Origin of the sequence: Bartonella sp. AA2SXKL, from assembly GCF_042197205.1 — a bacterium.
Lineage (GTDB): Bacteria > Pseudomonadota > Alphaproteobacteria > Rhizobiales > Rhizobiaceae > Bartonella.
Genome location: NZ_JBHIRN010000011.1, coordinates 1 through 57671 on the forward strand (window position 1 = coordinate 1; position 57671 = coordinate 57671).

At 36.2% G+C, this 57671-nt stretch carries 47 protein-coding genes, 5 tRNA genes and 2 pseudogenes (1 of these 54 running past the window's edge); 25 read left to right on the plus strand and 29 right to left on the minus strand.

Going from position 1 to position 57671, the window contains the following annotated elements; all coding sequences use genetic code 11:
* Positions 1 to 412: 412 nt before the first annotated feature.
* From ACFINS_RS07270 to ACFINS_RS07280, 3 genes and pseudogenes are all read left to right on the plus strand, one after another.
* Positions 413 to 727, plus strand: a pseudogene (locus ACFINS_RS07270) (hypothetical protein).
* A gap of 98 nt (positions 728 to 825) precedes the next feature.
* Positions 826 to 1158 (plus strand): annotated as a pseudogene (locus ACFINS_RS07275) (hypothetical protein); the annotation flags it as partial.
* 326 nt (positions 1159 to 1484) lie between these two features.
* Entirely contained in the window at positions 1485 to 2507 is a 1023-nt protein-coding gene (locus tag ACFINS_RS07280) for a tyrosine-type recombinase/integrase (protein ID WP_375651245.1), read from the plus strand.
* Positions 2508 to 2859: 352 nt separating this feature from the next.
* Here the strand turns inward: ACFINS_RS07280 and ACFINS_RS07285 are convergent, their stop codons facing one another.
* The 4 genes from ACFINS_RS07285 to folE all read right to left on the minus strand — a co-directional run bounded on the left by ACFINS_RS07285 (position 2860) and on the right by folE (position 5702).
* A complete protein-coding gene (locus ACFINS_RS07285) occupies positions 2860 to 3366 on the minus strand; it encodes a hypothetical protein (RefSeq protein ID WP_015856440.1) in 507 nt (168 codons plus the stop codon).
* A 137-nt stretch (positions 3367 to 3503) separates the two neighbouring features.
* Positions 3504 to 4676, minus strand: coding sequence for an alpha/beta hydrolase (locus tag ACFINS_RS07290; protein WP_375607121.1), 1173 nt, complete (start codon positions 4674 to 4676; stop codon positions 3504 to 3506).
* Between the two features lie 192 nt (positions 4677 to 4868).
* Positions 4869 to 4953 (minus strand) — tRNA-Leu (locus tag ACFINS_RS07295).
* A gap of 137 nt (positions 4954 to 5090) precedes the next feature.
* Positions 5091 to 5702, minus strand: a complete 612-nt coding sequence (gene folE, locus ACFINS_RS07300) for a GTP cyclohydrolase I FolE (RefSeq protein ID WP_375651247.1) — start codon at positions 5700 to 5702, stop codon at positions 5091 to 5093.
* A 125-nt stretch (positions 5703 to 5827) separates the two neighbouring features.
* Here folE and ACFINS_RS07305 point away from each other — a divergent pair, with 125 nt between their 5' ends.
* The 3 genes from ACFINS_RS07305 to thrS all read left to right on the plus strand — a co-directional run bounded on the left by ACFINS_RS07305 (position 5828) and on the right by thrS (position 8695).
* Positions 5828 to 6256, plus strand: coding sequence for an iron-sulfur cluster assembly scaffold protein (locus tag ACFINS_RS07305; protein ID WP_375621296.1), 429 nt, complete (start codon positions 5828 to 5830; stop codon positions 6254 to 6256).
* The gene (gene yidD / locus ACFINS_RS07310) at positions 6257 to 6607 is read left to right on the plus strand and encodes a membrane protein insertion efficiency factor YidD (protein ID WP_375607118.1); all 351 of its coding nucleotides are present in this window, start codon (positions 6257 to 6259) and stop codon (positions 6605 to 6607) included.
* Between the two features lie 111 nt (positions 6608 to 6718).
* Entirely contained in the window at positions 6719 to 8695 is a 1977-nt protein-coding gene (gene thrS / locus ACFINS_RS07315) for a threonine--tRNA ligase (protein ID WP_375613056.1), read from the plus strand.
* 1048 nt (positions 8696 to 9743) lie between these two features.
* On the opposite strand, the gene ACFINS_RS07320 is transcribed toward thrS, so the two are convergent.
* From ACFINS_RS07320 to ACFINS_RS07340, 5 genes are all read right to left on the minus strand, one after another.
* Entirely contained in the window at positions 9744 to 10247 is a 504-nt protein-coding gene (locus ACFINS_RS07320; protein WP_375607116.1) for a MerR family transcriptional regulator, read from the minus strand.
* A 196-nt stretch (positions 10248 to 10443) separates the two neighbouring features.
* Positions 10444 to 10758, minus strand: a complete 315-nt coding sequence (locus tag ACFINS_RS07325; RefSeq protein WP_273791377.1) for an integration host factor subunit alpha — start codon at positions 10756 to 10758, stop codon at positions 10444 to 10446.
* A 77-nt stretch (positions 10759 to 10835) separates the two neighbouring features.
* The gene (locus ACFINS_RS07330; protein WP_375611575.1) at positions 10836 to 11810 is read right to left on the minus strand and encodes a beta-ketoacyl-ACP synthase III; all 975 of its coding nucleotides are present in this window, start codon (positions 11808 to 11810) and stop codon (positions 10836 to 10838) included.
* 49 nt (positions 11811 to 11859) lie between these two features.
* Positions 11860 to 12930, minus strand: a complete 1071-nt coding sequence (plsX, locus tag ACFINS_RS07335; RefSeq protein WP_375651249.1) for a phosphate acyltransferase PlsX — start codon at positions 12928 to 12930, stop codon at positions 11860 to 11862.
* A gap of 149 nt (positions 12931 to 13079) precedes the next feature.
* On the minus strand, positions 13080 to 13637 hold the full coding sequence (locus ACFINS_RS07340) for a DUF177 domain-containing protein (protein WP_375651251.1): 558 nt from the start codon (positions 13635 to 13637) through the stop codon (positions 13080 to 13082).
* A 221-nt stretch (positions 13638 to 13858) separates the two neighbouring features.
* Between ACFINS_RS07340 and ACFINS_RS07345 the strand changes: the two genes are divergently transcribed.
* Positions 13859 to 14338 carry an outer membrane protein assembly factor BamE gene (locus tag ACFINS_RS07345; RefSeq protein WP_375706050.1) on the plus strand — a complete coding sequence of 160 codons (480 nt, stop codon included), beginning with the start codon at positions 13859 to 13861 and terminating at the stop codon, positions 14336 to 14338.
* 73 nt (positions 14339 to 14411) lie between these two features.
* On the opposite strand, the gene nusB is transcribed toward ACFINS_RS07345, so the two are convergent.
* From nusB to glyA, 6 genes are all read right to left on the minus strand, one after another.
* Complete coding sequence (gene nusB / locus ACFINS_RS07350) at positions 14412 to 14882, minus strand: transcription antitermination factor NusB (protein ID WP_015856452.1); 471 nt, start codon at positions 14880 to 14882, stop codon at positions 14412 to 14414.
* Between the two features lie 2 nt (positions 14883 to 14884).
* Positions 14885 to 15340 (minus strand): 6,7-dimethyl-8-ribityllumazine synthase, encoded by a 456-nt coding sequence (locus ACFINS_RS07355; protein WP_375611572.1) that lies wholly within the window; start codon positions 15338 to 15340, stop codon positions 14885 to 14887.
* Between the two features lie 81 nt (positions 15341 to 15421).
* A complete protein-coding gene (locus ACFINS_RS07360) occupies positions 15422 to 16039 on the minus strand; it encodes a riboflavin synthase (RefSeq protein ID WP_375611571.1) in 618 nt (205 codons plus the stop codon).
* The gene (gene ribD, locus ACFINS_RS07365) at positions 16021 to 17151 is read right to left on the minus strand and encodes a bifunctional diaminohydroxyphosphoribosylaminopyrimidine deaminase/5-amino-6-(5-phosphoribosylamino)uracil reductase RibD (protein ID WP_375611590.1); all 1131 of its coding nucleotides are present in this window, start codon (positions 17149 to 17151) and stop codon (positions 16021 to 16023) included. Before ribD ends, ACFINS_RS07360 begins: the two co-directional genes overlap by 19 nt.
* Positions 17144 to 17626, minus strand: a complete 483-nt coding sequence (gene nrdR, locus ACFINS_RS07370; RefSeq protein ID WP_375611570.1) for a transcriptional regulator NrdR — start codon at positions 17624 to 17626, stop codon at positions 17144 to 17146. Before nrdR ends, ribD begins: the two co-directional genes overlap by 8 nt.
* Before the next feature lie 11 nt (positions 17627 to 17637).
* Positions 17638 to 18951, minus strand: a complete 1314-nt coding sequence (gene glyA, locus ACFINS_RS07375) for a serine hydroxymethyltransferase (protein WP_375706040.1) — start codon at positions 18949 to 18951, stop codon at positions 17638 to 17640.
* A 323-nt stretch (positions 18952 to 19274) separates the two neighbouring features.
* Between glyA and argC the strand changes: the two genes are divergently transcribed.
* On the plus strand, positions 19275 to 20207 hold the full coding sequence (gene argC / locus ACFINS_RS07380) for an N-acetyl-gamma-glutamyl-phosphate reductase (protein ID WP_375621303.1): 933 nt from the start codon (positions 19275 to 19277) through the stop codon (positions 20205 to 20207).
* Between the two features lie 20 nt (positions 20208 to 20227).
* Here the strand turns inward: argC and ACFINS_RS07385 are convergent, their stop codons facing one another.
* From ACFINS_RS07385 to hfq, 4 genes are all read right to left on the minus strand, one after another.
* Positions 20228 to 21304 (minus strand): COX15/CtaA family protein, encoded by a 1077-nt coding sequence (locus ACFINS_RS07385; RefSeq protein ID WP_375706041.1) that lies wholly within the window; start codon positions 21302 to 21304, stop codon positions 20228 to 20230.
* A gap of 147 nt (positions 21305 to 21451) precedes the next feature.
* Complete coding sequence (locus tag ACFINS_RS07390) at positions 21452 to 23278, minus strand: hypothetical protein (RefSeq protein ID WP_375706042.1); 1827 nt, start codon at positions 23276 to 23278, stop codon at positions 21452 to 21454.
* Between the two features lie 144 nt (positions 23279 to 23422).
* Positions 23423 to 24766: a GTPase HflX gene (gene hflX, locus ACFINS_RS07395; RefSeq protein ID WP_375611565.1), complete on the minus strand. Its 1344-nt coding sequence runs from the start codon at positions 24764 to 24766 to the stop codon at positions 23423 to 23425.
* A 53-nt stretch (positions 24767 to 24819) separates the two neighbouring features.
* Positions 24820 to 25059: an RNA chaperone Hfq gene (gene hfq / locus ACFINS_RS07400; RefSeq protein WP_005773461.1), complete on the minus strand. Its 240-nt coding sequence runs from the start codon at positions 25057 to 25059 to the stop codon at positions 24820 to 24822.
* 655 nt (positions 25060 to 25714) lie between these two features.
* Here hfq and ACFINS_RS07405 point away from each other — a divergent pair.
* From ACFINS_RS07405 to mazG, 8 genes are all read left to right on the plus strand, one after another.
* The gene (locus ACFINS_RS07405) at positions 25715 to 30274 is read left to right on the plus strand and encodes a hypothetical protein (RefSeq protein WP_375706043.1); all 4560 of its coding nucleotides are present in this window, start codon (positions 25715 to 25717) and stop codon (positions 30272 to 30274) included.
* Between the two features lie 1004 nt (positions 30275 to 31278).
* Positions 31279 to 33597: an NADP-dependent malic enzyme gene (locus ACFINS_RS07410; protein WP_375611563.1), complete on the plus strand. Its 2319-nt coding sequence runs from the start codon at positions 31279 to 31281 to the stop codon at positions 33595 to 33597.
* 189 nt (positions 33598 to 33786) lie between these two features.
* Positions 33787 to 34071 carry an acyl carrier protein gene (locus ACFINS_RS07415; RefSeq protein WP_005773457.1) on the plus strand — a complete coding sequence of 95 codons (285 nt, stop codon included), beginning with the start codon at positions 33787 to 33789 and terminating at the stop codon, positions 34069 to 34071.
* 10 nt (positions 34072 to 34081) lie between these two features.
* Positions 34082 to 35257: a beta-ketoacyl-ACP synthase gene (locus tag ACFINS_RS07420; protein ID WP_375651261.1), complete on the plus strand. Its 1176-nt coding sequence runs from the start codon at positions 34082 to 34084 to the stop codon at positions 35255 to 35257.
* 15 nt (positions 35258 to 35272) lie between these two features.
* Positions 35273 to 36547 (plus strand): beta-ketoacyl-ACP synthase, encoded by a 1275-nt coding sequence (locus tag ACFINS_RS07425; RefSeq protein ID WP_375611561.1) that lies wholly within the window; start codon positions 35273 to 35275, stop codon positions 36545 to 36547.
* 57 nt (positions 36548 to 36604) lie between these two features.
* A complete protein-coding gene (locus tag ACFINS_RS07430) occupies positions 36605 to 37633 on the plus strand; it encodes a zinc-binding dehydrogenase (RefSeq protein WP_375611560.1) in 1029 nt (342 codons plus the stop codon).
* Between the two features lie 6 nt (positions 37634 to 37639).
* The gene (locus ACFINS_RS07435) at positions 37640 to 38569 is read left to right on the plus strand and encodes a lipid A biosynthesis lauroyl acyltransferase (RefSeq protein WP_375706051.1); all 930 of its coding nucleotides are present in this window, start codon (positions 37640 to 37642) and stop codon (positions 38567 to 38569) included.
* Positions 38570 to 38602: 33 nt separating this feature from the next.
* Positions 38603 to 39418, plus strand: coding sequence for a nucleoside triphosphate pyrophosphohydrolase (gene mazG / locus ACFINS_RS07440; protein WP_375611559.1), 816 nt, complete (start codon positions 38603 to 38605; stop codon positions 39416 to 39418).
* A 70-nt stretch (positions 39419 to 39488) separates the two neighbouring features.
* Here the strand turns inward: mazG and ACFINS_RS07445 are convergent, their stop codons facing one another.
* Positions 39489 to 39854, minus strand: coding sequence for an iron-sulfur cluster assembly accessory protein (locus ACFINS_RS07445; RefSeq protein ID WP_273791397.1), 366 nt, complete (start codon positions 39852 to 39854; stop codon positions 39489 to 39491).
* Positions 39855 to 40460: 606 nt separating this feature from the next.
* Between ACFINS_RS07445 and ACFINS_RS07450 the strand changes: the two genes are divergently transcribed.
* Positions 40461 to 40537: transfer RNA gene (locus tag ACFINS_RS07450), tRNA-Pro, on the plus strand.
* A gap of 250 nt (positions 40538 to 40787) precedes the next feature.
* Here the strand turns inward: ACFINS_RS07450 and ACFINS_RS07455 are convergent.
* Positions 40788 to 41255, minus strand: coding sequence for an Hsp20 family protein (locus tag ACFINS_RS07455; protein WP_375613075.1), 468 nt, complete (start codon positions 41253 to 41255; stop codon positions 40788 to 40790).
* Between the two features lie 258 nt (positions 41256 to 41513).
* Here ACFINS_RS07455 and ACFINS_RS07460 point away from each other — a divergent pair, with 258 nt between their 5' ends.
* The 3 genes from ACFINS_RS07460 to ACFINS_RS07470 all read left to right on the plus strand — a co-directional run bounded on the left by ACFINS_RS07460 (position 41514) and on the right by ACFINS_RS07470 (position 43808).
* Entirely contained in the window at positions 41514 to 42431 is a 918-nt protein-coding gene (locus ACFINS_RS07460) for an alpha/beta hydrolase (RefSeq protein WP_375706044.1), read from the plus strand.
* Positions 42432 to 43274: 843 nt separating this feature from the next.
* On the plus strand, positions 43275 to 43637 hold the full coding sequence (gene cpdR / locus ACFINS_RS07465; RefSeq protein WP_005773448.1) for a cell cycle two-component system response regulator CpdR: 363 nt from the start codon (positions 43275 to 43277) through the stop codon (positions 43635 to 43637).
* Positions 43638 to 43733: 96 nt separating this feature from the next.
* Positions 43734 to 43808, plus strand: a tRNA-Val gene (locus tag ACFINS_RS07470).
* Positions 43809 to 45688: 1880 nt separating this feature from the next.
* Here ACFINS_RS07470 and ACFINS_RS07475 read toward each other — a convergent pair.
* From ACFINS_RS07475 to ACFINS_RS07495, 5 genes are all read right to left on the minus strand, one after another.
* Positions 45689 to 45765, minus strand: a tRNA-Arg gene (locus ACFINS_RS07475).
* A 39-nt stretch (positions 45766 to 45804) separates the two neighbouring features.
* Positions 45805 to 46110, minus strand: coding sequence for an ETC complex I subunit (locus tag ACFINS_RS07480; RefSeq protein ID WP_375613078.1), 306 nt, complete (start codon positions 46108 to 46110; stop codon positions 45805 to 45807).
* 89 nt (positions 46111 to 46199) lie between these two features.
* Positions 46200 to 46276: transfer RNA gene (locus ACFINS_RS07485), tRNA-Pro, on the minus strand.
* 710 nt (positions 46277 to 46986) lie between these two features.
* On the minus strand, positions 46987 to 47676 hold the full coding sequence (gene hdaA / locus ACFINS_RS07490) for a DnaA regulatory inactivator HdaA (RefSeq protein ID WP_375651267.1): 690 nt from the start codon (positions 47674 to 47676) through the stop codon (positions 46987 to 46989).
* Positions 47673 to 48884 (minus strand): AI-2E family transporter, encoded by a 1212-nt coding sequence (locus ACFINS_RS07495; RefSeq protein ID WP_375613080.1) that lies wholly within the window; start codon positions 48882 to 48884, stop codon positions 47673 to 47675. Before ACFINS_RS07495 ends, hdaA begins: the two co-directional genes overlap by 4 nt.
* 158 nt (positions 48885 to 49042) lie before the next feature.
* On the opposite strand from ACFINS_RS07495, the gene purM reads away from it, so the two are divergent.
* Complete coding sequence (gene purM / locus ACFINS_RS07500; protein ID WP_375651269.1) at positions 49043 to 50152, plus strand: phosphoribosylformylglycinamidine cyclo-ligase; 1110 nt, start codon at positions 49043 to 49045, stop codon at positions 50150 to 50152.
* Positions 50149 to 50760 (plus strand): phosphoribosylglycinamide formyltransferase, encoded by a 612-nt coding sequence (purN, locus tag ACFINS_RS07505; protein WP_375613082.1) that lies wholly within the window; start codon positions 50149 to 50151, stop codon positions 50758 to 50760. The genes purM and purN overlap by 4 nt, the downstream gene beginning before the upstream one ends.
* Positions 50761 to 51041: 281 nt before the next feature.
* On the opposite strand, the gene ACFINS_RS07510 is transcribed toward purN, so the two are convergent.
* Positions 51042 to 53576, minus strand: coding sequence for a response regulator (locus ACFINS_RS07510; protein ID WP_375706045.1), 2535 nt, complete (start codon positions 53574 to 53576; stop codon positions 51042 to 51044).
* Between the two features lie 218 nt (positions 53577 to 53794).
* Between ACFINS_RS07510 and ACFINS_RS07515 the strand changes: the two genes are divergently transcribed.
* Complete coding sequence (locus ACFINS_RS07515) at positions 53795 to 54271, plus strand: hypothetical protein (RefSeq protein ID WP_375700802.1); 477 nt, start codon at positions 53795 to 53797, stop codon at positions 54269 to 54271.
* 52 nt (positions 54272 to 54323) lie between these two features.
* Here the strand turns inward: ACFINS_RS07515 and dksA are convergent, their stop codons facing one another.
* Positions 54324 to 54740: an RNA polymerase-binding protein DksA gene (gene dksA / locus ACFINS_RS07520; RefSeq protein WP_015856486.1), complete on the minus strand. Its 417-nt coding sequence runs from the start codon at positions 54738 to 54740 to the stop codon at positions 54324 to 54326.
* Between the two features lie 300 nt (positions 54741 to 55040).
* Positions 55041 to 55580 (minus strand): flavin reductase, encoded by a 540-nt coding sequence (locus ACFINS_RS07525; RefSeq protein WP_375611549.1) that lies wholly within the window; start codon positions 55578 to 55580, stop codon positions 55041 to 55043.
* Between the two features lie 146 nt (positions 55581 to 55726).
* Between ACFINS_RS07525 and rpe the strand changes: the two genes are divergently transcribed.
* Together rpe and purB are read left to right on the plus strand one after the other, a co-directional pair.
* Positions 55727 to 56413, plus strand: coding sequence for a ribulose-phosphate 3-epimerase (gene rpe, locus ACFINS_RS07530; protein ID WP_375645756.1), 687 nt, complete (start codon positions 55727 to 55729; stop codon positions 56411 to 56413).
* Positions 56413 to 57671 carry the 5' portion of an adenylosuccinate lyase gene (gene purB / locus ACFINS_RS07535; RefSeq protein ID WP_375611588.1) on the plus strand. 49 nt of this gene lie beyond the right edge of the window, so 1259 of the gene's 1308 nt are visible here — the first part of the coding sequence; its start codon is at positions 56413 to 56415; its stop codon lies off the right edge, out of view. Before rpe ends, purB begins: the two co-directional genes overlap by 1 nt.

Sequence of the window (57671 nt, forward strand, 5' to 3'; positions counted from 1 at the left end):
TCTCCCCCACATTTCTATGGAAAAACCTCTAAACAAAACTGTTTAGCCCGTCAATGGTTAATACATCAATATCCCCATAAATATAAAGGATAAATTTGCTTAACCATATCCCCTTGCATTCATAGAGTGAACCTTCAAAAGACGCCTCATCTATGAGTTTTGAGGGGTTTGAGAAACCTTCAAAACCTATAAGCAAAATTCGCAATAAAATTCTTCAAAATACTCATTCTGATATTTTAAAGCACATAGTGCATTTGTCTTTTTTTCATAAAACGAATAGCAGATTTCACTATTTTGCTGATCTTATCCCATGTCATGGGCTGTGGATAAGCAGCATTTAAAAAACCTTTTGAAAAAAATTTATCCGCTTTTGAATGACTTTACCTCTTCTGATACTCGCTATTTATTCTAAATGGATTTAATTGAATTCATTATTAAAGCATTAAAAGATTTTGCTGATATCAAAACAGGTACCTTAGGCGGCTTTATTGAAAAGGAAGATAACTTCTCTCATGAGGGCAATTGCTGGGACTATGATGAGGCTCTTGTGTTTTAAAATGGTCACGTTTATGAAAATGCTAGGGTTTATGGCAATGCTAGGGTTTATGAAAATGCCAATATTCATGGCATTGCTGTTATTCGTGAAAATGTCGGCAGGTCTACTAAAATAAAAACCTATACTGAACGTCTCTCTCCTTATGGTGAATTAGAGATTGTTTGGGTCTAATCAATAAAGCGGTGTAAATGAAAGTACAGGCGTGGCGGGGGCGCTCCTCTTCCAAATTTTAGCAAACGTTTATCATATTAGATTGTGAGGGTATCTTTATGTGCAAAAAATACCAATTAACAAATGAAATCAAACAAATTAAAGATAGAATTACTAAGAAAATTACAAACCTTTATCGCATTAAAGCTTTAAAAGACTTTGATGATGTCAAAGTAGGTGATCTGGGAGGCTATATCGAAAAGGAAAGTAACTTATCCCATGATGGCAATTTCTGGGTGTATGATAATGCGTGGGTTTATGGCAATGCCAAGGTTTCCTATCATGCCAAGGTCTGGGGTAAAGCCTATGGCAATGCAAAATTAAACAGTCAAAGTAAAGTAAGTGTCGTTCCAAAAAAATGTAAGGTTTATGAAAACGATAATGTTGTCAATATAACTGATAAAACAGAATAAAAATAGATATGGGGGGCGTGCCTTTTTTATGGTGTATAAACGCATATAAAACGCATTGCTATAAACATATCATAAAAGAGAGAGTAAAATAAAAAAAAGCCGCGCCAAGTGATATGACGCGGCTTTCAAATAGCGATTCTTATTGATTAAAATGAATCATCCACAATGGAGTAATCAGTGCATATATACAAAACGTATCATATTGCAAGTGCTTTATGAGAGATATAAAACTTATCAAAAGGAATGTAAATGTTGCGTATGATCTTTAATCACTCATTTGAATTACAGAGCCTATAAACGCTTTTATGGCTATCAAACAAATTACTCAACATGGCAAAATTGTATGGTATGTACGTATTGGTCACGGTAAACGCATTAGAATACGCGGTACCTATGGAACGCAAGAGTTTGTTGATAACAACAAAAGCGCACTTGTCGAGTTACAAGGGCTTATACTTCCTAAATCAAAAACCGGTAAACTTGTTGAAGGTTCATTTGCATGGCTGCTTAAACAATACTTTAACAGCTCTAATTGGCATAGCTACACTAAAGCTACAAAAAAACAAAAAGAATACATTCTTATGAGGATATGCGACTCCATAGGAAATATTCCATACCAAGCAATTGAAAAGAAACATATTATAGCCGGTGTTGAACGGCGTAAAGATACACCAGCAATGGCTAGAAACTTTCTGAAGTCCCTTAATGGTCTTTTTAATTGGGCAATTGATCAAGGTCTTTTGGAAAATAATCCAACTTTAGGCGTCAAAAAACCTCCTCTTAAAAATAAAAGCGGCTTTCCTGTTTGGACAAAAGAAGATGTTGAGAAATATTATCAAAGATGGTCCCATGGTACCCATGAACGCGTTTGGATTGATATTCTTCTGTATACGGGCTTACGTCGTGGTGATGCGGTTCGCATTGGCTGGAAAGATGTCAAAGACAATATTATTCATCTCAAAACAGAGAAAAGTAAATTCCAAACAGATGTCTTTCTACCTATTTTACCGGAATTAGCCAAAACGCTTGAAACTGATCCTATTGGAGAAGAAACATTCATTTGTGGTAAAGAAGGTAAAAAACTAGTTAAAGAAAGTTTTGGCAACCTTTTTCGAGAGGCTTGTAACGTAGCAGAAATAAAAAAATCAGCACATGGCTTAAAAAAATTAGCAGCAACACGCGCAGCTAACTCTGGTGCAATAGTACCACAACTCAAAGCAATTTTTGGCTGGACAAATGATGCTATGGCATCTCTTTACACAAAGAGTGCAGATCGCAAAAGGTTAGCTATAGAGGCGATAAAAAAGCTTCAAAAAGATGAGGGATAGAGGCAAAAAACTCAATAGAATCAAGGTTCACCTATTCCCTTATATTAGACATAACTATTTTATTTTACTTGCTTTTTATTTGCCTAATGAATATATTAACAGCTTCATGATATTGGTAAAATTATCCGGCGGGCTATTATTAAAAGAATCAGAAAGTTTTTTGTAAAATTCTTTCCACGAACATTTTTTTCAATAAAGCCACCTAATTCATCAGCCTTAACTTTAGCAAAGATATAAGGCATGTGTTTTATTTATTAAAGCAAATTCTTTTCTTTAAAAAGGTTATAGCCTTCTATCTAACAGCGTTTTTGCTGTAAAATTCAAATTATCTATCTGCTCAACTAAAAAACTTTTATTGTTTAGCTTTTGTGCTTTTTTCAAAGAGATGTGGGCTTTCAAGAATAAGCTTTTCTCGTGCTTTTTGTAACTGTTTAATGACTTCATCAATCTTTGACGGAGAACAAAAAGATTCTTGGCTATTTAACAAATGCAGCCTCTCCTTTCCCTCATATAAACATTGCATCTGAGATTGAAGTATTCTAACTTCTTGAAAAAAAAGACGTCCTGTTTCCTTAAAACCATTATTAAGTGCAAAAAGTTGATCAGAAATGGATAGCAGAATTTGTTTTAAAAAACGCTCATTTTCTTGGCGTTTACGATATTCTAAAATAAGAGCATGGCTTATCTCATCTAACTGTTTTTTTGTAGAATCAATTTGACGCAATAAATTTGGTTTTTCCCCCATATCACCTTTTCTCACCTTCACAAGCATAGCATGAATGTCTAATAACTTAATTGCGGAATGAGACAAATAATCAACAACTGTAGGCGTATTAACATAGCGTTTACGTGCAATCATCACAAACTCACCTAATGACTGTTTTTTACATTCATCCCGCTATTTATTTTTCATTTTACAAGACCATTCTAAAGAAAGTGCTAAAAAATATTACCTCCAATACATTATTCGATGGAGCCCCTTCTCTCTTTTCACGATCAACGTGGAATCCGTGGAGAGAGAAAACGTACAGGTGTATAAAGGATAAGATGTGTTGTTTTTTCCAATACACTACTACCATCAGCAAGAAGGGCTTGACTAGGTGACAATTCTGTACCTTGCATAATTGTGGAAGCCAAAGAACCTTCTCGAGAAAGAGCCATCAACGTTGGCGAAGATGCAAAGACATTGTGTGCTCCCCCATCCACATGAGAGAAATCAAGAACAGCTATTCCATTTTTACGCAACATTTCAATATCTGAGCCATCGCCCACACGATGATGTCCACCCGTAAGACGTCCTGAAACCGCAAGAGCTTTATCCGCTCTGGATACTAAAATAGCGGTTGGCTGCGGGAGTTTTTTTATATCATTAAGTTGTCGCTCAAATACATCAACATCAATATCTGGTGCAGCCATTAATAAACTTGTAATACGACGAATAGGCCTATATTTTCCCTGTAACGCTAACGTTCTAAATGCTTCCATTATAACAAAATTGCCCATAGAATGTGCAATAACCGAAATTTGATCAGCATTGGTTTCACTAATAAGTGTTAAAAGCTCTATCAATCCGTCACGGGCAAAATTAGCACTGTCACGATCATAAATATAAAGAGGAACTGATCCGGCCGAAGGCCAAGAATAATGCACAGCGACAACATTTAAAGAATAATCGTGTGTAAACTGTGCTGTACGAAATGTACCATCTGCAAAATTATTATTATACCCATGGATAAAAAGAAAAATTTCTCTTTTTCCTTTTGGCTTTTTTGCTAAAGCAGCATTTAATTGCTGTTTAAACTGTTCTTTATTATCGTATTTTTGCAATGCTACTGCTGCAAAATACTTATCATGCGTAGGTTTATAGGCATTTATTTCAACAACTCCCTTTACATGTTGCTGAGGAATTCCTACGTCAACACGATTATAATGAACTTTATTTGATCGCTCTGCACCATAAGGTTGAGCGTAATTATTTTGCATCATACGACTCGTTGCAACATACACTGGAACGATGGCTTTTGGAGAAACTGGTTTCCCTTCAACTTCCCTTTCTACGGCAGTCATAGAAGGTGTTGCATGCACCCCATGCCAAAGTACAGCACGTGAATCACTACACGCTGATAATAAAGAAATACAAATAAGAAGTGTTAAATATCTCAGAATCATTATACTTCTCACTGCAACTTCACCCCACCTTATAAAAATATAACATTTCAAATGCATAGATAAAGTAATAAAAAACGAAACATTATTGGCAACACACTAACAAATAACATACAAAAAGATTTTTCTATAATGCCTATAAATCCCCTCTCTCTAACATAACTTCATCTCACTATGGAGAGACTTACTGCGAACTGGTGCGGTCGAGAAGACTCGAACTTCCACGGGTTGCCCCACAGCGACCTCAACGCTGCGCGTCTACCAATTCCGCCACGACCGCACGTGGAAAGAAAAAACCTTGGTTTTTAGCCTTTAACAAATCATAAAGAAAGGTACAAGCCAATTTTCTTTTTCTCATAATTTATTTTATCCGGATGTTTTATAACTTAATAGAGATTACGAGAAATATGGGCTTTACTATGACCTTTGAACCATCATCATAAAATGTTCTTGTGCCGCTTGATCTTTTTCATAATAACCATGAAAGTTTTTTGTAATTGTTGTAGAGCCCTGTTTTTGGATTCCTCTCATAGCCATACACATGTGCTCAGCCTCAATCAATACTGCTATACCATGAGGCTTCAGATACGTTTTTAACGCGTGAGCCACTTGCGCTGTCATAGCTTCTTGAGTTTGTAAACGACGAGAAAAAATATCTACAACACGTACAATTTTTGAAAGACCAACAATTTTTGCATTAGGAAGATATGCTATGTGTGCTTTCCCAATAATTGGGATCATGTGATGCTCACAGTGTGAATAAAAAGGTATATTCTTTACGATTACGGCTTCATTGTATCCTGAAACCTCTTCAAAAACTGTACCTAAGGTTTCTTTAACCGATTGACTATAACCATTAAAAAGCTCGCGATATGCCTTGGCTATACGTTTTGGAGTATCTAAAAGCCCTTCTCTATTTGGATTTTCCCCTATCCATAAGAGTAATGTACGAATCGCTTCTTCCACCTTTTCAATACTCGGACGCTTTTCTTCAGATAAATTTGTGTCTTCTTTAACAACATTACGCATTCAAAAACTCCAAGCTTACTCTATACAAAGCATTTGCTCCATACCTATCTCATTTTGTATAATCTCTATATAAGCGAATTAAAAGTTTAAACAATCACGACTTTCAAAATTTCAGGCAATAGCGCATGATTGATACTATCTATAATGATAAAATACTTAAATATGCTGCACATATAGGCAAAATTGGGCGTCTTAATAATCCTGATGCAACATCAAGAAAACATGCACACCTTTGTGGTTCGACAATCACTGTAGATTTAAAAGTGGAAAATGGTATTATTACCGATTTTGCTCACGAAATACATGCATGTGTGCTAGGGCAAGCTTCAGCTTCACTTTTAGCATCTCATATCATCGGACAAACAACTCAAGATCTTAAAATATTGCGTGAAGTTATCTACCAAATGCTAACGCAAAATGGTCCTTCTCCTCAAGCTCCATTTGAGGATTTTTCTTGCTTACAGCCCATTAAAGACTATAAAGTGCGCCATGCAGCAACACTATTACCCTTTGATGCAATGATAGACTGCATTCAAAAAATTGAAGAAAAATAAATGTTCAAATCACAATCTAGACAAAAAAAGTTGACTCGGAATTACACAGGCACTTGGCAAAAAACACCCGGACGATTATTGGGTATTTTCTTAATACGTTTCTATCAAATAACACTTTCGAGCCTTATAGGTAATCAGTGCCGCCATGCTCCGACTTGTTCAGAATATACATATGAAGCGATTGCACGCCATGGGCTTTGGGCTGGTGCATGGATGGGACTCTTTCGTATCATGCGTTGTGGGCCCTTTGGAACAGATGGCTTTGATCCAGTCCCTCCATCGCTTGGAAATTCTTGCTGTTTTTATAAACCTTGGCGTTACTGGAAAATTTCTGACAAACACAACAAATAATCCTTTTCTTTTTTCACATGTATTGATAAAAAATTAGTCTATAAGCTTTTTACTCAATTTTCACGAAACCATCCGCAATCGTTAGCGGAATTGGATTAAAAGGGTGTTTTTATGTCTTGCTCTATTTCTCTTTTTTTTCCCGATGGTTCAAAACGTAATTACCCCGCCGAAATGACAGGCTTGGAATTAGCAGAATCTATTTCTAAATCACTTGCAAAAAAAGCAGTCGCCTATAGTCTTGATAGTATCACGCGAGACTTATCGGATCCATTGGGACAATCTGGTCAAGTAGAGATTATTACCCGAGAAGATTCACGCGCTCTTGAGCTCATAAGGCATGATTGCGCCCATGTCCTTGCTGAAGCAGTGCAAGAGCTCTTTCCTGAAACGCAAGTAACAATAGGTCCTGTCATTGAAAATGGATTCTATTATGATTTTGCACGCCAACAACCTTTCACATTAGATGATCTCACCGTCATTGAAAAGAAAATGCGTGAAATTATCCAACGCAATAAACCTTTTAGAAAAGAAATTTGGTCTCGTGAAAAAGCAAGAAAAGTTTTTTCTGAGAAAAAGGAATTTTATAAAGTTGAACTTATTGATAGCATTCCTGAAAATCAAGATTTAAAAATCTATTATCAAGGGGAGTGGTTTGATCTTTGTCGCGGACCGCACATGCAATCTACAGGGCAAATTGGGAATGCTTTCAAATTAATGAAAGTTGCAGGAGCTTATTGGCGTGGCGATGCCAATAATCCAATGCTCACGAGAATTTATGGAACAGCATTTGCAAATGAAAATGACTTAAAAGCCTACCTCCATATGCTAGAAGAAGCTGAAAAACGTGATCATCGCCGCTTGGGACGTGAAATGGACTTATTTCACTTTCAAGAAGAAGGGCCAGGAATGATTTTTTGGCACAAAAAAGGTTGGAAAATGTTCCAAAATTTGATCAGCTATATGCGTAGACGCCTTGATGATCATCAATATGCTGAAGTTAATGCACCACAAGTTCTCGATAGGTCACTCTGGGAAATATCTGGCCATTGGGGTTGGTATAAGGAGAATATGTTCAAAGTAATTTCAGCAGAAGAAGATTCAGATCATGGGAATGTTTATGCCCTTAAACCAATGAACTGCCCTGGTCATGTGCAAATTTTTAAACATGGTTTAAAATCTTATCGTGATTTGCCTATTAGACTTGCTGAATTTGGACTTGTTCATCGTTATGAGCCTTCAGGCTCTTTACATGGTCTTATGCGTGTGCGTGGTTTTACACAAGATGATGCGCATATTTTTTGTACTGATGAACAATTAGCCGATGAATGTCTCAGTATTAATGATCTTATTTTATCAACTTATGCCGATTTTGGTTTTAAAGAAATTAGTCTTAAGCTTTCAACCCGTCCAGAAAAACGAGTTGGATCTGATGCATTATGGGATCATGCAGAAAGTATCATGGAATCTGTCCTTAAAACGATTGAAACAAAATTTGCAGGACAAATCAAAACAAGCATCCTTCCAGGTGAAGGAGCATTTTATGGTCCAAAATTTGAATATACATTAAAGGATGCTATCGGTCGTGAATGGCAATGTGGAACAACACAAATAGACTTTAATCTCCCTGAACGTTTTGGTGCATTCTATATTGATAAAGATTCAGAAAAACGTCAACCTGTTATGATCCACCGTGCTATTTTTGGATCAATGGAGCGTTTTCTTGGTATATTAATTGAAAATTTTGCTGGACATATGCCACTTTGGCTTGCTCCTGAACAAATTGTTGTTGCAACAATTACATCCGAAGCAAATGAATATGCCCAAAAAATAACAGCAAAACTTAAAGCTGTTGGGCTTTCCGCAACAATAGATCTCCGCAATGAAAAAATTAACTATAAAATACGAGAACATTCTTTACAAAAAGTCCCCGTAATTTTGGTATGTGGCAAACGTGAAGCTGAAACAAACAGCGTAAATATGCGCCGCTTAGGAAGTACAAATCAAACCCTTTTATCTGTAGAAGATGTGATTAAACAACTCTCAAATGAAGCAACACCTCCAGATTTGCAACGTGTAATAAATGCATAATATCACGGAAGATGGTAATACGTTAATTTTTTACTATAAATTTTCAGTTTTTGTACAAAATGAAATAATTTGATATTGTAGTGTGTTTTTGTTTCATGCACAATGACCTGTCACCAGAAAGAATAACGTGCTCTTTCTCTACAAGGTGGATTGGTGAAAAAGTTGAATATAAGCTATGAGCTGTTTAAATGCAAAAATCATAGACAATTGAATATTAATAATAACATTAATCTTTTACCTTTATAATGAAAAAATTCTGCTATTATCATGGATAGATCATTACAATAATTATAGAAACATCAAGCAAGAAAACTGAAAACAAGATTATATTTATTAATAAAAAATATGTAAAATTAGCTGAACAATGATATTTCTTATTCGTAAGATAAGCCCTTATAAAAAGGACAAGATATTGATTTATAATGATAATATATCGTTATTCATATTAAATAAGGTTTCGAATATCATAGGCTTCTCTTATTTTTAATATGTTTATGTTGAATCTATCAAAATCATTTGCTTGCACGAAACAAGCGGAATGAGTGCGTGGATAAAAATTATTGAGAAAGGACTTTTAAAATGCCTACAATGAACCGCCTAAAGTGCTAAGAATTGTTGCAGTCATTGAGAACAGGCTATAATTATAATGATGATGCCGACTTGAACCTTCATAAGTATAAAAATAGCGGTACTCAACGAGTTTACCATTAATCATTCACGAGGCATTATGGTAAAATAAGATTAAGAAGCCTTAAGAAACATCTCTTTAAAACAAGCACATGAATTGGTAAGCTAATGGCATCCTACATCCCGCAATCTACACTGATGAGATATTGCCTTAATTTTTATAAAGCCAAATCAAAAAAAATGGCAAAACTCAGCGTTTATTCTTTCTCTTCTTCATGTTTTACCAAATGAAAAACTCTTATAAAAAACTCGTTAAATATACACATACGATATATGACTACTCGCTGAACGTATAAAATTCTGGGCACATCCATAAAACATCTAAATATCTACGAAACACATATAAAATAAAAAAATATTATTATCGTGCTCTATCAAGAACACGCTTACATTCAATGAGTTCAAACAGAATTTCTTGTAACAATGCTTTATCAGTTTTATCTTTGTAAAGATTCACAGAACCGACAGATGTTTCTCCCTCATTCCTCATGAAACTCAAAAGCCCAAAAGAAGATTTCTTAGGCTTATTGCTAGCATTTTCAGAAGTTTGTCCTGCATGTTTCTTCTCTATGACCACATTCATAGCATCAAGATCACCATTACCCAATGCAGTCACAAAAGCAACACCATTTTCTTTCAAAAGGCGTTGCACACCTTTTATCGTATAACCCTGATCATATAGTAACTGCTTAATACCATTGAGCAAATCAACATCGACCGGACGATAATAGCGCCTTCCTCCCCCACGTTTCATTGGTTTAATCTGCCTAAAACGTGTTTCCCAAAATCTTAAGACATGCTGCGGAAGCTCCAATAACTCCGCTACTTCGCTAATTGTGCGAAAAGCATCAGAGCTTTTATCCATTTTGTAACACCTTATTTAAAACAAAATAAATTACTTCACAATGACTCATTCTGTCTCAATTTCTCAACAAGATTAGTCAAAAATAAGACCATCATTGATACCTTACTCACCAGTCTTTTTCTAAAAAATAAAGACCCTTATTTTATACATTTCTTTAACAAATACCAAACATACCATGGCATTTATTTATGAGATATCATTTTTTCTGTTTTGCACGATGCGAATCTAAAATTCTCTGTTTAAGGACATTGGCAGCCTTAAACGTCACAACACGTCGCGGCGGAATCGGTGCTTCAACACCTGTTTTTGGATTGCGTCCAACACGTTCATTTTTACTGCGAACCTGAAAAGTTGCAAAAGAAGATAATTTAACCGCTTCACCTCTTACAAGTGAGTTGCAAATCTCATCCAAAACCAATTCGACTAAAGCTGCTGATTCAGTATGTGACAAGCCCACTCTTTTACAAACTACGCTCGCTAAATCTGCACGCGTTACTGTCTTACTTGTCATTATAACCACCTATTAAAATATTAAAAATTACAAAATGACTTATACGTTTTCTTGAAATATGGTCAAGTAGCCATAATTTACCAACGAATAAGAATTGCTCCCCATGTAAATCCACCTCCCATGGCTTCTAACATGATAAGATCTCCTTCTTTTATTTTTCCATCGCAAACAGCTGTTGTTAAAGCCAACGGAACTGATGCAGCAGACGTATTACCATGTTGATCAACGGTAATCACAACTTTATCTAGTGAAATTCCCAGCTTTTTAGCAGATGCTTCAATAATGCGCTTATTAGCCTGATGAGGTACAAACCAATCTAGTTGTGAAGAATCCATACCTGCAGCTGCAAAACAATCATCAACCACATCCGTTATCATACCAACAGCATATTTAAAAACTTCTCGTCCTTCCATACGCAAATAGCCTGTCGTTTGTGTTGTTGAAGGTCCACCATCAACATATAGCTTATCTATATAAGCACCATTAGAACGCAATTTCGCAGACAATATACCACGCTCAAAAGCAATACCCCCCTCAGTTTCTAGTGCTTCCAAAATAACAGCACCAGCACCATCACCAAACAATACACATGTCGTACGATCTTCCCAATCTAAAATTCGAGAAAATGTATCGGATCCAATAACTAAAATTCTTTTAGCTCCCCCACACCGTAAATAAGAATCTCCTGTTGTTAAAGCAAAAATAAAACCAGAGCAAACAGCTTGAATATCAAAAGCAAATCCATGGCTCATTCCCAAAGCATGCTGAATTTCAACAGCAGAAGCAGGAAAAGTACGATTCGGGGTGGACGTTGCTAAAATAATACAATCGATGTCTTTTATTGTTAAACCAGCATTTGTAAGTGCTGCTTGCGCAGCCTCAACTCCTAAAGAAACAGTTGTTTCATTTTCACTGGCAATATAACGTTGGCGTATTCCTGTACGCTGAACAATCCATGAATCTGACGTTTCAACAAACTTTGCAATCTCTTCATTTGATAAACTTCTTTTCGGCAAAGCACTTCCTACACCACGTATAATTGACCGAATCATTCAGCTCTTACCTTTTCTTCAAATTTTTCATTTCTATTATAAGAGCTTATCATAAGGACTCTCCATTCATCACTGCTTCATCTTCTTGGTCAAAAAGTGTTTCTTTATTTTCATGAAATCGCCGTAAATCAGCCGTTATTTTTTGTAAAAGTCCGTTGTTAACCATCTCATAACCAACGCGGATAGCAGAAGCAAAGCCATTAGCATTAGCACTGCCATGACTTTTTATAACAACACCATTCAAACCTAAAAGCACTCCTCCATTCACCCTATCAGGATCCATTTTATGTTTCAGTATACGAAAAGCACCCCGCGATAAAAAATAACCAAGAGATGTTAAAAAAGAACTGCGCATTGCAGAGTTTAAAATCTCTCCTATCTGTCGCGCGGTTCCTTCTGCGGTTTTTAAAGCAATATTACCAGAAAACCCCTCTGTTACAACAACATCGACTGTTCCTTTTCCAATGTCATTGCCCTCAACAAATCCTTTATATTCCAATCCTTCTAATTGCACTTCACGCAATATCATTCCTGCTTTTTTTATTTCATAAAGTCCTTTAACCTCTTCCACCCCCACATTTAAAAGCCCAACACTTGGTCTTTCAGTGTGATATAAAGCGCGAAACATACCTGCTCCCATAACCGCCAAATCAACCAACTGACTAGCAGAGGCACCAATTGTTGCTCCAATATCTAAAACAATACTCTCACTGCGCAGTGTTGGCCAGATACCCGCAATACCAGGACGTTCAGCCTCTGCAAGCATTTTCAAACAAAAATAAGACATGGCCATGAGTGCACCCGTATTACCAGCAGAAATGCAAGCATCAGCTTCACCATTTTTTACCGCTTCAATGGCGTACCACATTGATGATTTACCACGTCCATTACGAAGTGCTTGGCTTGGCTTTTCATCCATGCGTGTATAACTTTCTGTAGGGCAAAAGCGCGATACAGAATCCAAACAGGGATATTTTTTTAAAACCGGACGAACAGCCTCCTCTACTCCATAAAATAGAAAATAAATATTTGATAAATATTTTTGTACAATTGCTGCTCCTGCAATAGCTGCTTCTGGACCGTAATCACCGCCCATGACATCCACAGAAATTCTAATCACGCTTGCATATCCCACATCTTTTCATTTACATCTTTAAATACATATTATGATTTTTGGCTCCTGAATACTCACACAGCACATCTTGCGAAAATCGCTCCGCAGAAAATACCGTTTAGCATACAATAGATATTTTTTGTATGTTTCTACAATCACTTCCAATTTTTCAAAACAGAAAATGGAGAGAATTTTCGCTCTGCTTCTTCTAAATTTTCATCCATATTCATCTTTATCCCTTCTTTACGTGGATAATGATTAATAGACAACTCAAAAAACTCTTCCATGATTGCGCCAATATCAATTTTATCATCATAAAACACTTCAGGAGTATCAAGCCCCCCCACATCTAAAAACAATTCCCCTGTATCCTCTGATATTTGGGGCTTCATCAAATTTGAATCTTCAGGAACAAAAACAACCTCAATATTTTCACAAAGGATATTTTCTAATGGTTCCAATGTAACAACACATAACTGTAGTATACGCGCTTGCAACAGACCTTTTATACGCACTCCGCGTTTTTTCCACGGGAAAATATGGAATTTTCCCTCACAAGATTTTACTTCAATTAAATCATGGTTCTGGGCTAAATGTGTACATTCTTTTTTGTTTGCACAAAAATGAACCCTTATACCTTTAGCAGGTAGAGAACGTACAGATATTGGATAAGCCAAAGCAAATGTCATTTGAGGAACATTTTGAACATTCATTGACAACTCCCAAACATAAAAACGCGTAAAGCAATATGTTTTTATTTATCTCAAGTATTTATGCATTTTTTTCTTTTCTAAAGAAATTCTATATGGCATAATTTGCTTTATAACAGGGAAACTCAGTGTAAGCTACGGTAGATTAAGTTAAAATTAGAAAAAACTTGAGGTTGCCTTCTTGTCCTACATCTCAGTATAAAAAGGAGATACCATTGTTTCAAATGCCTCACATAATAGCCTTAATCAAACGTAAATTATTGATTGGTCTATCAACAGCAAGCATAGGAATGCTTGTTGGGTGTAGCCTTCTTGATTCTTCAGGTTCGAGCCAAATTTATAGAGAGGGCTATGTTCTTGATAAAAATGCTCTAAGTTCTATTTCTATTGGCTCAAGTCAAGAGCAAGTTCTTTTAACTTTAGGAACCCCTTCATTAAAAACAAAATATGATAATGAAGTTTTTTATTACATCTCACAGACACGTTATCGTGGGATGCAGTTTATGAAAACAAAGATTATTGATCGCAAAGTTTTAGCCATTTACTTCAGTAAAAATAATCAGGTTGCAAAAGTTGCAAATTACGGATTACAAGACGGTCAAGTGTTTGATTTTATTACACAAACAACGCCAACTGTAACGAAAGAACATCCTTTCTTAATTCAAATTATAAAAGGCCCTGTGAATTTGCCACCCCATAACTAAATTATATAGTCTGCATACCGTTTCAATATTATAGGTCTGATAATATCAGATCTATAATAGGGATTTGTACCTCTTAGAGGCGGACTTTTTTTGCCATACTGTCGAGAACTGCATTAACAAGTTTTGGCTCATCACCTTCAAAAAACGCCTTTGCTATGTCAACATATTCATTCATGACAACTGCAACGGGAACATCTTTACGGTTGATCAACTCCCATAAACCTGCTCGTAAAATTGCTCGCAATATAGAATCAAGACGTGAAAGAGACCACTCTGCAGAAAGCTGTTGATGAAGCAGCGGATCAAGCTGCTTTTGATCTTTTACAACACCCGTTATAATAGCCAAAAACCATTGAAAATCAGCTTCAAGATATTGGTCTCCATCAATATCTTTTCCCAAACGATAAGCCTCATACTCAGCTGCCGTTTCCATCACCCCCGAACCCACGATATCCATTTGATAGAGTGCTTGAACTGCAGCGAGTCTTGCTGCTCCACGTTTATTGGCTGAACGCGGAAAATGTCTGCTTTTTATATCAGCCATATTTAACGATTATCTCCAAATCTCTTTTTTAGAGCGATCATACATAAAGCAGCTTCAGCCGCAAAACCACCTTTATTTTTGTCATCTAGTTTTGCACGCACCCATGCTTGTTCTTCGTTTTCAACAGTCAAAATACCATTTCCAATAGCCAAGTGCTGATGAACAGTTAAATCCATCAATGCACGACAAGAATCATTAGCAACAATTTCAAAGTGATATGTTTCACCCCGAATAACACAACCAAGAGCAACATAACCATCATACGATATCTTGTTTTGTTCAGCAAAAGCTATTGCACTTGGTATTTCTAATGCTCCAGGAACCGTTACAACATCATAACTTGCTTCAGCTTTTTGCAAAGTATTCACTGCACCTCTCAAAAGTGCATCAGAAATCCCCTCATAAAAACGTGCCTCAACAATCAATACGTGAGGCTTTTTACCTATCTCTTTCATCATAATGGAATTCCACAAAAAACGAATCAAAAAAATCAAAGTTATAAAGCATAAAATTCTGAAAACGATCAATAGAGTGTTGGCTTATTCATCTTCTCTTTTTAAAGTAAAAAGTTTTGCAGCATAACGAGCAAGTTGATCAATTTCCAAATTGACCCGATCTCCAATTTTAGCTTGTCCCCACGTTGTCATTTCAAGTGTATGGCGAATAATAAGAACATCAAAAACACAATCCTCAACACCATTAACAGTCAAAGATGTCCCATTAAGTGCAATAGATCCCTTATTAACAATGAAAGGCATAAATTGTCTTGAAACTTTTAAATAAAAGCGAATTGCATCCCCTTCATTTTTTTGATCAATGATTTCAGCCAAACCATCAATATGACCAGAAACTAAATGTCCTCCCATTTCATCACCCAATCGAAGCGAACGTTCCAAATTAACAAAAGTTCCTTTTATCCATTGTGCAAGATTCGTTAAACGTAATGTTTCTTCCCACGCCTCGACAACAAACCAATTGGAATCTTCTTGCTTTAATCCTCGCTCTACAATTGTCAGACAAATTCCTGAACAAGCAATTGACGCCCCAATTGCTAAGCTTTCTATAGCATAGCGGGTAGAAATCTTTAAACGCATCCCCTGCTTTAAAGGTTGAACATCTTCAACACAACCAATATCCGTTATAATTCCTGTGAACATAATGTCTTACGTCTCCACTTATAAAAACGGTCATTTCCAAACATTCTTGTCTCAATCTCATGAAACTGCGAGAGATAATTTCCAAAATGAGGGGCTTCAATACGATTTTTGCCTAAAACAATGGGGGTATGAAAACATATCAAATGATCAACACAACCAGCATTCAAAAATTTTTCCCCTGTCTTGACACCCCCTTCCAATAAAACACTATTAATCCCATGTTTATAAAGCATCTGTAAAAGAGCAAAGGGTTCTACACAACCATTGTTCATCTCGACCGAATAAACAGACACACCATATTGCTCCAATGCATTTTTTTTGCTTTTCTTTGAAATATCCACATCACAAATAACCCATGTAGGAATTTTTATGGCTGTTTGGACAACTTTTGCATCAAGGGGGATAGATAAATCTGCATCCAAAATAATACGAATTGGTGAGCGCATCTCCATCCCTGGCAAGCGGCAATTGAGTTGTGGATCATCTGCTAATATAGTACCAATACCAACGAGGATAGCATTATTTTGAGCACGTAGAATATGCGTATGGGCATGAGAAAGTGTTCCACTAATTTTTACGCTGCCCTTCTCTCTTTTTCCAACACCATTATCGGCAGAAATTGCCATTTTAAAAGTGACCGCACAGCGTTGTATCTTCCTTATGCACCAATGCGTCCATAAGGATTCAAAAGCCTCTTCAGCTAAAATGCCCTCAACCACTTCAATACCCGCCGCTCGCAAAAGAGCAATACCATGACCATCAACACGCTTGTCACAATCAGTCAGCGCAATAACAACTCGAGAAACACCTGAATCAATAAGCGCATTCACACACGGCGAAGTTTTTCCATAATGCGCACAAGGTTCTAAAGTAACATAAGCAGTCGCTCCTTGAGCCAAAGAACCTGCCATGTGTAAAGCTTGCACTTCCGCATGAGGACTCCCATGAATAGCTGTTACGCCATAGCCAACAATAAAAGCCCCCACAGCACCATTATCGTTTCGCACAATTAACGTACCAACGGAAGGATTCTCACCTGTAAGACCGACATGACGTTCTGCTAAACGAATAGCTGCAGCCATAAACCGTTCATCTTGCACTTTTTTATTCATCAAAACGAGATTCTGTATCCGCGATACCCTTTGACAATTCATCTATAACATCGTGAAAATCGCTTGCATTACGAAAATCTCGATACACAGAAGCAAAACGAATATAAGCAATATCATCAATTCTTTTCAATGCTTCCATCACAAGATGCCCAATTTTTTCTGAAGAAATCTCTGGTTCTCCCAAACTTTCAAGCTGGCGTACAATGCCAGAAATTGCTCGTTCAATATGATCAGGATCAATATTGCGCTTACGTACAGCCACATCAACTGATCGCATTAACTTATCACGATCGAAGGGTTCACATCGTCCACTTTTTTTAGCAACCAAGAGCTCACGCAACTGAACACGTTCAAAAGTTGTAAAACGACCACCACAAACGGAACACACACGGCGGCGGCGAATCACTGCCCCCTCTTCTGCTGGACGAGAGTCTTTGACCTGTGTATCCTCATATTGGCAGTAAGGACAGCGCATCCTTTGTATCCTTAACGAGTGGTAAGATAAGAGTAAAGAGGAAATTGATTCGTTATATCTTTTACCTTTTTCTCAACAGCCATTTCAACGGCATGATTATCTTCATCACTTTTTGCACTCCGAAGACCATCAAGAACTTCTGAAATCAGATGACCAACTTGAATAAACTCTTTTTCTAAAAAACCACGCGTCGTGGCAGCAGGTGATCCCAAACGAATTCCCGATGTTATAGATGGCGTTTCAGAATCAAAAGGAATGCCATTTTTATTGCAGGTAATATGAGCGCGTCCCAAAGCCAATTCAGCACGTTTACCTGTTAGATTTTTAGAACGTAAATCAACCAACAACAAATGATTATCTGTACCACCAGAAACAATATTAAAACCATTACCCTGTAATGTTTTTGCTAAAGTTTTCGCATTAGCGACAACATTGGCACTGTAACTCTTGAAAGAGGGACGCAAAGCCTCCTCAAACGCAACAGCCTTTGCGGCAATCACATGCATTAAAGGACCACCTTGAAGACCAGGAAAAATTGCAGAATTAATTTTTCTGGATAAAGCCTCATCATTTGTCAATATTAAACCACCCCGAGGACCTCGAAGCGATTTATGTGTTGTTGTTGTTACAATATGCGCATGTGGAACAGGTGAAGGATGCACGCCACCAGCAACAAGACCAGCAATATGAGACATATCAACGAGTAAATGAGCACCGATTTCATCTGCAATTTCACGGAATCTTTCCCAATCCCATAGCCGTGGATAAGATGAGCCCCCTGCTATAATAAGTTTTGGCTTACGTTCTTTTGCAAGCTGCTCAACCTCATCCATATCAATAATCTGATCTTCTTGACGCACACCATAGGAAACAACATCAAACCATTTTCCTGACATATTAACAGATGAACCATGCGTAAGGTGACCACCAGCATTTAAATCTAATCCCATAAATATATCACCAGGCTGAAGTAAAGCTAAAAAGACAGCTTGATTCATTTGGCTACCAGAATTAGGCTGTACATTCGCAAACGCAGCACCGAAAAGCTGTTTTGCCCTTTCAATAGCTAAATCTTCAACGACATCAACAAATTGACACCCACCATAGTAGCGCTTTCTTGGATAACCTTCTGCATACTTATTGGTTAAAACAGACCCTTGCGCTTCAAGGACCGCTCTTGAAACAATATTCTCTGAAGCAATCAGCTCAATTTCATGTTGTTGACGCTCAAACTCCCCTCTAATTGCGTCAAAAATTGCACCATCAACAGTTTGTAAATTATCATTAAAAAAGCGCTTTTGTGCGTCATTTTCTTGCTGAGTCATAAAACACATTCCTAACATAAAAAAAATAAAGTCAAGGAACGATAACACAGCAAACCATGCAAACCAAACATTTTAAACTACTTACACTCAAAAATAATGAGGCAAATATTTATCTTATTCTTTGTTATAAAAACAGCGAAAAACTTTCCTCTCGAGAATAGTAAAAAATGAGATTACATTTCTTTTTTTACACTCTTATTTGTTTACACCTTTTACAAAAGGTATCTATAATCTAAAGAAATTCAATAATTTAATGATTTAAAATAATTTATAATGTGAAAAGCTGAATATAATAGGCAAAGTTAATACGAAGGCAAATAAGAATGCTAACCAAAGTTTTTATTGATGGTGAACATGGCACAACCGGACTACAAATACAAAAACGCTTAGAAAGACGTACAGATTTAAAACTACTCTCTCTTGCTCATAAAGATCGCCATAATGTTCATCTGCGACAAGACTATCTTAATCAAGCCGATATTGCTATTTTGTGTCTTCCAGATGATGCTGCACGCGAAACGGTTCATTGGCTTCAAAAAAATAAAAACATTAGGATTATTGATAGCTCGACAGCCCACCGTGTTGCACCAGACTGGGTTTACGGTTTTCCTGAAATGACAGCAGGACAAAGAAAGCGCATCCAAGCAGCACATTATATAACCAATCCCGGATGCTATCCTACCGGTGCCATTAGTTTGATTCGCCCACTCCGTGAAGCAGGACTGCTAGACGCCGATTATCCTATCTCGATTAATGCAATCTCCGGCTATACCGGTGGTGGAAAACAGTTGATTTTACAAATGGAAAATCAATCTCAACAAAATATTCAGGGCAATTATTTTATCTATGGTCTTAATCTTGAACACAAACATGTGCCAGAAATTAAAATCTATGGACAAATCAATCAAACCCCAGTTTTTATACCAAGTGTGGGTCGTTTTCCCCAAGGAATGATTGTGAATCTTCCTCTGCATCGCCATTTATTCACAAAATCAGCAAACTGTTCTGATTTGCGCGAAATTCTTGCAAACCATTACGATGGACAAAATACCATTTTAGTTGCATCACAAGAAGAAACTGTTTCACTTGAAAGACTTAATCCAGAGTGTTTAGCCAATAAAGATGGTATGAAACTGTTCGTATTTGGAAATGATCGTGAAGGTATTTTTAATCTCAGCGCCATATTCGATAATTTAGGAAAAGGCGCATCAGCTGCAGCTATCCAGAACCTCGATTTAATGCTTGCAAGCGACTAAACCTCCCTACCCACAAACTTTTATTCAACAACGCGATATGCCCCTTTCGTTGCTCGCCAGTGCGCAACCGCAAAACATAACACGGCTAGTGCCATACTTTGATGAATGAGCCCTAAACTTATCGGAACCTCATGTAACACTGTTAAGATACCCAAGACTGCTTGGATAATAATCATAACACAGATAAGAAATGCACGACGAGAGTGGGTTGAACGGGGAACATTTTTTTGTACATAGAAAGCATGAATAGCCGAGGCAATCAATAAAAAATAAGCAAAAAACCGATGAATAAATTGAACCATTAAGGAATTTTCGAATAAATTGAGCCAAACAGGACGATGCTGCAACAATCCATCAGGAATAATCTGCCCATCCATAAGCGGCCATGTATTATAGACTTTTCCAGCATGAAGCCCTGCAACCAAAGCTCCGAAATAAATCTCTATCAAGACGAGAATAACAAGCCATGCCGCAAAATATTGCACCTTTTTATTTGCTGGCTTTTCTGAATATTCTGCAAGCCCTCGAGATAAATAAGTAACAAAAACAATAACAAAACATGCCGTTATAAGATGAAATGCCAAACGATATTGGCTCACACTTGTTAAATTACTTTGCCCAATCCCTGAAGCAACCATCCACCAACCAATAAAGCCTTGAAAGGCGATAAGAATAGGTACAACAATAAGCGGGAGTAAGATATTTTTTTCAACACGCTTAGTTGCCCAAAACCAAATGAGCCCTAATAAAGCGACAAGACCAACAAGACGCCCAAGAACACGATGCGCCCACTCCCACCAAAAAATGACCTTAAAAGCACTTAAAGTCATATCAGGATTAAGCAGCTTATACTGTGCTATCTGTTGATATTTTAAAAATTCCTCTTGCCATTGATCCACACCAATCGGTGGAATAACGCCATGTATTGGCTTCCATTCCGTTATCGATAATCCTGATCCCGTCAAACGAGTAGCGCCTCCCACTAAGACAATTGCTAAACAAAGCAATAAAATAGAGTAAAGCCACATCTGTATTTGTTTTCTATTTTTCTTTTGCACAGGCGTTAAAATGCTATTGTTTAATTCCTTTACTGCCATCTCTGATTGCCCCACGCTTCTCTCCAACTAAAATGCATTTTAAAATTTAAACATTAACTCTGTTATCTATTTTAGTATGTACTACAACTTTAGCAAAAAACAAGCGTACCACTATAACATGCGATACATATTTCTTTTTTACGAAGCTTATGATGCAACAACGCGATAAACAGTCTTTGGAAAGCATCTTACCATCCGCATCATCCAATCCTGTTCATTAAGAACAGTATTACAAATATAATAATCTGTTAGCTCTGCAAATTGCTCAAATCCATATTTGGGTTCACTTGCCATCTCTAGGATGATAAAATCATATTCTTTTTTAAATTCTTGTAATATATGAGAAATATCATTTGAAAAATCTTGTGCAGAAACAGCGCTTGTTAACCCCTGAGGGAGAATATCAACCCCCGTATCATAATCACGGTAAATAACATCATGCAACTGGGCATTGCCCGTTAAAACATCACTCAGCCCACGATGTGGACCAATGACTTTCTCTATTTGTTGACCAGAAATATCGACCAACAAAATTGTTTTGTTCTCTTTTGTGAGATGAAGTGAAAGTTTTGCCGCTGTCCGTGCTGCCTCTGGTCCAATGATTGAAATAATGGTTGAAGCACGCCATTTCAAAACATCAGATAATCCCTCTATCGTAATAAAAGCTTCAAAATTTTTCATTTCTTGAGAGACTAAAATACTCTCATTCTTCTTAAGATCATTTTCTTTTGATCTCAAATCCTCTTCTGAGATTTGGTCTTTTTTCTTTTTAAAGCACGGATAGAATAACAATATTCCTAGCAAAAGAGTAAGGAAACTGGCCAATGCACTCACAAGAATATTTTTTCCATAAAGAGCCATAAAAGAAATTGGTGCTAACGTTGTTGGCATAACCACGTGGATATTTGTATTTTGTAAGAGAAAAGGATCATCACTCAATCTCCGATATGAATCAATAATTTTTTCTCTTCGTTGAGCAGACTTGCTCATCGCTTCATTTTGGGCATCGACTGCTGCTTTTATTTTATTTTCAAACTCATTAAATATTTCATTCAAAGATTGGGATTGATCTTTTACAAAAAAACTCACCCTTTTTTGAAGCTGTTTTTCTAATTCCGTTGCAATAACCTCATCTGAATGAACTTGATAAACGATTTGTAAAATTTTATTTTTTAATTGATGAGAAACTGTCTCTAATTCTGCAGTCATCGCTTTAATTTGAGGATGTGTCCACCCTAATTGTGCAGCCATATGTGCTCTTTGTGTTTCCAAGAGATCACGTTTAGATTCCAGAGCAGCAATTGCTGAATTGCCTGCAATAAACGATAAAGACAGTAAAGACTGCCCATTTTCACGCATCATGTTAATCGTTGAATTCAAACTTGTTAAATGAATACGTTTTAAAGTTGCTTGCGTTAATTGCATCGAAAGATCATAAAGCTCTGTTTGTTTTACACCACGCTGAATAAAAGAATCAATAGATTTACGAAATTCCTGCACGATATTAAGGATTGCAATATTATCATATTGTTTGTCTTCTAATTTATCATTTAACAAGAATTGTTTCTGTTTTATGATTGCTTGTGAAAATGCGGAAAACCAAGTTTCCAACCCACGTTGAGCTGCTTCAAGTGTCTCGGCTTCAAAAGTAAGATCGATAAAATCACCATGACGCGATAAACGGATATTTTCATGATTTTTTTTCTTATAAGAAGCACTTAAAGAAAAATTCGAATCATTGAAGAACATAGGCTGTGAAAACAAAAAGGCGATAACATTGTCTTGCTTTTTAATTGGTAATGGCTTTCCTACAGAATCAGATAATGAAAATGTTAAAGTTGCTTGGTAACCACGGGGCTGGACAAAATAATACAACCAAATCAAAGATACACATAGCATTTGTAATAGCAAAACAATCAAAATGCTTCGCCATACGGTACGTACGAATAGTCTTTTATTACATGTAAGACTCATCTTTATTTTAACCAGCAAAATACTTCTTCATATTGTTTTATTAAGAGAAAGTAGTAACTATCCTCTTAACTTGCTGTCATATTATTTTGAGATAATAAAAATATAAAATTTAAGCACAAATGTTCAACAATAGCTTTAAAGAACTTAATTCATATTTTTTTTGAGGCTCTCTAGTTGTTTTTTTGCTTCAGAAGTAACAACCGCTCTAATGGTAATAGACCCATCATCATGCCCTTCTTGCACTATTTCCGCAGAGTTTTCATAAAACCAATCAATAAGCGACATTTCATGAGGTTGTAAAAGATATTCAATGCTTTGCACCTCTCCAAAAATTCGCTTTTCAATGGCTCTTAATAATTGATCGAGTCCATCCCCCTTAAGTGCTGATACCATGAGAGCAGGATTTAATCGCGTCTTTGCGCTTGTTTGTAAAACATTCAATGCTTGCTCATCTAACATATCAATCTTATTCCAAACTTCTATGATATGCTCCATATCATCAATATCGATATCAAGACTTGAAAGCACTTCTAAAACATCTTGGGCATGTGCTCGATGATCAAGATCTGACATATCTCTTACATGAAGAATGAGATCTGCTTCAACCACTTCTTCAAGGGTTGCTCTAAAAGCTGCAATCAAATTCGTTGGCAAGTTAGAAATAAACCCTACAGTATCAGACAAAAGAACAGTTTTTCCATGGGGAAGCACAACTTTGCGCAAAGTCGGATCAAGCGTTGCAAATAACATATTCTTTGCTAAAACATCTGCACCGCTTAAACGGTTAAAAAGAGTTGACTTTCCTGTATTCGTATATCCTACCATTGCTACAACAGGATAAGATGTTTTTTTCCTTTTTGCTCTATGAAGTGCACGTGTTTTAATAACCGTTTGCAATTCGCGGCGAATACGAATAATTTTCTCTTGTAAAAGACGCCTATCTGCTTCAATTTGCGTCTCACCAGGTCCACCTAGGAAGCCACGCCCCCCGCGTTGCCTTTCCAAGTGCGTCCAACTCCGCACAAGCCTCCCTTTTTGATAGGACAAACGCGCTAACTCTACTTGCAAAACTCCTTCTTTTGTTCGTGCACGATCCCCAAAAATTTCAAGAATCAAAGCCGTTCTATCGATAACTTTGCAATTCCATAATTTTTCTAAATTACGCTGCTGTACTGGCGTTAAAAAGTGATCTACAATCGCAAGCTCAATAGAATATTCATCTATATAACAGGTTAACGCATCTACTTTACCTTTTCCAAAGAGAGTCGCAGAGCGAGGCGTTGCAATATTAATCGTTTCATAATTAACAACTTCTAACCTTATAGCACGCGCTAACCCCAATGATTCTTTAACACGAGAAGATATAGAACACTCTCTCAAAGAGCTTTCACTTCTATTTTCTTGAAAAATCGGTATCAGAACAAGTGCGCGCACCTGTTCTGTATTCTGCGAAAATACCCCTCCTAATCTCTCATTTTCATTTATCATAGCAATCTAAGTACTTTTAAATGGGATAAGAGGTCTATCTTAAAATGATATGTTTACTCAGGACTTTCACCCTCAAACATCTGTACAGGCTGTCCAGGCATAATCGTAGAAATAGCATGCTTATAAACCAATTGCGCGTGTCCATCTCGGCGCAAAAGAACACAAAAATTATCAAATGAAGTTACAATACCCGTGAGTTTAACGCCATTGACAAGAAAAATTGTAAGGGAAATTTTTTGCTTACGCACCGTATTTAAAAACACATCTTGCAGGTGTTGTGATCGCTCTGCCATTATTCTTACACCTTTATCTAGATTGCATAAAAATATTCGTGCATGCATATCGACTGAAAAATATCCAATTGTCAACGTAGAAGCTTAAAAATTCAGCAACAAACAACTGAAATTAGAGAAAAAACGGCTCTTTAAGACAATAATAAAGTACAACTTACGAAAAGCTATATTAAATTAAAAATTTTTCCACGTTTACTTTTTTATGAGCTTACAATTCAAAGGCATACTTTTATACATCCTAAGCTATTACGGACTATATGTGATGATGAATCTGCTTCGTTTAGAATCAATAAAAGTAAGCGGACAACAACATTTATTAACGATTATCGATATTAAAGAAAGGCATTCGCACCTTACTGTATATATAACCGCTATTAAATTGTCCTTATTTCAAAGACTACCGGCTTATAAAGCTTTCTATAAACACAAGTTGTAAACAGTATTTTTGTTTTAGTTAGATTTAAATAATAAATTGTTTTTACTATATTTTATAACATTTTTAAACAGGGTACAAGAAACCGCGTTAACTTTATCTTGATAAGTTTTTAAAATTTTTCCCTAAGCATATTCCTTTCTAAATAATTAACAGCTAGTATGTAGAAATTATGTGGAAGAGGACGTATCCCTTTTCCGGCTGTAAGAGTACGAGGCGAGTATGGCACGCAGAACAAAATTGCAAACATTTGAAGTTGAAGTTGAAGAAGCCCTCACAAAAGCTATGAACTTTGATTTCGATGACACAGGATTTGAAACGATATCATCCAATAATTCTGAAAATGTTGTTAATGTCGATGATCTGATTCAAAAAATTGCAATGGCAGAAGAAGAATTTTTTGCTGAAAACGGTACGTCAACTTTTGTTTCTAATATTCATGATGAAGCTGTTATTGATAAATCCGTTGTTGAACAGCTTTTTGCTCCAAAACCTTCACCTGATATTTCAGGTGGAACTGTTCATAATACATTATTGCCTACAAAACTTCTTCCCGCAAATGATGATATAACAACCCCTGTAAATTTTGGACCATTCAAGCAGCGTTCTTCCTCTCGAGTCTACTGGTATACAACAGCGCTTAGTGCTTTATGGGCAACGGGAGGAGCTTTTATTGCGCATAAGCTCGCACCTACCGGACTCAGCTCCTTATCCAATATCAGCACTTTTGTTACCTCCCCAACAGGACTTGCTGTAGCAGCCGGAACAGCAATTCCTATCCTTATATCTTGGGGCGTTGCTCAATTAACAAAACGTTCAAACGACTTGCATAATATTGCGCTTCTTATGACCAATGCTGCACAGCGCCTTAGTGAACCACAACATCTATCTGAAAAACAAGCTATTGCTATAGGGCGAACCATTCGTGAAGAAGTAGCGGCAATGAACGAAGGTATTGAACGTACTCTCGGACGTGCTGTTGAACTTGAAGCAATCATACAAGGTGAAGTTCACAATCTAGAACAAGCCTATGCTGAGAATGAATCACGCATTCACACATTAATCAAAGAATTGAGTAACGAACGCATAGCCATTTTGAATCATGCAGATCGCGTACAATCAACAATTAAAGGAACCCAAGAACAACTGAGTGATGAATTTGGTTTGGTTACCTCTAACATTGTAACCAATGTTGAAAAGCTTGCACAAACCCTTTCTCAAACTTTACAAAAACAAGGCGAAGACCTCGTTGAAAAACTTTCCTATGCTGGTGATGGCGTAACAAATCAGCTTGTTGAAAAATTTAACAAAACAACAACACAAATTCAGCAGAAAAACACGGAATTTTTTCATGAATTAGGAAAAAACTTCGATGGCTTTGCAAAACGATTTGATCATAATGAAAAACAAATAGAAAAAACTTTTAATGAAACAGCTGAAAAAGCAGAAGTACATGTTGCTAAAATTGCAACACATATACAAGCAGTAACAGATCAAACTTTGCACGCTGTTGATGAAAAGTTTAAAGCCTTGGATAAAGCTCTTATTGATCGTAATAATCAATCTCTACAGAATTTTGATGAGAAGATCTTAAAGCTCGACGACCAAGCACATAAACTCTCTTCTAAATTTGATAACGTAACCTCGCAAGCAATTGGAGCCTTTGAACAACGTTTAGCAACTGTTGATCTTTCTCTTAAAGAACATAGTGATTCCATCATTGATTCCTTTATAGAACGCAGTCAGGCTTTAGAGGATAATGCTGAAAAACTTGGTAACTTCTTGGAAGCTCATGTCTTGAAAATAAATGAGAACCTCCAAGAAAAAACAGCAGACATTACCCATGCATTTACAAATGGACGTGAAGCTATTCTTTCTGCAATTGATAAAAGTAAGGAAAGTCTGAGAGAAGAAATTCAATATGTCGACAATGCCATTGTTGATATCATACAAGAACGTTCACAAGATTTTAAAGTACAACTTTCTGATCAACGAGCTCTTATGGCAGACATGCTCGATAACGAGAAAAATAAAATTGCGGATACATTAAGAAATCAAATTGATGTTTTGTCCCAAAATACTTCTCATATTGAAAAAGTTTTGGCTGATAATGTTCAAGTCGTTGATAAACAAGCTGAAAATCATATTACAAACATCATTCAATGCACTGAAAAGTTACAAGATGTCATTGTACAAAGTTGTAATACAACCCAAGATGCTTTAGAAGCACAAGCGAGAAATATTGATATCCGTGCCGATGCTCTGCGCGATTCTTTAGCGATTAATAGTTTTTCTCTCAATGAAGTTCTTGCCGATCAAGCACGCACACTTGAACAACGCATGGAAACAATCCATAATCTCATTGCAAAAAGTGATATACGTGTCGATGTTGCATTGAAACAACAAATAGATTTAGTTGAGAGTGCAATTGTCGCCAATAATAAAAACATTACTGAAACGGTTCAAGATCATATCAAAAACCTTGAAAGCCATGCCGAAATTTTAAAGAATACTCTCTCTCAATCGAGTGGTGTTTTCTTTGAAACCCTTGAAACACGTATGGAATCATTCGATACAGATCTAGAAGATCGTGCACACAAAATTTTTGAACGGACAACAACGCTAGAGGAAACATTATCTGAAAAATTTAGCCAAATCTGTGAAGCCATTGATATGCAAACATCTGTTATTGAGGAACGTTCTGACACATTAAAAACGTCTCTCATGATTAGTAATGAGCAAAGTCAGATAATTCAACAAGCGCTGGAAAGCAGTGTTGACAATATGCGTGTAACCTTAGAAGACTCTGTTAATACAGTGACAGATAACCTGCATAATAAGATTATAAAAGCTTCTGATATTCTTTCTTCTACGAGTGAACAAATTCTTTCATCTGTTACAAATGTTACTGCACAAGCAGAAAATATTCTCTCAGAATCAGGCAATCGCATTGTATCAAATGTCAAAAAAACTGTTTATGATACCAGTGAAAAAGTTCTGTCAGTTCTGTCTGAACAAACAGCGCATACTGTCGAAGCTTTCGCAACAGCCAGCCATAATGCACAAGCATTATTGAATGAAACTATTCACACATCAACAACAGCAATAGAACAAGTTCTTAATGAACGCTGTGATGTTCTTCATCACTCTATGCAAAATCTTAAAAATAATTTAGGATATCAGCTCTCTGATGTAACGAGCCGTCTGGAAGATGCTGGAAATCAAACAACAACACAAATTTCACAACATGTTGGAAAAATAACAGAGCTTACAAATCACTTAAATCAAGCAGCGCAAAATACGACAGAATCAATTGATTCTTTAACACAGCATATCGGTGAACAACTCTCTCTTTCCACACAAGATGCTGAACAAAGAATTTATGCACATAATGAATCTTTAGTGAATAGCTTAACCAAAGCTAACTCTGAAACACTTCAAACAATAACGATTATGAAGGAAGAGCTTGTTAATAATGTCTCATCCATCTTAACACAGTTGAATCAATCAATTTACAATTTTCACGAAAATAGTAATGTTTTATTATCGGCTGTTCAAAATATTGATGGGCAGTTTAATGAGAGTACGAATAATTTTTTCCGCAACACGGACCAAGTAGCAGAGCGTTTGTCAGCTTCAAATCAAGCGCTCAATACTAATGTTGAAATTCTGCAAGGACTTTCAAAGAGTACCTTTGAACAAATTAATCATATAACGAGCAGTTTTGGTGAACATGCAAAGACACTTTCCCAAACTATTCATGTTCTTGAACAGTCTGAAAATTCACTTAGTGCAACACTTGAAGAAAAACATAATACGCTTTCTGTATTAAGCGATGCTCTTGTTTCAAAGTCTCATGAAATTAATCAAATGATTGGGCATTATGAAAAAATCTTCAACTTAGCACTTGAACGCTCTGATAAGAATGCGCGTAACTCCACAAATTCATTCCAACAATCACTTAATAAGCTTGTTAGTGAAGCATCAACGCGTTTTTCAGAAGCAGCAGAAGATATACGTCGCTCCGCTGATGAAGTTCGTTTAGAGCTTTCAAAGATTAATAATGATATCAATGAAAATGTAAAAAAACTTCCAGAAAAAACAAAAGAAACAACGCAAACAATTCGCACAGCTTTGAATGAACAGATTACAGCGTTACAAGATTTAGTCAGTGTTATACAAAATGATCAAAAGAGCGCGCAAAAACAGCTAATGTCAGCATTTCCTACATCATCAATGTTTAATCAAAAAAGTGACAGTTCCACTGAGTCTGTTAAAAAGATTGTGCCACCTAAGCCTATTTTGCAACAAGATCAAAGCAAAAAAAGACCAAATAAATGGGTATCAAATCTCTTAGAAAGAGCTTCACGTGAAGAAACATTTTATGATGCTCCCCCTAGTGATGATGTTTTAACATCAGTGCAAACAAAACCATCTCCTGCAAACTGCTCTCTTAATTCATTAGCTTCTGGTATAGTGCAAGCTATTAATCACAATGCCATTGTTGAGCTATGGGATCATTATCAACGTGGACAAAAAAACATCGTAACAGAACGCCTTTATACCTTAAATGGACAAAAAATATTTGAAATGATTAAGAAAAAATATATGAGCGATTTTGGGTTTAAACGTTCAGTGAATCAATATGTTACAGATTTCGAAAAGCTCTTACGTGATATATCGCGCAGTTCTGGCTCTTCCAACTCAGTTCGCAAGTACTTGATATCAGATACCGGAAAAGTTTATACTATGCTTGCTCATGCAAGTGGTCGAATCCAATAACAAATAAGAAAGTGGAAAAAGATATTTTTTCCACTTTCTCTCTCCAGTTGTTTTAATGGCTCATCATAGAATGCTTTTTTTTCAACTGTAGCTTTGTACTTCAAAGGTTGGGATAATTGGCATGCGGTTTTCTTTGATATCCTAAGCAATAACCCTAAAGAAGCGTAATGGCTTATCAAACAACGTATCATTCTAAGAATGATAAAGCATGTTTTCTATTTCCTTATCTTTTTCTTAACTCCTTTATTTTTCATAGTTTCATAAAGGTACAAAATCGGTAATAATTATTTTTATTAATTGTGAAAAAAATTCATGCTTTTGTATTAAAATAGCTCATAGAAACACTTCTATTTATTTTTTTTTAATGTTTTTTATCCACATATTACTCTCGTTTGAATTATGTAAGTAAATATTTTTTATTATATTAGATGAGTTTGAGCTAAAAGAATCTTATTGTATTCAAATTTCTCATTCAACATACGAGATGATTCATTATAAATTATAAAGTTTGCATTATTAAGAGTTCAATTGAATAATAAACAAAACAACTCCCATTTTTAAAGTTCCAATTTCCTTTTAAATAGCTGCAAAAATAATTTATAAATTGCAAATTGTTATTTAAAATTTCTTCTACCTCCCTATAGAAATTTAAATAAAGAAGATGAAGTTAATAGAAAACACTCTTCTTTTCTTTCCTTAAGTTGTAAGCATTGCAAAAAAAATAATGGCTTGGTAATGTAATTATTAGTAATATTTTATTCGTTTGTAGACTAATCAATTTTTACGCGTTTTATTAAGGAAAGAAAAAACTAATCGTGCTTCTATCAATGAAATTATTCATGCACACAAACAAAAAGAATCATCAAACTGGTTTTACGATCCAGAAGAGTTTTCTCATACTCATGCATTTTGATATTCAGAGAAATGAGGATCTATTAGTGGACAAAACCTTATCGTAGATGGAACATCTCATATACACATACGCTAACTTGGATATCATAAAAATGTCTAGAGAACGAAATAGTGATTTCAGTTCACCAAAAGCTGAACTTGACAGTGCCGCACTTTTTTATCACCAGTACCCTAAACCTGGAAAATTGGAAATACAAGCAACAAAACCTCTTGATAATCAACGTGATTTAGCTCTTGCTTATTCTCCAGGTGTTGCTGCACCATGTCTTGCAATTCATGAAGATCCTAATCTTGCTGCTCAATATACCTCCCGTTCTAATTTAGTCGCTGTTATATCCAATGGAACTGCTGTTCTTGGTTTAGGAAATATTGGTCCTCTTGCTTCAAAGCCAGTTATGGAAGGTAAAGCCGTTTTATTCAAAAAATTTGCGAATATTGATGTCTTTGATATTGAAATTGATGCATCCGATATAGAACAAATGGTACAAACGGTATCGACTTTAGAACCTACATTTGGTGGTATTAATCTTGAAGACATTAAGGCTCCTGAATGTTTTGACATCGAAGAAAAGCTTCGTGCTAAAATGAAAATTCCAGTTTTTCATGATGACCAACATGGAACTGCCATTATTGTTTCTGCGGCTGTATTAAATGCCTTAAATCTTTCAGGAAAAAAAATTGAAAATGCAAAAATAGTTACCTCAGGTGCAGGTGCTGCTGCCCTCGCTTGCCTTAATCTTTTGGTTCGTCTTGGGGCAAAAGTTGAAAATATTTGGCTTAGTGACTTAGAGGGAGTTGTTTATGAAGGTCGCAAGACCCTTATGGATCGTTGGAAAATCAATTACGCACAAAAAACGGACGCACGAACTTTATCTGATATTATTGATGATGCGGATATTTTTCTAGGCCTATCTGCAGGTGGTGTTTTAAAGCCTGAATATCTTAAAAGAATGGCTCAAAATCCACTCATTTTAGCACTGGCTAATCCAGTACCAGAAATTATGCCTGAAGAAGCACGCTCTATACGACCAGATGCAATGATCTGCACAGGACGCTCTGATTATCCCAATCAAGTTAATAATGTCCTTTGTTTTCCCTATATCTTCCGTGGTGCATTAGACGTAGGTGCTAGTGCAATTAATGAAGAAATGAAAATGGCCGCTGTTCATGCGATTGCTGCCCTTGCACGTGAAGAAACTTCAGATGTTGTAGCACGTGCATACTCAAAAGAACCACCCAATTTTGGACCAGACTATCTAATCCCCTCTCCTTTTGATCCGCGTTTAATACTGCGTATTGCCCCCGCTGTTGCTAAAGCAGCAATGACAACTGGTGTCGCCATTCGTCCCATTGAAGATATGGAGGCCTACTATGATATCCTCAATCGATTTGTCTTTCTTTCTGGTTTAACAATGAAACCTGTTTTTGCTGCAGCAAAAACAGCAAAACGTAAACGCGTCATCTATGCCAATGGTGAAGATGAACGCGTCCTTCGTGCAGCACAAGTTGTCATTGAAGAACAAACAGCAACGCCCCTCCTTATCGGCCGTCCACATGTCGTAGAAGCAAGATTGAAACGCTTTGGTTTAAGAATTCGTCCTGGTATAGATTTTGAATTAACAAACCCTGAAGATGATCCACGTTTTCGTGATTATGTTAATTTATTTTTTCATTATACAGGAAGGCGTGGTGTTACGCCTGAAATGGCAAAAACAGTAGTGAGAACATCAACAACGGCTATTGCTGCCCTTGCCGTTATGCGTGAAGAAGCAGATGCAATGATTTGCGGCTTAGAAGGACGCTTTGAACGTCAACTTGAATTGATTGAACAAATTATCGGTCTTGATCCTCATGTTCACCGTTTTTCTGCTATGAGTTTGCTTATCTCTCAACAACGTACTCTTTTCCTCACAGATACTTACGTCAATGAAAATCCTTCTGCAGAAGAAATCGCTGAAATGACTGTGTTGGCAGCTCAAGAAGTTGAAGCATTTGGAATAACACCAAAAGCAGCCTTATTATCACACTCAAACTTTGGTTCTAAAAACACAGAAAGTGCGCGTAAAATGCGACGTGCAACAGAAATTCTTGCCAAATTACACCCTGATTTAGAAGCAGATGGTGAAATGCATGCTGATGCTGCCCTTTCCAAAGTTTTTCGTGATCGTGTTTTTCCTAATTCTCGTCTTAAAAGTGAAGCTAATTTGCTTGTCTTTCCAACACTTGATTCAGCCAATATCACGCTCAACACTGTTAAAAGCCTCACAAATGCACTCCATGTTGGTCCTATTCTAATCGGGGCAGCACGTCCCGCCCATATCTTAACGCCTTCAGTAACTTCTCGGGGAGTTGTTAATATAACAGCCCTTGCTGTCCTTGCTGCCAATAGAAAAAATAGTCTTGTAAAATAAATGCGCAATAAAATTTCAAAGTTTTTTAAATATTGAGATATAGTATTTCATGTACTGTAAACCTCTTTTCTCTATAGATAAAGACAGCTATATTCTGGATTAAGTCTTTTTTTTAAAGAGAAAAAAGGCTAGAAGAACAATATTAAATGTATTTTGAATTTACTAACTCTATAATAAGGAATCCGTACATTGCCTTCCACGTTTGATAAAGTTGCTGATATCATTGCAGAAATCAGTGAAATTGATCGCAATACAATTACACCTGAGAGTCATACAATTGACGATTTAGGAATCGACAGTCTTGATTTTCTTGATATTGTTTTCGCTATTGATAAAGCTTTCGGAATAAAAGTCCCTCTAGAACAATGGACACAAGAAGTCAACGAAGGTACCGTTGCAACAGAAGAATACTTTGTTCTTAAAAACCTTTGTGCAAAAATTGATGATCTCGTTGCCTTGAAACAAGCAGAGTAGTTTTTTCGCCATGCATGATCAATCTGTATTCATCACTGGTATAGGTCTCATAAGCTCTCTGGGGGCAGGAACTGATCAACATTGGAATCTCTTAAATGATCCAATCCGTACACCAAACCTAGATTATACAACTTTTTCACCTTACACGGTTCATAAATTGCCCGAAATTGATTGGAGTTTACAAATTCCTAAAAAAAGTGATCAACGGCAAATGGGAACATGGCAGCGTCTTGGTACCTATGCGGCTGGTCTTGCTCTTGATGATGCCGGCATGAAAAATAATGAACAACTCACTTCAACAATGGATATGATCGTAGCGGCAAGTGGGGGAGAACGTGATATTACTGTTGATACACAGATTCTTTCTAAAGCTCGCGCAGTTGCCGATCATACTTCTATGTTAAATGTTGCTCTTTCAACTGAACTTCGTCCAACATTATTTTTGGCACAACTTTCAAACCTTTTGGCAGGAAACATTTCAATTGTTCATAAAGTCACTGGATCATCTCGTACATTTATGGGAGAAGAAGGCAGTGGTCTTTCTGCACTTCAAATTGCTGTAGCTCGTATTAAATCAGGTCAAAGCACCCATGCTCTTGTAGGAAGTTCCTATAATGCACAAAGTTATGATATGTTGTTGGCGCATGAGCTTGGTGGTCTTTTAACCCATAATGGATGGAGCCCAGTGTGGGATCGTGGAATCTATCCAGGCGGCGGTGTCATAGCAGGTTCTGGTGGGATCTTCCTAGTTATTGAAAGTGGAGAACATGCCAAAAAACGCAATGCACGTGCTTATGCTGAAATTAGCCAAATTATTACAGACCAAACAGATAGAACCAAAATTCCACTTAGAGATTCAATTGCAACAATGTTAAAAACTGCGGGCGCTAAATCTGCCTTAGCCATTTCAGCAGCCTCAGGAGCTCACGAAGCAACAAAAGCAGAACAAAATGCTCTTGATAATGCTGATCTATCTTACCGTGGCATTACAACATTATTTGGTTATATGCGGGAAGCACAATTTCCTCTAGCTCTAGCTCTTGCAGCACTTTCAATTGAAAAAAAACATTGTTTTCCAGCGTTAAGTCCTCATGAAAAACCTTTTTCTAAAGAAGTACGTGAAATATTTGTTACAACTATTGGTATAAAAAGAGCTGAAGGTATTGTGCGTCTTACAGCTGTTTGAAGGGGAATTTCTATAGTGAAATATCATGATCATTTTGGGCGTCCACTTGTAGCAATAACTGGTGCAGGCATTGTCACATCACTGGGACAAGGGAAACATGAAAATTGGCAAAAATTAACAAGTGGTGTAAGTGGTATCCACAAAATAACACGTTTTCCCGTTGAGGGATTAAATACATATATTGCTGGAACAATTGATTTTCTTAAAGAAAGTACACTTGGTGCTTCAGCTCTCTCTGAGAAGCTTGCATATCTTTCTGCTGAAGAAGCTTTAGAACAAGCTGCTATTGATAAAAAAAAATTTAATGGACCACTCTTTCTAGCTGCTCCTCCTGTTGAACTTGAATGGAAAGCACGTTTTAGTCTTGATCAAGAGGAGGAATTCAATAATGAGCCTTCTTATGCACATCTTCTTAAAGTCTGTAAGGATAAACTCCATGAGACGCTTTTTGAAGCCACACAATTTGGTGCAATTGCAGAAAAACTTCAAAAAACATTTGGCACAAAAGGACTTCCTGTTACACTTTCCACTGCCTGTGCATCTGGTGCAACAGCAATTCAATTAGGTGTTGAGTCTATTAGACGGGGAGAAACAAATCGAGCTCTCATAATTGCGACAGATGGATCAGTTTCAGCAGAATCTCTCATCCGTTTTTCGTTACTATCTGCTCTTTCAACTCAGAATGAGCCTCCAGAAAAAGCAGCAAAACCCTTTAGCCGTGATCGAGATGGTTTTGTTATGGCAGAAGGCTCAGGCGCTCTTGTTCTTGAATCTCTTCAAAGCGCATTAAACCGTAATGCTACAGTTTTAGGAATTTTAGCTGGCTGTGGAGAAACCGCCGATGACTTTCACCGTACACGTTCAAAACCCGATGCATCACCAGCAATTGAATCCGTTCGCAAAGCTTTAAACGATGCAAAAATAACCATCAATGAAATTGACTATATTAATGCCCACGGAACTTCAACACCTGAAAATGAGAAAATGGAATATCTTGCATTATCAACAGTATTCGGTGATCTTTTAGAGCATATTCCTGTCTCTTCTAATAAATCAATGATTGGGCATACATTAACTGCTGCTGGTGCAATAGAAGCGGTTTTTTCGCTTTTAACCATTCAATCGGGAATACTCCCACCAACAATAAATTATGATAATCCTGACCCTACTATCCCCTTAGATGTTGTTCCTCATCATAGCCGTAAGTCCTGTGTCAATGCGGTTTTGTCAAACTCATTTGGATTTGGTGGTCAAAATATGAGTCTTGTTATCACTGCATATAAAGGATAATCCTGTAATAATAAAATTTTATAACGCTAACCAATAATATATTTAAGGGGGATGATAATGCGTGCACTGCAACTCTTCGATGATCGTCGGCTTGAAATCACCAATATTTCCCCGCCATCTTCACCTAGTACAGGTGAAGTAACTGTGCGGATAAAAGCCGTTGCTCTTAATCATATTGATGTATGGGGATGGCGCGGCATGGCTTTTGCGAAAAGAAAAATGCCACTCATCATTGGTGCAGAAGCCTCTGGTGAGGTTATACAAATAGGAGATGGCGTTGAACATCTCCAACTTGGACAGATTGTCTCAATTTATGGTGCACAAACCTGCGGAGTATGCCAAGCTTGTCATGAAGGACGGGATAATCTTTGCAGTAATGTAAAGGGAGTCTATGGTTTTCACCTTGATGGATTTGCGTGTGAGCTTGTCAATTTGCCAGCACGTTTATTAGTTCCATCACCTCCCCAATGTGATGAATTGCAAGCAGCAGTTGCTCCAATTACTTTTGGTACCGTAGAACATATGCTTTTCGATAACGCAAAACTACAAGCAGGAGAAACAATCCTAGTACAGGCTGGTGGCTCAGGTATTGGTTCTGCAGCCATTCAACTTGCAAAACACATGGGCTGTACAGTTATCACAACTGTAGGTTCAGATGAAAAAATTGCAAAAGCGCACTCTCTTGGGGCAGATCATGTGATTAATTATCGTAAAGATCGTTTTGAAGGTGTAGTGCGTAAATTAACCCAAAAAAAAGGTGTTGACGTTGTTTTTGAGCATGTTGGTGTCGATACATGGAACGGTTCTCTGTTATGTATGAAAAAAGGAGCACGCTTAGTGATTTGCGGTTCTACCTCTGGTGTTTCAGCACCAATAAATCTCATGCAATTATTCCAGCAACAGCTTAAGATATTCGGTTCATTTGGCTGCCGTATGGAAAATATGAAAAATGCCATGCAAAAAATGGCACAAAAAGCCGTACACCCTGTCATTGATACAATTGTTGGGCTGGATGAAATTGATACAGCTCTAAAACGAATGGAGAGCCGAGATGTTTTTGGTAAAATTATCCTTAAAATCGATTAAATCATGATGAAGCTTTCTCTTAAAAATCTCATATATCGTATTAAAATTATAGCTAAAAAAATATCCTACTTGTTATGGGCATATCTACTCTTTGGTTCTTTATTTATTCTAAAATGTTTTCCAGCCAAAATGGGAATTTCTTTTTTTGCTTGGTTAGCAAAAAAAATTGGTCCCCTTGTACATCGTCATCAAATCACACTCGCAAACCTTAGGAGTGCATATCCAGAAAAAACAGAGCAAGAACTCCGTGCGATTGCAATAGAAATGTGGGAAAATATAGGACGTTTCCTAGCCGAATATATTTTTCTTGATAAAATTTTTGATTTTGATCCTCATGCAGACGAGCTAGGTTTCATTGAGGTTAAAGGCACTGAAATATTTGAGCGATTAAAAAATGAAAAAAAACCACATATTTTTTTCACCGCACATACTGGAAATTTTGAACTTCTGCCTATTTGTGCACAAAGTTTTGATCTTAATGTTACAGTATTATTTAGACCACCCAATAATCCCTATGTTGCCAAACGAATCCTTAAAGCACGACAAACTTCTATGGGACACCTTGTTCCCTCCAAGGCCGGAGCAGCATGGGCATTAGCAGCCAAATTAGAAGAAGGTGAAAATGTTGGTATGCTCGTTGATCAAAAATTTCGCCGCGGTATCATGGGAACATTTTTTAACAGACCTCTTAAAACAAACCCCTTAATTATAAAACTTGCTCGACAATATGACTGTGATATTTATCCAGCACGTTGTATTCGTTTGCCTAGTGGACGTCATCGTTTAGAGTTATATGAACATGTAGAACTTCCACGTGATGAAAAAAATGATATCGATATAGCTGCTTCTACGCAAAAATTAAATGATATTGTTGAATCTTGGGTCCGTGAATATCCTGGACAATGGATGTGGTTACATAGACGTTGGGACATCTAACATAAGCTCTATTGCTTACAAAGGAAGTGCAAAATGTTAGCCTCAAAAGATATCAAAGATCTCACTGCAATTATCACTGCATTACGAAACTCTGATAATGGTTGTATCTGGCATAAAAAACAAACTTTTGAATCCCTCATACCCTATATGCTCGAAGAAGTTTACGAAGTCATCGATGCCATTGAACGAAAGAATCGAAAGGATCTCTGTGAAGAACTTGGGGATCTTCTTTTACAAGTTGTCTATCATGCTACCATAGCACAAGAAGAAGGCAGCTTTACTTTTGAAGATGTTGTTTATGCAATCACAGAAAAAATGATTCGACGCCATCCTCATGTTTTTGGAAATACCGAGCAAAAAAAACGAGGATTTATAAAAGAGGAGTGGGAATATATAAAAAAAAGAGAACAGGTTGAACAAAAAAGAATGTGCGAAGAAAAAAACAACAATTCCTCCACAAGCATACTCGCAAAAGTAAAACAAATCCAGCCAGCAAACCAAGAGGCACTTGCTTTACAAGAAGCAGCAGCTAAAGTAGGTTTTGATTGGCAAAAAAGTGATAAAGTTTTTGAAAAAATAGAAGAAGAACTCGAAGAGCTCAAAGAAGCCATCAAAAATAAACAAAACTCAGAGATAGAAGCAGAGTTTGGAGATCTCTACTTTATACTCCTTAACCTCGCGCGCCACTTAGCGATTGATTCACAAAAAGCATTAAAAAAAACGAATATAAAATTTCGAAATCGTTTCGCCTATATTGAAGAAAAGCTATCCACTCAATCTAAAACACTCACTGACGCATCCTTGAATGAAATGGAAGCACTTTGGAAGCAAGCTAAAAATGAACAATAAAAAATAGTAGATTTCTTCTACCTAAAAGAATAAGCCCCTCTAAAATTACTAAATTATAATTTAGCTCAGCTCAATTTGTTTTATATTGATCCTGCGTAGCAGGACGAAGTTCCACCGATTCTCCACACCCGCATGCTGAAACTTGATTAGGATTTTTAAAGATAAAACCAGACCGCAGCGTTGTCACTTCATAATCCATCTGCGTCCCTAATAAAAATAATACCGCATCATGTGCTACAAAAACACGGGCACCATTCACTTCAACAACATCCGCATCTATCCCCTTTTCTTTGACAAGAGTAATTGTATACTCCATCCCTGCACAACCACCTTTTTTGATACCAACAAGAATACCCTGTGCATCTTTTGCATCCATAATCGCTTTAACACGATCCACTGCTGCTTGCGTCAAATTTATTACCGAAAAACGGCTCATAGTTTACTCTTTTCTTAGTTCAATAGACACTTTGAAAGTTTTTCCTCTATAATATTTTATCTGATATTTTAGAAAAAAAACAACAAAACATAAATTAAAGCATTCTGATCTTGTTTATTTGGATAAAAATACATACCCGTAAAATGAGATTTGTGATTATACAATCCAGAACTTACAATTTTTTATCCATATAAAATGAAAATACCTCGTCTATAAAACTCTAAAAAACGAAAACTTTTCAAAACCATATATTCACTCCTCTTCTTTTGAAAATCTTTATCTTTTTAGAAAAGTAACGATTAGGTAAGAAAAAAATATACCTTCAGCACTCATTTGCTCCAATTCATACCTTCTACACCAATCTTACCCCCCTCCTCACAATCTCAAAAGTAATTAAATGCATACATCTATTAACTATAGAGCTAAAAATTTAATGATCACAAAGAATTTTACAAATTCGTTATTTATCTTGAATTAACAACAAAATATTGATGTCCAAAATTTTTACTTTCAAAAGCTCTAAGTGCAAGAGCATTTTAGATTTTATTCTGTTTATTTTTTCTCTTGCCTTTAAAGAAACAGTCATTTAATCGTTTTACACGAACTCGGAGCGTAGCGCAGCTTGGTAGCGCACTTGACTGGGGGTCAAGGGGTCGTGGGTTCAAATCCCGCCGCTCCGACCATTTTAAAATGCTATAAATAAGCTTACTTAAAAAGTGAATCATTATGCATTTCAATTGCACACACATGAACTTTTTCTTCAACGTAGAATAATGTGCAATGATATTTTATCATAAATTCGAGATAAGCTTTTTTATTAAAATGCGCTTCGTTCTTAGGAAAACACATACGAAACGCGAGACCTTTTGCCTCGCGTTTTTTATTTTTCAGAAAAATTTATAATTATCCGATCTCATATTTTCTAAATTTTCTTTACACGATAACGTCGCTGTTATCATTTTTTGTAATGGATGGTGACATCTGTACGGTTATCTTTTTGGGTTTTAATTCAGCTGGCATTTCCCTTTTAAGCTGAATATGAAGAAGCCCATCTCCAAGTTCTGCCCCAATAACCTTAACATGATCAGCCAAATGAAAACGCCGTTCAAAAGCACGCGAAGCAATACCTCGATAAAGGAATTCTCGCTCTTCATCATCATTTTTAGACTTTCTGTCTCCCTTAACGATCAGCTGGTTACAATGCGTTTCAATATCAATTTCATCTTGAGAAAAACCAGCAACAGCCATAGAAATTCTATAAGAATCTTCAGTTAAACGCTCGATATTATAAGGGGGATAAGAAGAAACTTCGTCTGGTTGTGTTCTAGAATCAAACCAGTTAAAAAGATGATCAAAACCTACTGTGGAACGATAAAATGGTGAAAAATCTACTTGACGCATAATATTGCCCTCCTCTAGAGCGACTATAATTTATAACTAATTCACAAAGTTCCCACATGGCAAACTTACTTGTGAACCTGCGGCCCCATCATGGCAACCGCACTATATTATCTAGTAATCGTTTTTCTTTATTTCAACTCTTTGGGACCTAAATTGATAAAAACTATCTAAAAAGCAATATACCCCTTTTTTAATCCTCTTTCTTCATTACATAAATGTCAAAGCACTAAGCAGCAAATACACTGTAAAGGATTTCAATTGGAAACACCTCTTTATCCCATAGACTGGGGGGCCACTCCTCTTAATGTCCATCATGGTACTCTTAAAATAGCAATAGATCATGAAATTCGTTTTGCTATAACATATCCTGAGGTGGAAAAATCTAAGGGAACAATTGTTATTCTCAAAAGCTACGCAAATGCTTTAGAAAAATATTTTTTATTAATAAATGAAATTTCTAAACGCGGTTTTCATACAGCAATATTTGACTGGTTTGATCAAGAAAAAACATCCCTCAAGATAAGAAAACAAAACAGACATCATTATTTTGATATAAATAACGATATTAATGACTTATATAAATTTCTTAAAAATATTGTTTATCCTAATTGTCCGCCACCTTACTCTATGCTTGCCTACGGCATAGGTGGATTGATAGCACTTAGCGGATTAGATCTCATTAATCATCAGTTTAATAGATTGCTCTGTGTTTCTCCCCTTTTTGCTCCATTCGGCAATAAAACAAATGGTTTTCAACATAAATTAACACAATTTCTTTCTGATATAGGTCTTGGCTTTATACCAGCGAAAGATGGTAAAAAATTAAACAAAACAAAACAAAAAAATATACAATTGGGACACATACATAAAGTGCCGCTCTCTTCCATTAAGCCCCCAACATCCCAATGGATAGCATCAGTATTTAATGCGATTGATTCTGTGAAGAGAAATGTACTTCATGGAGATTTACGAATCCCAACACTCTTTATTCTTGCCAATCAAAATAATATTGCAAACAACATTGAAGTGCAGCAATTATGCCAACACACACGTCTGACAGAAAGTATTACTATTACAGGCGCTGAACTGGATACAATTATGATTAACGAAGATTATAAAAAACAATTTTGGGCTGCATTTGATGCATTTATTCCCGATAATGTATCTGTAAAATAACACTAAACCTTAATTTCCGCTCCGCCCTATCAAAAAAGAAATTTTCTACGAGCATTGGATCTACAAACACTTTTTAATATAATGGATTTTACTTTCCAACCACTCATATGATTCGTTTTCTAGCCTCTACAGACAAGCCATGACCTAAATATTCACCACGCATTCTAATAAAAAAACTAATATACAAAGTATATCATTACATTAAACAATATTATTTTATATCATAAAAAATAACTTAATAAAAAACTATTTATATAAATAAAAATAATAAATCTATCTTAATATAACATGATACATATTTATAAATAAAGCATCAAAATACTATTTTTGATCTGTTATTAAGTGATAATTTAATATTATATCTAGGAAAACAATATTTTTCATCTATTTAAGGAAAAAAACTGGAAATAAAGCGCATTTATAATATTTATTACAAATCTCTATAAAAACAAATAACTATAAAATTTCTATTTCTTAGGAGAACTTTTTAAAAACAATAAATTAACATAATATTCTTTTAATTTCTCGATATAGGAAGTCCCTACAATAATGGTTTTCATAAGTTTTTTAATGGAATTCTGATAATAATCAGCAAATTTAAAAGAAAAGATAGCAATGAATCATCTTAGAAGTTTTAGAGCCCCCCTTCTTTTTTCAAAATCACATATATTTCGAATTTAACCAACTCACAACGAATATGCTGTATTCTGAATAAGAATGTAAGAATTAACCATTTTGCCATTCATTTCAATTATGAGCATTTTACCATCTTTTTTCTAAATACTCTATATTGTATAATTGATGCGGCAAAACTCTGACAAATGGAGCCATTGGAACATAATCATGAAACGAATCCTGCTCGCAGAAGATGATAACGATATGCGTCGCTTTCTCGTAAAGGCCTTAGAACGTGCAGGCTACGAAGTCGCCGATTTCGATAATGGTATTAGCGCATATGAACGTTTACAAGAAGAGCCATTTTCCCTTCTCCTGACTGATATTGTGATGCCAGAGATGGACGGAATCGAACTTGCACGACGTGCTACTGAGATTGACCCTGATTTACGAGTAATGTTCATTACAGGTTTTGCAGCAGTAGCACTCAATTCAAATAGTGATGCCCCTCCTGATGCAAAGGTTCTCTCTAAGCCATTTCACTTACGTGAACTCGTCAATGAAGTTGAAAAGATCCTTATCGCTGCTTAAAAAGTATTTTTAAAGTTATTTGCATCTGTTGAAAGAGAAAATGAAATTAGGCATTGACGTTTGGCATTCTATATGGTGTATGCAACATCAATGAATGGGCGTGTAGCTCAGCGGGAGAGCACTACGTTGACATCGTAGGGGTCACAGGTTCAATCCCTGTCACGCCCACCATTCAACTTTATAGTATAAATAAATTATCGAATTATCGTATTCTTCCAAGGTACGGGATGCGTAAATAAAGATTCGGAAATAAGATTTTGCAATATGCCTCTACAAAGGGCATACTTTACGGAGTGTTTCTAATATTTTTTACGTTCTGATAGTGCCTCTTAGGGGAAGCCATCTAAAAGTATCACAAACGTAATAACAGCCTCATTTTGCAACAGATTAGAAGTTTGATTTTAAAATTCTTTCCACAAGCATAGGCTTCCGTTCTAAAAAATATTGTTTGTTTCCTGATCTATCCCCTGTTTTTCTTAATTCTTTCATGTCTATTGGTATACAACTTGTTGTCCAAACAGTTAGATATAACCACAGTCACTTCGATAGATATAAAACACTTAACCTTAGAGCTGTATTTTGAGTTTACCAATTACAGATTATAATAAAATATTAAAAAGAGTAAAAAACACGATAAAAGCAATTTTTTTCATTCTAAAAATACATTTGATTTATAATCATGTTTTATTGTTTGCCATGTTGAATGAGAAATCCGAATATCGTAATGTTTTCTCATTTCAAACCTATTTATATTGAATTAAACAAAACCGTCTCTCTTACACGTCATAAGAGGAATTAATATTAAGTAAAAATTGTATAAAAAAGCACAAAAATGCCGATAAATGCCTCAAGTGCTGAGATCTATTGCAACATCGGAGGCTGACAAATAGGCAAAGTGTATGATAATGTCAGCTTATTTCTTCATAAGTGTAAAGATGATGGAGCTCAATGGATTTATCATTGTACCATTCACGAGCGCCAGCGCGAAGTGAGCTTTAAGAGATATCTCTTAAAACAAAGCCTGTAAAATGGCATTCTCTTCACACTGTATTCCTATTGATATAATGATCACCTTGAACCGTGTGAGTTTAGATCTTCAGAGCTCATCTGCATAACATTTTAATGTGATTGTTATCCAAAATATTAAAATACTTCTCACATGATGTACAAGCTATAAAGAAATAAGAAAAAACATTTGAAAATGTAAATATGAAATCTAAAAATTTAACTCTAAGATACAACCTATCTTCATTCATATAAATATACAGTGTATATTCTTAAACCTATAAGACTAAGAAAACCTAAACATTGATGAAACCTACAACCCTACCTGAGAAACAGTGACAATCATGTTAAATCAAATTGTCCGCAAGTGTCTCTCACTGAAAAAAAACAATATCTTATCTGGACGGCAGATATAACATCTTTTTATACGAAAAAACTATAAAGAAGTAATTTGTTATGAATCACAGCTTCCAAGACAAGAAGATATTTTCCACCTCTTGTGCCATCTATAAATTCTCATCATAAACAGATATCGTTTTTATTCTTCAATGTTTCATAAACTGTTCTAAATCGAATCCATCATGCCTTGTATCTAATCAAAATCAATCTTACCAAAGATCATGCTAAAAAACGTAATAATATTATTCATAAAAAATAAAAAAAATCACAATAGATGTTTTTTGGCAATTTCACCAGCATTAGCAGCAATGCTTAAATCTAATCTAAGAAATAAAATATTCATTTTCAGAAAGATGAAAAGAAGCTCTTAAAAAATAATTTTTACAATCTGTTTCCTAAAGCATGTAATGTAGTAGCAACACGCGGCACGAAAATGCAATGTGCTATAAGTTTCAATAATCAAAAACAATTATTACTGAAAAAAGATAAAACAGCATTATTTTATACTAAAACAGTCAACAGAAAACGTGTAGCAACAAAATAAACCAAAAAACATCAAAAAGATTCAGGATTATACAGAAAAATAAGCTAATAGAATAAAAGGAAAACCCTCTAACTTTTTATAGCCTATAAATATCATTTAAACATGGTGATCCCGACAGGATTCGAACCTGTGACCCACGGCTTAGAAGGCCGTTGCTCTATCCAGCTGAGCTACGGGACCCAACTGATTATTTTCTCAATTCAAAATAGCATCTTTAATTCAATGTGTCCAAGAATGCTGCCGATCACTGCGAAAATTATCAGAATAAGAAATAGCACGTCGAATCGACGTATGTTTCTTTTCTACACGGTAAGAGATAGCATTCTTACGCGCAAAAGCAATCGCTTCTTCCTTCCTATTAAATCGGATTCTTACCTGATTATTCATATCAGACGTTGCCGTGTACCCCATAAGAGGTTCAAGCATTTTCGCTTTCACCGGCTCATACTCTAGAATCCAAAAACCTGTATTCGCCTTACCTGACTGCATAGCTGTCTTAGCAGGACTATAAATACGTGCGATCATGCCTTTTTCCTTCAGATTACACAACGCTTGAATGATAGTTTCTCACCACACGTACCCAATTGGGTCATTCTCACATACTCAATCAAATATGGTCGGAGCGATAGGATTCGAACCTACGACCCCCTGATCCCAAATCAGGTGCGCTACCAGGCTGCGCTACGCTCCGCCATTTACATTTACTTGATGCACATTTCCTAAAATTTTCACAACAGAAGTGCAAGAGAAAAACACACTTTTTTTTAATTTTGTTGCATTTCTTTACAAAAAAGCACATTTTTAAATTTTTTTCCCTACTCAATAACAGATTTATTAACAAGTAGTAGAAAATAACCTCCGTAGAAAATCCAATCTATATTAAAAAAGAATGAATTTCTCTATAAGGACTTCATAATTTTTGTCCTTTTTTAAGCAAGCTCTCACTGTATCAAAATGCATTCCACAGATACAATTTTAGAAAAAAACGACTTAAATATCATAGAAAAACTTTTCCAAAGAGCACATAAGCCAAAAAATTCAGCTGTATTAAGCTTTTTCCTCTCTTTTTCTATCTTCCCAAGGACTCTTTTATTAAAAATTCTAGAATCTTCTACAATCCAAATCCATAAACAACAAACATTTTTTCAAAGCACAAAGATTTCATTATAAATAAAATAAAGCGCTCTTTTTAGAAAAATTTTCAAATGCGAAGATGGAAAGAATTCAACATCATACAATAAAATCTCAAAGCTATTTAAAATAAACACATGACAAAAGTAAAAAATATTATTTTTTACTCTTATATAGATATCCAAAAAGGAGAAAATTTAAATGACTTGTCTTTCCACGTATTGAAACGATAGTAGAAGGACAGAATAAGTAAGCCATGATAAGGAGTATTTACGAATTTCTTCTATTCAAAACTTCAGCAATAACAGAACGTGTTATTTTTCTTTTTCTTTGTAATGCCAACTGATCAACAGAATCAATAACACGCTTCAATGAAAATAAAGAACGTTCACAACGACTTACAAGATAATAAACCGTATCTGGATGTACAATAAGTTGCCTATCGGAAAAAAGCTTAAATGCAACAGCTGTTAACAATGCATCATCAGGCTGATTAATTTCAACGAACATTACCGAATTAAGACGACTTTTTAGATCATTTAACATTAAATTCCAAGCGGAAGGAAGTGTTCGTGCCGTCATCAATAAAGTAGCTTGTCGTGCATCAAGATTTGCTTGCTTAATACTGTTAATTAAATGAAAAAGTTCTGTCTCATTGATTTCACCTGCATCAATATCCTCTATTAAAAATGATCTGCCTAAAGAAGCCATAGTAATAGCCTGATCAATTTCATTGTGCTGAATCCTGAAAGCATCTGCTTTTTGGAGCCATATATTAGAAAAGTGCGTTTTTCCAGAGCCTTCTTTACCAACCAAAACTGCAATAGGTAAGCTCCAATTGGGCCAGTGATCAATAAGCTGAAAAGCCATACGATTGCTTTCCGTTACCACTAAATCCTCAAATTGAAAAATCGGATCATAAGGAAAATTTAAAGATAATTGCGTTTCACGCCCATTCATTTTAGCGGCTCCGAATTTCCGCTTCTCGAATACATCTGAGAACTCAGATAAGTATGAAGAGCAAAACGAACTAAAACGCCAACAGCCGCTGCCGCAGGAATAGCAACAAGCATACCAGTAAAACCAAAGAGTGAAGAAAAAGCAAAAAGTGAAAACATCAACCATACGGGATGTAATCCCACTGATGAACCTACAAGCTTGGGTTGAAGGATATAACCTTCAATAAACTGACCAATTAAAAAAAGTGCCATCACAACGATGATTCCCCCCCAATTATTGGGATAAAACTGGACCCATGCAATACCAACAGAAAGGACCAAGCCACTCATTGTGCCGATATAAGGAACAAAGCTAATAAGACCAATAAACATACCAATCAAAAGACTAAAATTGAGTCCTGCAATCGTTAAACCAATAGCATAATAGCCTCCCAATATGAGACAAACTGTTCCTTGTCCACGAACAAAGCCTGCAATAGCTCTATCCATTTCATGAAAAATACTACGAACAGTTTCAAGATGATCACGCGGTATTAACGAATCGATTGCTGTTACCATACGTGGCCAATCTAATAACATATAAAATGCCACCACAGGTGCCACAACAAATAGGCTAACGATATTAACGATTGATTTTCCTGACTTTAAAAGTGAATTCAAAAGAGACGTAATAAAATCCGAACCTTCTCCCAAAAATCCTTTAATATTATTCCGTAATTCATTTGGATCACTTCCAAAATAGCGCCTTAACCAATCAAAATCATGCTCAACAAAAAAGGTTTGAATACGATTAATGTAAACAGGTAAACCATCACTCATAAATTGCTGTATTTGCCAACTAATAACAGGAATCAAAATAATTAAAGCAGCAACAAAGGTAATAACAATAAATAGGGTGATAAGGACAGTCCCAAACACACGACGAATACCAAATTTTTCAAGTAATTGAACAATGGGATTGAGAAAATAAGCCAACACAATCCCTGCCACAAAAGGAAGCAAAATTGATCCAAAAACAAACATAAAAAGAATGAAAAAAATCAGCGTACCAAGCCAAAAAAAGATTTGTCTTTTCATATTATTCGGCAAAGGTAATTGAGTATACGCTGGCACATAAGTCTTATAACGATCACGAGATGTATTCTCACTCACTTTCTTTCTCATAAGCTGCCAAGAGGACTGTCCGTGATTATCTGATATCTTGCTCATAAAATATCCTAAAAAATTCTTCACAAAAAATTATAAACAACTTCAAAATAAGGTACAAGAAAAGTTGCTTATTTTCTTATCAATATCTCTTGCAGAGAGAACTCTATCATGGCATTGCATAATATCAAAACCTGATTTTCCATTAAAGGAAGGCTCCAATGAGCAATCAAGATCTTACAAATAATAAATCCAAGGCTGGGGATAAATCCAAAGCTGGTCTTACCTACGCAAAAGCCGGTGTAAACATCGATATGGGTAATGCCATGGTAGAAAAAATTAAACCCTTTATACGCGCAACAAAACGAGCCGGAACAGATGCAGAAATTGGCGGTTTTGGTGGACTTTTTGATTTAAAAGCAGCAGGCTTTACGGATCCTATCCTAGTAGCAGCCAATGATGGTGTGGGAACAAAATTAAAAATTGCCATTGAAGTAGGTCACCATAACACTGTAGGTATTGATCTTGTAGCTATGTGTGTCAATGATTTACTCGTACAAGGGGCTGAACCTCTCTTTTTTCTGGATTATTTTGCAACTGGAAAGCTTGACCCTGAACAAGGAACTGCGATTGTTTCCGGTATTGCAGAAGGATGTAAACAAGCCGGTGCTGCCCTTATTGGAGGAGAAACTGCAGAAATGCCAGGAATGTATGCAGAGGGAGATTATGATCTAGCTGGTTTTGCTGTTGGAGCATGCGAACGTAGCAAGCTACTCCCTTCAAAAGATTTGACAGAAGGTGATATTATATTAGGTCTAAGCGCCTCTGGAATTCATTCCAATGGCTTTTCGCTTGTTCGACGAATCATCCAGCAAAATTATCTCAAATGGAATGACCCTGCCCCTTTTTCCCCCGAAAGCAGCCTTGGTATAGCACTTCTTACACCAACACGCATTTATGTAAAATCGCTTCTTCCCATCATGCGAAAATATGAAGGGATTAAAGCTCTTGCTCATATTACGGGTGGAGGTTTTCCTGAAAATATTCCACGTGTCCTTCCATCCTCTCTCTGCGCTGAAATTAATCTTTCTACCATCAATGTTCCAGCAGTATTTTCATGGATTGCCAAACAAGGTAAAATAGAAGAAACAGAAATGTTAAGAACATTTAATTGTGGTATTGGCATGATCATTATCGTAGCACAGCATGCAGCTGAAACAATTACACAAGCTCTTGAAAGAAAAGGAGAGACTGTAACTCCCCTTGGCATTTTAACAAAATGCCAAGATCAAAATAAAGGAATACTTTATAAAGGGGTACTGCATTTATGAAAAAACAAATCGTCGTTTTCATTTCTGGTAATGGATCCAATATGGTCGCCCTTGCTCAAGCTAGCCAACAAACGGCATATCCTGCTGAAATCGTCGCGGTTATTTGCGATAATCCGCGTGCCAACGGTATTGAAAAAGCGCAAAACCATAACTTACCTATTCATATTGTTGATCGTAAAATTTACAAAACAAAAGAAGAGCATGAAGAAAATATTTTTACAATTTTAAATCAATATAAACCGGATTTTCTCTGCTTTGCAGGGTATATGCGCCTTATCTCACCACGTTTTGTAAAACTTTATGAAGGACGAATTCTAAATATTCATCCTTCTCTTTTGCCTTCATTTAAAGGCTTAAACACACATGAAAAAGCTTTACAAGCAGGTGTAAAAATCACGGGTTGCACTGTTCACCTTGTTACAGAAGACATGGATGCAGGAAAAATCCTTGCCCAAGCAGCCGTTCCAGTCTATCCCCATGATACTGCTGAGTGCTTAGCACAAAGAGTTCTTAAAGCAGAGCATAAACTCTATCCCGAAGCCTTAAAAGCATTTATTGAAGGGAAGAGCAAAATGGTCGATACGCAACAACAGCTTTTATCTTTTTGAGTGTATCAACAATCTATTAATCAGCATATTTCAATGCTTTACACATAGTTTTTGCTCAGTATCTACAATTGAAAATCTCTATGAAATATTGACATAATAGAGTCCATCTCTTCATAAATTTTTGCACAAAATATGTAATTTTTTGAATTTTAGTTCATTTTTAAAATTTTTCTTCTTTATTCAATTCTATGACATTATCATAAGCTCTATTTATCAAAATACTCTCGTATTTCGCCTAAAAAATCTTAAAATACGCAATTTTCTATTGCATAAATTTTTGTTTATGACGAAAGTGTTTCTTTAACTGTTACAGCTAACTGTTTGAGTGTAAAAGGCTTAGATAAAAAACCAAAAACAGCATCTTGTGGAAGATTTTTAGCAAAGGCATCTTTTGCATATCCAGAAACGAAAAGAAATTTGATATCAGGATAGTTTTTACGGACTTCCTTCAATAAAGTGGGCCCATCCATTTCTGGCATCACCACATCGGAAACAATAATATCAACTTCTCCTTTTTGTTCCTCAAGAATAGAGAGTGCTTCCACCCCACTTGCTGCCTCTAAAACCGTATATCCTCTCATTTGAAGAGCTCTTACCCCCCCCATTCTGACCGCATCTTCATCTTCAACTAATAAAACAGTCGCAGATCCTGTTAAGTCTATATTTTTATCTTTCTCTTCATCTTTTTCAATCTTTTGAGAAATTTCTCCTTTTATATTGGGGATATAACGGGGAAGAAAAATATGAAATGTTGCTCCTTCACCTTCTTTACTTTCACAATAAATATACCCACCGCTCTGCTTGATAATTCCATAAACCATTGATAAACCAAGTCCTGTTCCTTTTCCAACTTCTTTTGTTGTAAAAAATGGCTCAAACATTTTTTCTTGTATAGCAGCAGATATACCAGCCCCTGTATCTGAAATAGTCAATTGCACATACTCGCCAATTGCTAATCCAAGATGATTAAATTCAGCACTTTGTTGCTTTGTAATATTATTTGTCGCAATCGTAACAATACCTCCATCTAACATGGCATCACGCGCATTAATAACCAAATTCATAATAACACGCTGAAAAGATGCTTGATCAACTTCAACGCTCCACAAATCTCTTCCATGGATAATTTTTAACTGAATATTATTCCCCAAAAGTGGTAAAATAAGATTGCGGATATCTGATAAAAATTCAGTAAAATCGACTTCTTCAGGTCGAAGTGTTTGCTTTCTAGAAAAAGCTAATAATTGTTGGACAAGAGCAGCTGCACGATTAGCATTGTTTTTAATATTGATCAGATCAGCATGAGCAGGATCAGAACTACGATGCGTATTTAAAAGAAGATCACACGACATTAAAATTGCTGTTAAAACATTATTAAAATCATGAGCAATGCCGCCAGCCAATTGTCCTACAGCTTGCATCTTCTGACTTTGCATCATTTTATCTTCAAGAGTTTTTTGTTCGGTTGTTTCAATGACAGAGATAATAAGCAAATTTTGCAATGCATCACCGTGATAGGGCGGTACAGACATAATATGGAGCCGTAAATGGCATTCTTCATTTTTTTCTAAAACAGTTTCTAGAGAAACAAAATAATTTTTATTTGTCGCAATTCTCTGAAAAGAACGCTCTAACTGCACACAATCACGACGAGAAATAACATCATAAAAATTGACAGCTTTGTCCATACATCCCGTGAGTGATGAAAAAGCTTTATTCATATGAACCAATTGCCCTGCATGATCCACCACGGCTATTGCAAAAGGACTCGCATCAAAATATTCTCCTAATATACTGGGTAATTTTAATTGATCATCTTCTTCTTTTTGTATTTGTTGTGGAATGATCACAACACGATAAATGGCTTCCTCTTCTAAGAGAGAAGAAACAGATATAAGACAATGGAATATTTTCTCACAAGTCGTGTGTGAATTTAAACATAACGAAAACCTATAAGGTAAAGAGTAACCTGAACTTTGATATCTGTTGGTTTGTAAACAGATATCACTCCATGAGCTCTTAGCGCCAACGCTATCAAATAACGAATCAAAATTATATTGACCAATTGAGAAATTCGCTAAATCAATTGAAAACCATTCGGCAAAAGTCGCATTGGCATAAAGAATAGTTCCTTGTCTATTAACGGATACAAAACCAATAGAAGCTTGATCCAAGTGATTGATAGCCTCTTGAAGGTTCGAGAAAAAAACTTCTCGCGTTTGTTGTAAGTGCGAAATATCAGTAATACGCCAAAATAAAAGCTTTTTTTTCTGTTTTGTGATAGGTTGAACGGAAATATTATACCAAACAGATTTTTTTGGTGTAGAATCGGTAAAAATTGGTTGTTCTACTCTCAATTCCTCTTGCGCTGCAAGATTATTACAGGCTGCAACCTTTAAGCGGTACGAGAGTGCACCAGCTCCTGGCAGATCTGCAATAACCCTATAACAAGACACTTCAGGCTTATAGGTCAGAATTTTTCGATAGTTTTGATTAGAATAATAAACAAAACCAGAAAGATCAGAGATTACAATTGCATCATCGCTCCTATTAAAGATGCTAAAATCAAAATCTTCATGCGACCACACATGATATCTTAAAATTCCCATTCCACACAAAACGAGTGTTGCAACACCGATCATTGCTAGAATCAAAAAAGATATTGATATCGCCTGTTGCAAATAGTTTTGTGGATAAAAAAAACCTAAAATACCCACAATGAAAAGAAAACCTAATACAAAAACAACACCAAAAATCACAACTCTCCGATGAAACGAAGACGCTGATCTTTCATTATTCTCAAAATCTTTATCCATCTCTCTTTGCCTTAGCTTATAGCTATTTCTTATGTCACAAAACTTCCTTTATATTCGTTGTTATGTTGTTATAAAGTATATACTATGATATTATCTAAGATAAGCTCGCTTAATATTCAAAAGTTTATTTCTTACATTATAAGTGAACCTTTTGAGGGTATGTTTATAAATTTATCTCAATAAAAAATAATATTTCCATCCAAAATGGGAGAAAATCTATGTATATCTGGTTATCAGAGCAGATAGGTGTATCTGCTGCAAACATAACGATAAGCTTTTTGCTTTTTATAATAACAATCGCAGCTATTACCGTAATTATCGTGTTTTTACGTCGCTTAAGTACAGGAAGATACAGCATTAATAGAAAAAAAAGTCTATCACGATTAGCATTATGTGAAGTAATTTCTATAGATCGAGCACGCCGCCTTGTTTTAGTCCGTTGCGATAATAAAGAACATTTGCTCCTTATTGGCGGATTAACAGATGTGGTTGTAGAATCCGATATTACTGGTACATCAAAAATACAAAAAAGAGAAACAGACACACATCTAAATTCCGCCCCTCCAGAAAGAAACGATGTATCGGATAAAAGTCCCTCTCCTTTTACGAATCAAGGAGTAAAAGATTCAGCCATCACCGCCGAAATTGAGGGGCGGCAAGAACCATCTTTATTCATTCCTATCCCTCAAAAATAAAAATATACAATTTCATCACCACGAATTTCATTTGTTTATCATCTCAATAACCTTAATCATCGCGATAAACTCTTTCACGTCGTTCGTGACGTTCTTGCGCTTCCAATGACAAAACGGCTATCGGCCGAGCCTCAAGACGCTTGATACTAATGGGTTCGCCGGTTTCTTCACAAAAACCGTATGTCCCATTATCAATGCGCTCTAAAGCAGCATCTATTTTTGAAATAAGTTTCCTCTGACGATCACGAGCACGTAATTCGATTGTACGATCAGTTTCACAAGAAGCCCGATCAGTCAAATCGGGCTGACCAACATTCTCTTCCTGCAAATTTTCCAAAGTCTCACGAGCTTCTTTTAATATATCATTCTTCCAAGAAACCAATTTAGCACGAAAATACGCCTTTTGCCGCTCATTCATAAAAGGCTCATCTTCACTAGGGCGATATTGACCATCAATCTCTTCGCTCATGCAATAAAAAACCTCCACATATGCTATGTGCGGTCTATATATTGTGCAATACCCATCAACACAAGAGTAAAATGTTTTTTCATAACAATCGACGAATATATCTAAATGCACTGTTTAGGTTTGATCGCTTTTTTATGTAGATTGAATTCTTGATCAAATCTCATCCAGAATCATTTTTCTCGCTTATTGAAAAACTTTAAAAAGAAGGAAATCAGAGCCATCCCTCCCCTACTCTCTACATTGTTTAAAATCTAAATGAAGCAACAATAAATCATTTCATCAATGCAAAAAATAAAATCTTTATAAAGGCAAAGTGTGATATTCACGTTTCAAATACATCAAAGCATCTTTTTCTTTATTACAGTTGATTGCAACAACCTCACCAATCAAAACACAATGGGTTGCGTGTTCGTGCCAACAAATCAAACGACAATCAAACGACGCTAGAGCATCTGAAAGACTAGGCGCCCCCGTTTGCAAAGCTCCCCATTGAGCAACATCAAAACGCTCATTTTGTGTAGAATTGCAACGCCTCGAAAAAACATCCGCTAATGAGCGATGTTTTCCTGCCAAGCTATTAACACAAAAATTTCCATTCTCCATAAACACCTGATTCTTTAAATTATGACGCATGAGACAAACAAGAAGGGTTGGAGGATCATCAGATAAAGAACAACACGCCGAAACAGTCACCCCACGTCTTCCCTTAATACCATTTGTTGTCACAATATGCACAGCTCCTGCAAAAAGACTCATGGCATCTCGATATTCTTGGGAAGAAACCGCAATAGTATGTTTATGTTGAAGTTCAGGCATCAAATATGTTTTATGATTCGACATATCTTTCACTTATAAAGCTTTAAAATTTCAAGCAATCTTTCCATAAAAAGACCTATAATACATATTTTTTCTTTTCCGTCATAACACAAAAAATATTTGTGTATACACAGCGATATGATAAAAACTGCCAATCTAAGGAGATTTTAATGCCCCATTCTCATCTCATTTCGCCTTCTCTCTTGGCTTCTGATTTTTCTAAACTTGGACAAGAAATGTTAGATGTTGTTGATGCTGGTGCAGATTGGCTTCATCTTGATATTATGGATGGGCACTTTGTTCCTAACATCACCTTTGGTCCTGAAATCGTCAAAGCTCTGCGCCCATTAACAAAAGCAATATTTGATGTCCACCTGATGATCGTACCAGTAGACCCTTATTTAGAAGCTTTTGCAAAAGCAGGTTCAGATATTATAACTATTCATGCTGAAGCAGGTCCACATCTTCATCGTTCATTACAAACAATCAAAAAAATGGGGAAAAAAGCAGGAATCGCACTCAATCCAAGCACCCCTGAACATGTACTGGAATATTTGCTTGATCAATTAGATCTCATTCTCATCATGACGGTCAATCCCGGTTTTGGTGGACAAAGTTTTATTCCAGAAATAAAAAATAAAATTAAGCGCGTTAAAAACATGATTGCAAACCGCCCTATTGATCTTGAAGTTGATGGTGGTATCACCGTTGATACAATTGGGATAGCTGCAAAAGCTGGTGCAAATGTATTTGTCGCAGGCTCTGCAATTTATAAAGATGGCAATAAAGAGCTTTACAAAACACGTATTAGTGCATTGCGCCAAGCCGCAATCCTCTCACAACAAGGAAAAAAATGATGATCGCACGTTATTCCCGCCCTGCAATGGTAACAATTTGGTCTCCCGAAACAAAATATCGTATTTGGTTTGAAATTGAAGCCCATGCCTGTGATGCCCTTGCTCACTTAGGGATTATTCCGAAAGAAGCCACCAAAGTCATTTGGGAAAAAGGGGCAGCAGCTAAATTTGATGTCAATCGCATTGATGAAATTGAAGCAATTACCAAACATGATGTTATCGCATTTCTAACCCACCTAGCTGAATTCATTGGACCAGAGGCACGTTTTATCCACCAAGGCATGACATCATCTGATGTTCTCGATACAACGCTGAACATTCAATTGATGCGTGCGAGTGATATTTTGCTAGAGGATATAGATCAACTTCTTGAAGCATTAAAAAGACGTGCTTTTGAGCATAAAGAGACAATCACCATTGGGCGGAGTCATGGCATTCATGCTGAACCGACAACATTTGGAATCAAGTTTGCTCTTGCATACGCTGAATTTTCCCGTTGTCGCAAACGTCTTCTTGCTGCACGAGAAGAAGTTTCTACTTGCGCGATTTCAGGAGCTGTAGGAACTTTTGCTAATATCGATCCACGCGTTGAAGAACATGTAGCAAAAGCCTTGAAGATGCGTACTGAACCGGTTTCCACCCAAGTAATACCAAGAGATCGTCATGCTATGTTTTTTGCAACACTTGGTGTTATTGCTTCCTCTATTGAAAGGCTAGCAATAGAAATACGCCACTTACAACGAACAGAAGTTCTTGAAGCAGAGGAACATTTCTCACCTGGGCAAAAAGGTTCATCGGCAATGCCTCACAAACGTAATCCAGTTTTAACAGAAAATTTAACTGGATTAGCCCGTATGGTACGTGCATTTGCACTCCCAGCCATGGAAAATGTAGCTCTTTGGCATGAACGTGATATTTCCCATTCATCTGTTGAGCGTTATATTGCTCCAGATGCGACTATTACACTTGATTTTGCTCTTTCTCGCCTCACATCTGTCATTGAAAATCTCATTGTCTATCCAGAAAATATGCAAAAAAATCTCAATAAATTCCGCGGTCTTGTTCACTCACAACGGGTTCTTTTAGCACTCACACAAGCAGGGATTAGTCGTGAAGATTCTTATAGGATTGTACAACGAAATGCGATGAAAGTTTGGGAACAAGGAAAAGATTTTTTAGAAGAACTCCTCAACGACAAAGATGTTACCAAAGCTTTAAGTGAAGAAGAACTTCGCGAAAAATTTGATCTTTCTTACCA

Coding starts and splice junctions, on each gene's coding strand:
- ACFINS_RS07280 (WP_375651245.1), top strand. CDS start 1,485: ATGGCTATCAAACAAATTACTCAACATGGCAAAATTGTATGGTATGTA.
- ACFINS_RS07285 (WP_015856440.1), bottom strand. CDS start 3,366: ATGATTGCACGTAAACGCTATGTTAATACGCCTACAGTTGTTGATTAT.
- ACFINS_RS07290 (WP_375607121.1), bottom strand. CDS start 4,676: ATGATTCTGAGATATTTAACACTTCTTATTTGTATTTCTTTATTATCA.
- folE (WP_375651247.1), bottom strand. CDS start 5,702: ATGCGTAATGTTGTTAAAGAAGACACAAATTTATCTGAAGAAAAGCGT.
- ACFINS_RS07305 (WP_375621296.1), top strand. CDS start 5,828: ATGATTGATACTATCTATAATGATAAAATACTTAAATATGCTGCACAT.
- yidD (WP_375607118.1), top strand. CDS start 6,257: ATGTTCAAATCACAATCTAGACAAAAAAAGTTGACTCGGAATTACACA.
- thrS (WP_375613056.1), top strand. CDS start 6,719: ATGTCTTGCTCTATTTCTCTTTTTTTTCCCGATGGTTCAAAACGTAAT.
- ACFINS_RS07320 (WP_375607116.1), bottom strand. CDS start 10,247: ATGGATAAAAGCTCTGATGCTTTTCGCACAATTAGCGAAGTAGCGGAG.
- ACFINS_RS07325 (WP_273791377.1), bottom strand. CDS start 10,758: ATGACAAGTAAGACAGTAACGCGTGCAGATTTAGCGAGCGTAGTTTGT.
- ACFINS_RS07330 (WP_375611575.1), bottom strand. CDS start 11,810: ATGATTCGGTCAATTATACGTGGTGTAGGAAGTGCTTTGCCGAAAAGA.
- ACFINS_RS07340 (WP_375651251.1), bottom strand. CDS start 13,637: ATGAATGTTCAAAATGTTCCTCAAATGACATTTGCTTTGGCTTATCCA.
- ACFINS_RS07345 (WP_375706050.1), top strand. CDS start 13,859: ATGCCTCACATAATAGCCTTAATCAAACGTAAATTATTGATTGGTCTA.
- nusB (WP_015856452.1), bottom strand. CDS start 14,882: ATGGCTGATATAAAAAGCAGACATTTTCCGCGTTCAGCCAATAAACGT.
- ACFINS_RS07355 (WP_375611572.1), bottom strand. CDS start 15,340: ATGATGAAAGAGATAGGTAAAAAGCCTCACGTATTGATTGTTGAGGCA.
- ACFINS_RS07360 (WP_375611571.1), bottom strand. CDS start 16,039: ATGTTCACAGGAATTATAACGGATATTGGTTGTGTTGAAGATGTTCAA.
- ribD (WP_375611590.1), bottom strand. CDS start 17,151: ATGAATAAAAAAGTGCAAGATGAACGGTTTATGGCTGCAGCTATTCGT.
- nrdR (WP_375611570.1), bottom strand. CDS start 17,626: ATGCGCTGTCCTTACTGCCAATATGAGGATACACAGGTCAAAGACTCT.
- glyA (WP_375706040.1), bottom strand. CDS start 18,951: ATGACTCAGCAAGAAAATGACGCACAAAAGCGCTTTTTTAATGATAAT.
- argC (WP_375621303.1), top strand. CDS start 19,275: ATGCTAACCAAAGTTTTTATTGATGGTGAACATGGCACAACCGGACTA.
- ACFINS_RS07385 (WP_375706041.1), bottom strand. CDS start 21,304: ATGGCAGTAAAGGAATTAAACAATAGCATTTTAACGCCTGTGCAAAAG.
- ACFINS_RS07390 (WP_375706042.1), bottom strand. CDS start 23,278: ATGAGTCTTACATGTAATAAAAGACTATTCGTACGTACCGTATGGCGA.
- hflX (WP_375611565.1), bottom strand. CDS start 24,766: ATGATAAATGAAAATGAGAGATTAGGAGGGGTATTTTCGCAGAATACA.
- hfq (WP_005773461.1), bottom strand. CDS start 25,059: ATGGCAGAGCGATCACAACACCTGCAAGATGTGTTTTTAAATACGGTG.
- ACFINS_RS07405 (WP_375706043.1), top strand. CDS start 25,715: ATGGCACGCAGAACAAAATTGCAAACATTTGAAGTTGAAGTTGAAGAA.
- ACFINS_RS07410 (WP_375611563.1), top strand. CDS start 31,279: ATGTCTAGAGAACGAAATAGTGATTTCAGTTCACCAAAAGCTGAACTT.
- ACFINS_RS07420 (WP_375651261.1), top strand. CDS start 34,082: ATGCATGATCAATCTGTATTCATCACTGGTATAGGTCTCATAAGCTCT.
- ACFINS_RS07430 (WP_375611560.1), top strand. CDS start 36,605: ATGCGTGCACTGCAACTCTTCGATGATCGTCGGCTTGAAATCACCAAT.
- ACFINS_RS07435 (WP_375706051.1), top strand. CDS start 37,640: ATGAAGCTTTCTCTTAAAAATCTCATATATCGTATTAAAATTATAGCT.
- mazG (WP_375611559.1), top strand. CDS start 38,603: ATGTTAGCCTCAAAAGATATCAAAGATCTCACTGCAATTATCACTGCA.
- ACFINS_RS07445 (WP_273791397.1), bottom strand. CDS start 39,854: ATGAGCCGTTTTTCGGTAATAAATTTGACGCAAGCAGCAGTGGATCGT.
- ACFINS_RS07455 (WP_375613075.1), bottom strand. CDS start 41,255: ATGCGTCAAGTAGATTTTTCACCATTTTATCGTTCCACAGTAGGTTTT.
- cpdR (WP_005773448.1), top strand. CDS start 43,275: ATGAAACGAATCCTGCTCGCAGAAGATGATAACGATATGCGTCGCTTT.
- ACFINS_RS07480 (WP_375613078.1), bottom strand. CDS start 46,110: ATGATCGCACGTATTTATAGTCCTGCTAAGACAGCTATGCAGTCAGGT.
- hdaA (WP_375651267.1), bottom strand. CDS start 47,676: ATGAATGGGCGTGAAACGCAATTATCTTTAAATTTTCCTTATGATCCG.
- ACFINS_RS07495 (WP_375613080.1), bottom strand. CDS start 48,884: ATGAGCAAGATATCAGATAATCACGGACAGTCCTCTTGGCAGCTTATG.
- purM (WP_375651269.1), top strand. CDS start 49,043: ATGAGCAATCAAGATCTTACAAATAATAAATCCAAGGCTGGGGATAAA.
- purN (WP_375613082.1), top strand. CDS start 50,149: ATGAAAAAACAAATCGTCGTTTTCATTTCTGGTAATGGATCCAATATG.
- ACFINS_RS07510 (WP_375706045.1), bottom strand. CDS start 53,576: ATGGATAAAGATTTTGAGAATAATGAAAGATCAGCGTCTTCGTTTCAT.
- ACFINS_RS07515 (WP_375700802.1), top strand. CDS start 53,795: ATGTATATCTGGTTATCAGAGCAGATAGGTGTATCTGCTGCAAACATA.
- dksA (WP_015856486.1), bottom strand. CDS start 54,740: ATGAGCGAAGAGATTGATGGTCAATATCGCCCTAGTGAAGATGAGCCT.
- ACFINS_RS07525 (WP_375611549.1), bottom strand. CDS start 55,580: ATGTCGAATCATAAAACATATTTGATGCCTGAACTTCAACATAAACAT.
- rpe (WP_375645756.1), top strand. CDS start 55,727: ATGCCCCATTCTCATCTCATTTCGCCTTCTCTCTTGGCTTCTGATTTT.